At 59.0% G+C, this 56,888-nt stretch carries 51 protein-coding genes and 1 riboswitch (2 of these 52 only partly in view); of the genes, 28 read left to right on the top strand and 23 right to left on the bottom strand.

The annotated features are described in order from the left end of the window. The 7 genes from hemH to ushA all read left to right on the top strand — a co-directional run. Positions 1-572, top strand: partial view of a ferrochelatase gene (gene hemH, locus EHO01S_RS05495; RefSeq protein ID WP_024523016.1) — the 3' portion only. 418 nt of this gene lie to the left of the window's left edge; 572 of the gene's 990 nt are visible here — the last part of the coding sequence; the start codon falls outside the window, past its left edge; the stop codon is at positions 570-572. A gap of 61 nt (positions 573-633) precedes the next feature. Beyond that, positions 634-1,935, top strand: a complete 1,302-nt coding sequence (locus tag EHO01S_RS05490) for an inosine/guanosine kinase (RefSeq protein ID WP_024523015.1) — start codon at positions 634-636, stop codon at positions 1,933-1,935. 704 nt (positions 1,936-2,639) lie between these two features. After that, on the top strand, positions 2,640-3,173 hold the full coding sequence (locus EHO01S_RS05485) for a fimbrial protein (RefSeq protein ID WP_024523014.1): 534 nt from the start codon (positions 2,640-2,642) through the stop codon (positions 3,171-3,173). Between the two features lie 47 nt (positions 3,174-3,220). Then, positions 3,221-3,907 carry a fimbrial biogenesis chaperone gene (locus tag EHO01S_RS05480; RefSeq protein WP_024523013.1) on the top strand — a complete coding sequence of 229 codons (687 nt, stop codon included), beginning with the start codon at positions 3,221-3,223 and terminating at the stop codon, positions 3,905-3,907. Positions 3,908-3,954: 47 nt separating this feature from the next. Next, positions 3,955-6,513: a fimbria/pilus outer membrane usher protein gene (locus tag EHO01S_RS05475; protein WP_115314554.1), complete on the top strand. Its 2,559-nt coding sequence runs from the start codon at positions 3,955-3,957 to the stop codon at positions 6,511-6,513. 9 nt (positions 6,514-6,522) lie between these two features. Continuing rightward, the gene (locus EHO01S_RS05470; RefSeq protein ID WP_024523011.1) at positions 6,523-7,590 is read left to right on the top strand and encodes a fimbrial protein; all 1,068 of its coding nucleotides are present in this window, start codon (positions 6,523-6,525) and stop codon (positions 7,588-7,590) included. A 231-nt stretch (positions 7,591-7,821) separates the two neighbouring features. Then, positions 7,822-9,480, top strand: a complete 1,659-nt coding sequence (gene ushA, locus EHO01S_RS05465; RefSeq protein ID WP_024523010.1) for a bifunctional UDP-sugar hydrolase/5'-nucleotidase UshA — start codon at positions 7,822-7,824, stop codon at positions 9,478-9,480. A 72-nt stretch (positions 9,481-9,552) separates the two neighbouring features. On the opposite strand, the gene ybaK is transcribed toward ushA, so the two are convergent. Together ybaK and gntP are read right to left on the bottom strand one after the other, a co-directional pair. Then, complete coding sequence (ybaK, locus tag EHO01S_RS05460; protein ID WP_024523009.1) at positions 9,553-10,038, bottom strand: Cys-tRNA(Pro)/Cys-tRNA(Cys) deacylase YbaK; 486 nt, start codon at positions 10,036-10,038, stop codon at positions 9,553-9,555. Positions 10,039-10,311: 273 nt separating this feature from the next. Further along, positions 10,312-11,655 (bottom strand): gluconate permease GntP, encoded by a 1,344-nt coding sequence (gene gntP / locus EHO01S_RS05455; protein ID WP_024523008.1) that lies wholly within the window; start codon positions 11,653-11,655, stop codon positions 10,312-10,314. A 506-nt stretch (positions 11,656-12,161) separates the two neighbouring features. Between gntP and uxuR the strand changes: the two genes are divergently transcribed. Then, positions 12,162-12,926: a Uxu operon transcriptional regulator gene (gene uxuR / locus EHO01S_RS05450; RefSeq protein WP_024523007.1), complete on the top strand. Its 765-nt coding sequence runs from the start codon at positions 12,162-12,164 to the stop codon at positions 12,924-12,926. 64 nt (positions 12,927-12,990) lie between these two features. On the opposite strand, the gene EHO01S_RS05445 is transcribed toward uxuR, so the two are convergent. Continuing rightward, positions 12,991-13,803, bottom strand: coding sequence for a TraB/GumN family protein (locus tag EHO01S_RS05445; RefSeq protein ID WP_024523006.1), 813 nt, complete (start codon positions 13,801-13,803; stop codon positions 12,991-12,993). Between the two features lie 131 nt (positions 13,804-13,934). After that, positions 13,935-16,670 carry a copper-exporting P-type ATPase CopA gene (gene copA / locus EHO01S_RS05440; protein WP_024523005.1) on the bottom strand — a complete coding sequence of 912 codons (2,736 nt, stop codon included), beginning with the start codon at positions 16,668-16,670 and terminating at the stop codon, positions 13,935-13,937. 120 nt (positions 16,671-16,790) lie between these two features. Between copA and cueR the strand changes: the two genes are divergently transcribed. Next, positions 16,791-17,204 carry a Cu(I)-responsive transcriptional regulator gene (gene cueR, locus EHO01S_RS05435; RefSeq protein ID WP_024523004.1) on the top strand — a complete coding sequence of 138 codons (414 nt, stop codon included), beginning with the start codon at positions 16,791-16,793 and terminating at the stop codon, positions 17,202-17,204. On the opposite strand, the gene EHO01S_RS05430 is transcribed toward cueR, so the two are convergent. The 3 genes from EHO01S_RS05430 to EHO01S_RS05420 are packed head-to-tail and all read right to left on the bottom strand — an operon-like array spanning position 17,158 to position 19,200. Further along, on the bottom strand, positions 17,158-17,640 hold the full coding sequence (locus EHO01S_RS05430; RefSeq protein ID WP_024523003.1) for an NfeD family protein: 483 nt from the start codon (positions 17,638-17,640) through the stop codon (positions 17,158-17,160). The genes cueR and EHO01S_RS05430 overlap by 47 nt on opposite strands. Then, positions 17,637-18,554, bottom strand: coding sequence for an SPFH domain-containing protein (locus EHO01S_RS05425; protein WP_024523002.1), 918 nt, complete (start codon positions 18,552-18,554; stop codon positions 17,637-17,639). The genes EHO01S_RS05430 and EHO01S_RS05425 overlap by 4 nt, the downstream gene beginning before the upstream one ends. Positions 18,555-18,600: 46 nt before the next feature. Beyond that, on the bottom strand, positions 18,601-19,200 hold the full coding sequence (locus tag EHO01S_RS05420; protein WP_024523001.1) for a HutD/Ves family protein: 600 nt from the start codon (positions 19,198-19,200) through the stop codon (positions 18,601-18,603). A gap of 212 nt (positions 19,201-19,412) precedes the next feature. Between EHO01S_RS05420 and queE the strand changes: the two genes are divergently transcribed. Continuing rightward, entirely contained in the window at positions 19,413-20,084 is a 672-nt protein-coding gene (queE, locus tag EHO01S_RS05415) for a 7-carboxy-7-deazaguanine synthase QueE (RefSeq protein ID WP_024523000.1), read from the top strand. Between the two features lie 44 nt (positions 20,085-20,128). Here queE and EHO01S_RS19150 read toward each other — a convergent pair whose 3' ends face one another. Beyond that, positions 20,129-20,305 (bottom strand): hypothetical protein, encoded by a 177-nt coding sequence (locus EHO01S_RS19150; RefSeq protein ID WP_167352262.1) that lies wholly within the window; start codon positions 20,303-20,305, stop codon positions 20,129-20,131. A 271-nt stretch (positions 20,306-20,576) separates the two neighbouring features. Here EHO01S_RS19150 and EHO01S_RS05405 point away from each other — a divergent pair, with 271 nt between their 5' ends. Next, positions 20,577-21,707: a 3-phenylpropionate MFS transporter gene (locus EHO01S_RS05405; RefSeq protein ID WP_024522999.1), complete on the top strand. Its 1,131-nt coding sequence runs from the start codon at positions 20,577-20,579 to the stop codon at positions 21,705-21,707. Here EHO01S_RS05405 and queD read toward each other — a convergent pair whose 3' ends face one another. Next, the gene (gene queD / locus EHO01S_RS05400) at positions 21,708-22,070 is read right to left on the bottom strand and encodes a 6-carboxytetrahydropterin synthase QueD (protein ID WP_024522998.1); all 363 of its coding nucleotides are present in this window, start codon (positions 22,068-22,070) and stop codon (positions 21,708-21,710) included. 184 nt (positions 22,071-22,254) lie between these two features. On the opposite strand from queD, the gene dld reads away from it, so the two are divergent. Then, complete coding sequence (gene dld / locus EHO01S_RS05395) at positions 22,255-23,985, top strand: D-lactate dehydrogenase (RefSeq protein WP_024522997.1); 1,731 nt, start codon at positions 22,255-22,257, stop codon at positions 23,983-23,985. Here the strand turns inward: dld and EHO01S_RS05390 are convergent. Continuing rightward, positions 23,982-24,278 carry an ArsR/SmtB family transcription factor gene (locus EHO01S_RS05390; RefSeq protein ID WP_035370241.1) on the bottom strand — a complete coding sequence of 99 codons (297 nt, stop codon included), beginning with the start codon at positions 24,276-24,278 and terminating at the stop codon, positions 23,982-23,984. The two genes, dld and EHO01S_RS05390, sit on opposite strands and share 4 nt — an antisense overlap. A gap of 151 nt (positions 24,279-24,429) precedes the next feature. On the opposite strand from EHO01S_RS05390, the gene EHO01S_RS05385 reads away from it, so the two are divergent. Continuing rightward, positions 24,430-26,085 carry an FAD-dependent oxidoreductase gene (locus EHO01S_RS05385; RefSeq protein ID WP_024522995.1) on the top strand — a complete coding sequence of 552 codons (1,656 nt, stop codon included), beginning with the start codon at positions 24,430-24,432 and terminating at the stop codon, positions 26,083-26,085. Between the two features lie 257 nt (positions 26,086-26,342). Further along, the gene (locus tag EHO01S_RS05380) at positions 26,343-27,239 is read left to right on the top strand and encodes a LysR family transcriptional regulator (protein WP_024522994.1); all 897 of its coding nucleotides are present in this window, start codon (positions 26,343-26,345) and stop codon (positions 27,237-27,239) included. Here the strand turns inward: EHO01S_RS05380 and EHO01S_RS05375 are convergent, their stop codons facing one another. Together EHO01S_RS05375 and purB are read right to left on the bottom strand one after the other, a co-directional pair. After that, a complete protein-coding gene (locus tag EHO01S_RS05375) occupies positions 27,240-28,631 on the bottom strand; it encodes an MmgE/PrpD family protein (RefSeq protein ID WP_024522993.1) in 1,392 nt (463 codons plus the stop codon). Positions 28,632-28,674: 43 nt separating this feature from the next. Then, positions 28,675-30,039 (bottom strand): adenylosuccinate lyase, encoded by a 1,365-nt coding sequence (purB, locus tag EHO01S_RS05370; RefSeq protein ID WP_024522992.1) that lies wholly within the window; start codon positions 30,037-30,039, stop codon positions 28,675-28,677. 379 nt (positions 30,040-30,418) lie between these two features. On the opposite strand from purB, the gene metC reads away from it, so the two are divergent. The 5 genes from metC to thiD all read left to right on the top strand — a co-directional run bounded on the left by metC (position 30,419) and on the right by thiD (position 35,401). Beyond that, entirely contained in the window at positions 30,419-31,582 is a 1,164-nt protein-coding gene (gene metC, locus EHO01S_RS05365) for a cystathionine beta-lyase (RefSeq protein WP_024522991.1), read from the top strand. Between the two features lie 72 nt (positions 31,583-31,654). Next, positions 31,655-33,025 (top strand): C4-dicarboxylate transporter DcuC, encoded by a 1,371-nt coding sequence (dcuC, locus tag EHO01S_RS05360; protein WP_024522990.1) that lies wholly within the window; start codon positions 31,655-31,657, stop codon positions 33,023-33,025. A 131-nt stretch (positions 33,026-33,156) separates the two neighbouring features. Then, on the top strand, positions 33,157-33,552 hold the full coding sequence (uraH, locus tag EHO01S_RS05355) for a hydroxyisourate hydrolase (protein WP_024522989.1): 396 nt from the start codon (positions 33,157-33,159) through the stop codon (positions 33,550-33,552). Positions 33,553-33,653: 101 nt separating this feature from the next. Next, a riboswitch (TPP riboswitch) is annotated at positions 33,654-33,750 on the top strand. Positions 33,751-33,785: 35 nt separating this feature from the next. Continuing rightward, the gene (thiM, locus tag EHO01S_RS05350; RefSeq protein ID WP_024522988.1) at positions 33,786-34,589 is read left to right on the top strand and encodes a hydroxyethylthiazole kinase; all 804 of its coding nucleotides are present in this window, start codon (positions 33,786-33,788) and stop codon (positions 34,587-34,589) included. Beyond that, positions 34,586-35,401, top strand: a complete 816-nt coding sequence (gene thiD, locus EHO01S_RS05345) for a bifunctional hydroxymethylpyrimidine kinase/phosphomethylpyrimidine kinase (protein WP_024522987.1) — start codon at positions 34,586-34,588, stop codon at positions 35,399-35,401. The genes thiM and thiD overlap by 4 nt, the downstream gene beginning before the upstream one ends. A gap of 186 nt (positions 35,402-35,587) precedes the next feature. On the opposite strand, the gene EHO01S_RS05340 is transcribed toward thiD, so the two are convergent. Further along, positions 35,588-36,478 (bottom strand): hypothetical protein, encoded by an 891-nt coding sequence (locus tag EHO01S_RS05340; protein WP_232238266.1) that lies wholly within the window; start codon positions 36,476-36,478, stop codon positions 35,588-35,590. Between the two features lie 162 nt (positions 36,479-36,640). On the opposite strand from EHO01S_RS05340, the gene EHO01S_RS05335 reads away from it, so the two are divergent. From EHO01S_RS05335 to EHO01S_RS05325, 3 genes are all read left to right on the top strand, one after another. Then, positions 36,641-37,102 carry an inhibitor of vertebrate lysozyme family protein gene (locus EHO01S_RS05335; protein WP_232238267.1) on the top strand — a complete coding sequence of 154 codons (462 nt, stop codon included), beginning with the start codon at positions 36,641-36,643 and terminating at the stop codon, positions 37,100-37,102. Positions 37,103-37,230: 128 nt separating this feature from the next. Further along, positions 37,231-37,869 carry a DsbA family protein gene (locus EHO01S_RS05330; RefSeq protein WP_024522984.1) on the top strand — a complete coding sequence of 213 codons (639 nt, stop codon included), beginning with the start codon at positions 37,231-37,233 and terminating at the stop codon, positions 37,867-37,869. A gap of 303 nt (positions 37,870-38,172) precedes the next feature. Beyond that, positions 38,173-39,117 (top strand): LysR family transcriptional regulator, encoded by a 945-nt coding sequence (locus tag EHO01S_RS05325; RefSeq protein ID WP_024522983.1) that lies wholly within the window; start codon positions 38,173-38,175, stop codon positions 39,115-39,117. Positions 39,118-39,641: 524 nt separating this feature from the next. On the opposite strand, the gene trhP is transcribed toward EHO01S_RS05325, so the two are convergent. The 4 genes from trhP to baeS form a co-directional block, all read right to left on the bottom strand. Then, a complete protein-coding gene (trhP, locus tag EHO01S_RS05320) occupies positions 39,642-41,003 on the bottom strand; it encodes a prephenate-dependent tRNA uridine(34) hydroxylase TrhP (RefSeq protein ID WP_024522982.1) in 1,362 nt (453 codons plus the stop codon). A 134-nt stretch (positions 41,004-41,137) separates the two neighbouring features. Next, positions 41,138-41,476 carry a YegP family protein gene (locus EHO01S_RS05315; RefSeq protein ID WP_024522981.1) on the bottom strand — a complete coding sequence of 113 codons (339 nt, stop codon included), beginning with the start codon at positions 41,474-41,476 and terminating at the stop codon, positions 41,138-41,140. A 164-nt stretch (positions 41,477-41,640) separates the two neighbouring features. After that, on the bottom strand, positions 41,641-42,372 hold the full coding sequence (gene baeR / locus EHO01S_RS05310; RefSeq protein WP_024522980.1) for an envelope stress response regulator BaeR: 732 nt from the start codon (positions 42,370-42,372) through the stop codon (positions 41,641-41,643). Positions 42,373-42,453: 81 nt separating this feature from the next. Then, positions 42,454-43,827, bottom strand: coding sequence for an envelope stress sensor histidine kinase BaeS (baeS, locus tag EHO01S_RS05305; RefSeq protein WP_024522979.1), 1,374 nt, complete (start codon positions 43,825-43,827; stop codon positions 42,454-42,456). Between the two features lie 499 nt (positions 43,828-44,326). On the opposite strand from baeS, the gene ppnP reads away from it, so the two are divergent. Further along, positions 44,327-44,617 carry a pyrimidine/purine nucleoside phosphorylase gene (gene ppnP / locus EHO01S_RS05300; RefSeq protein ID WP_005283718.1) on the top strand — a complete coding sequence of 97 codons (291 nt, stop codon included), beginning with the start codon at positions 44,327-44,329 and terminating at the stop codon, positions 44,615-44,617. Here ppnP and EHO01S_RS05295 read toward each other — a convergent pair. Next, positions 44,583-45,092 (bottom strand): NUDIX domain-containing protein, encoded by a 510-nt coding sequence (locus EHO01S_RS05295; RefSeq protein WP_024522978.1) that lies wholly within the window; start codon positions 45,090-45,092, stop codon positions 44,583-44,585. The genes ppnP and EHO01S_RS05295 overlap by 35 nt on opposite strands. A 19-nt stretch (positions 45,093-45,111) precedes the next feature. Then, positions 45,112-46,023, bottom strand: a complete 912-nt coding sequence (gene rdgC / locus EHO01S_RS05290) for a recombination-associated protein RdgC (RefSeq protein ID WP_024522977.1) — start codon at positions 46,021-46,023, stop codon at positions 45,112-45,114. Positions 46,024-46,146: 123 nt separating this feature from the next. Between rdgC and mak the strand changes: the two genes are divergently transcribed. From mak to EHO01S_RS05275, 3 genes are all read left to right on the top strand, one after another. After that, positions 46,147-47,052: a fructokinase gene (gene mak / locus EHO01S_RS05285; RefSeq protein WP_024522976.1), complete on the top strand. Its 906-nt coding sequence runs from the start codon at positions 46,147-46,149 to the stop codon at positions 47,050-47,052. Positions 47,053-47,118: 66 nt separating this feature from the next. Next, on the top strand, positions 47,119-47,589 hold the full coding sequence (locus EHO01S_RS05280) for a GyrI-like domain-containing protein (RefSeq protein WP_024522975.1): 471 nt from the start codon (positions 47,119-47,121) through the stop codon (positions 47,587-47,589). Positions 47,590-47,698: 109 nt separating this feature from the next. Continuing rightward, entirely contained in the window at positions 47,699-48,046 is a 348-nt protein-coding gene (locus tag EHO01S_RS05275; protein WP_024522974.1) for a DUF1294 domain-containing protein, read from the top strand. Between the two features lie 50 nt (positions 48,047-48,096). Here EHO01S_RS05275 and EHO01S_RS05270 read toward each other — a convergent pair whose 3' ends face one another. Further along, complete coding sequence (locus tag EHO01S_RS05270) at positions 48,097-51,798, bottom strand: AAA family ATPase (RefSeq protein ID WP_024522973.1); 3,702 nt, start codon at positions 51,796-51,798, stop codon at positions 48,097-48,099. Beyond that, positions 51,795-53,024 (bottom strand): exonuclease subunit SbcD, encoded by a 1,230-nt coding sequence (gene sbcD, locus EHO01S_RS05265; protein ID WP_024522972.1) that lies wholly within the window; start codon positions 53,022-53,024, stop codon positions 51,795-51,797. Before sbcD ends, EHO01S_RS05270 begins: the two co-directional genes overlap by 4 nt. A gap of 188 nt (positions 53,025-53,212) precedes the next feature. On the opposite strand from sbcD, the gene phoB reads away from it, so the two are divergent. Continuing rightward, on the top strand, positions 53,213-53,902 hold the full coding sequence (phoB, locus tag EHO01S_RS05260) for a phosphate response regulator transcription factor PhoB (protein ID WP_024522971.1): 690 nt from the start codon (positions 53,213-53,215) through the stop codon (positions 53,900-53,902). Positions 53,903-53,928: 26 nt separating this feature from the next. Further along, the gene (phoR, locus tag EHO01S_RS05255) at positions 53,929-55,227 is read left to right on the top strand and encodes a phosphate regulon sensor histidine kinase PhoR (protein WP_024522970.1); all 1,299 of its coding nucleotides are present in this window, start codon (positions 53,929-53,931) and stop codon (positions 55,225-55,227) included. Positions 55,228-55,307: 80 nt separating this feature from the next. On the opposite strand, the gene ppx is transcribed toward phoR, so the two are convergent. Next, positions 55,308-56,837: an exopolyphosphatase gene (ppx, locus tag EHO01S_RS05250; protein WP_024522969.1), complete on the bottom strand. Its 1,530-nt coding sequence runs from the start codon at positions 56,835-56,837 to the stop codon at positions 55,308-55,310. Positions 56,838-56,852: 15 nt separating this feature from the next. Next, positions 56,853-56,888 carry the final stretch of a polyphosphate kinase 1 gene (ppk1, locus tag EHO01S_RS05245; RefSeq protein WP_024522968.1) on the bottom strand. The gene runs 2,070 nt beyond the window's last position, so only the last 36 of its 2,106 coding nucleotides appear in the window; its start codon lies beyond the right edge, outside the window — the gene reads right to left on this strand; the stop codon is at positions 56,853-56,855.

The raw sequence follows: 56,888 nt of genomic DNA, 5'->3' as shown, positions 1-56,888 counted from the left end.
TCGATGGGGTCGCCGGCTGGTTGGCTCAGCAACGGCGTATACCGGCACTCAGTTTTGTGCGTGATTACGCCGAACATCCAGCCTATATCGCCGCGCTATGTCAACGTATTCGCTACAGTTTCGCCGAACATGGCCAACCCGATAAACTGCTGTTTTCCTACCACGGCATCCCTCAGCGTTATGCCGATGAGGGCGATGATTACCCGCAACGTTGTCGGGCGACCACGCAGGCCGTCGTAGCGGGGCTGGGGTTGGCACCCTCACAGTATGCCATCAGTTTTCAGTCCCGCTTTGGTCGTGAGCCTTGGCTGACGCCCTATACCGATGAGACCGTTTGCGCCTTAGCAGGTGAGGGCGTGGTGCATCTCCAGGTGATCTGCCCGGGGTTCGCCGCCGACTGCCTGGAGACCCTTGAGGAAATCGATGAGCAGAATCGCCAGGCCTTCCTGGCGGCTGGCGGACGTCAATTCGTCTATATTCCGGCGTTGAATGATGATGCGTTGCAGATCGATCTGTTACAGCAACTCGTCGAGGTCTGGCTCTCGCCGAACAGCGAGCAGGATGGCCGCTGACGATGACCGAGGGAGTGTGTTATTCTTACAGGCTCCCTTTTTCTTTTTGCCGATAACACAGATGAAATTCCCCGGTCAACGCAAGTCCAAACACTATTTCCCGGTCAATGCCCGCGATCCGTTGCTACAGAATACGCAGCACAATGAAATTGATAAAGCCTACGTCGTTGGCATCGACCAAACGCTGGTCGACATTGAGGCCAAAGTGGATGAGGCCTTCATCGCTCGCTATCACTTAAGCAAGGGACACTCGCTGGTGATCGAGGACGAGGTGGCGGAGGCGTTGTATCAGGAGCTGTGCGCCAACAACCTGATCACCCATGAGTTCGCCGGTGGTACCATCGGCAATACCCTGCATAACTATTCGGTGCTGGCCGATGACCGTTCGGTGCTACTGGGGGTGATGTGCGAAAACGTGAAGATCGGCAGCTACGCCTACCGTTACCTGTGTAATACCTCCAGTCGCACCGATCTGGATCATCTGCAAGGGGTGAACGGCCCGATCGGTCGTTGCTTCACGCTGATCAGCGATAACGGTGAACGTACCTTCGCCATCAGTCCGGGGATGATGAATCAATTGCGTCCGGAGAGCATTCCCGAGTCGGTGATCGCCGGTGCTTCGGCGTTGGTGTTGACCGCCTATCTGGTGCGTTGCAAACCGGGAGAGCCGATGCGTGACGCCACCATGCAAGCTATCGCCTACGCCAAGAAACATCAGGTGCCGGTGGTGTTGACCCTGGGCACGAAATACGTCATCGCCGATGATCCGCAATTCTGGCGTGATTTCTTGCGCGAGCATGTCAGCATCGTGGCGATGAATGAAGAAGAGGCGCTAGAGCTGACGGGGTTATCCGACCCGCTGGCGGCCGCGGATCGGGCGTTGGAGTGGGTCGATCTGGTGCTGTGCACCGCCGGGCCGGTCGGGTTATACATGGCGGGTTATACCGAGGAAGAGGGTAAGCGTAAGACCCAACATCCGCTGCTACCGGGGGTGATCCCCGAGTTCAATCTGTATGAGTTCAGCCGTGCGATGCGTCGCAGCATGTGTGAGGCGCCGCGCCGCATTTACTCCCACATCGCCCCCTATATGGGTGGGCCGGAGAAGATCATGAACACCAATGGGGCCGGGGATGGCGCACTCTCTGCCTTGTTGCATGACATTGCGGCAAATGAATTCCACCGTACCAATGTACCCAACTCCAGTAAGCATCAGCGCAGTTATCTGACCTATTCATCGTTAGCGCAGGTATGTAAATACGCTAACCGCGTCAGTTACCAGGTATTGAATCAACACTCACCGCGCCTGACTCGTGGCCTGCCGGAGCGGGAAGATAGTCTGGAAGAGTCGTATTGGGAACGCTAAGACGACGCGTGTCGTGGCGATAGCGTATGTTGGCGCCGGCTTATTTGCCGGCGTTTTTTTTGTCGTCTATATTCGAAAAGAGCAGGAGGCGCGTACGACGGATTCAGGACGGCGCGCGCCAAGGCTGTTCGCATGTAGGCTAAAAATGGTCAATAATCCACCTTTTCTCTAACCGGAATACACCTTTTCACTTTCTGCAACGCAAGATTGATAGCCGATTTGTGGCCAAACTAATAAATCATACAATAGTAAAACACTATAAAAAACAGCACATTATAAGAATGTTCTTAGTGAATTAAAATGTGATTTATCTGCATACAATCAAAATAGATTGATTTTAAATTAATTAATATTTTTATCGATTTTACTGCCCGCTAGGTGACAATTAACCTTTGTGCAAGCTTTATCATTTAATTAATTTTGTATTAAGAAAATACGCTTAACTACTGCTACGGGTATATGAAATAGTGAGTAATAAGTCGTGTCTTAATCTGTCTTCTCTGTATGTGGAAGCTGAGTAGTTTTATTTTTTAAAAAGTTACCTAGCTACTGTTACCTGACTTCCTCTCTATTGATAATGCATGATTTATTCATTGTGGAGACTGTAAATACACTCCGCAGTAGATCATGTGAGAAGTTCGTTCATCCTCATTCCGTACCGTAATAGTACGCGGATGTTTTTATTTTATAAATGGAGTGCCAGCATGAAAAAGATTTTACTGTCTGTTATGGCTCTGACCGCTAGCGCGATGAGTGGTCAGGTCAGTGCCGCCAACGGGACCGTTAATTTTACCGGTGAAATAGTTAAGTCAGCGTGCCAAGTAGTAAGTAGCGATTCACCCGATATCAAAGTCTTTTTAGGCAAATATCCGACCTCTGCATTTAAGACGATTGGCGCAACATCGGCCTCTAAGGCTTTTCAGATCAACTTGGAGCAATGCGAGCCGGGGACCTATACCGTGCGCTTCGATGGCAATACCGTCGCCGGTCACCCCGATCTGCTGGCCGTTAACAGCACTGGGAAAGGGGATGCGGCCAAAGGGATCGGTATCGAAATCACCGATGTTAATGGCAAGCACTTCCCGATCGCCAACAATGTGAGTAGCGATACGCCGAGCGTGACTGTTAGCGATAATAAGGCGGTCTTTTATCTACAGGCTCGTTATCGCTCTTATGCTGAGACGGTTACCGCTGGTCAGGCTAATGCTACCAGCCCGTTTACCATCGAATATAAATAATCATTTATTATCATACGAGACCAAGGATGGTCTGTATAAGGAATAAAATGAAGAAATTAATTGCCGCATTATTGCTGACCTGTGCCGTGAACGCCCAGGCGGGTATTCAGGTCGATGCCACCCGTGTCATTTATCATGGCGGGGAAAAATCTGCATCGTTGCCGATCCATAATGACAGTCAAGATGCCTACATGGTGCAAACCTGGCTAGATCAAGGCGATAGCAGCAAGGTTGACAATAAATTACCGATGGTGGTCGTGCCGCCGATCGTAAAATTGGATGCGCAAAAATCGGCAATCTTACGCTTCATCTATTCCGGGCATGGTTTTCCGCAAGATAAAGAAACATTGCTGTGGGTGAATGTGCAGGAGATTCCGCCTGCGCCCAAACAAGACAATGTATTACAGGTCGCGGTGCGTACCCGCATTAAATTGTTCTACCGTCCCAGTGGCTTGAATACCACCCTAGCGCAACAAGTACAGAAATTGCGCTGGCAGAAGTCGGGCAATCAGCTGCTGGCAATTAATCCGGGACCGCTGCATATCACCTTTGGCAGCATCCAACTGCAAGGGAGTAACGGCAAGCCCATCAATGTGGATGCCAACATGGTCGGGCCGCAGGGGCGGTTGGCGATCGCCATTCCCGCGGGAGCGCACATCGGAAATACGATCTCTTTTAGCTATATCAATGACTTTGGAGGTCGGAGCGAAGTTAAAAACGTGTCTGTTCAGTGATAACGAGGAGTGGAATAGTGCGACAGAAACAGCTAAGACAACAGAGGATGGATGTGGCGCGCTGGATGCGTTCGGCCATCTCTGCCGCTATGTTGTCGTTGCTGTGTAGCACGGCGGTTCGTGCCGAGTTCAACATGTCTTTCGTGCATGGGCGTGAGAATATCGATGCCGTTCAGGCCGTTGCCGAAGGCAATGCCTTGCCGCCGGGAAAGTATCCTTTTGCCATCTATCTGAACAAACAGCAGGTCGATAATAAGGAGGTCCGTTTCATCGCCAAGGCAGGCGCGGCAAGCCAGCCCTGTTTGACGGTCGAGGATCTGCTTAACTACGGGGTTAAACTGCCGGACTCGTTGACTCCGGGCAGTTGTGTCGACGTCTCGGCGACGCTGCCGGGCGCCAGCCTGTCGTTCGATCCGGCGATTCAGCAGATCGATCTCTCTGTCCCGCAGGTGCTGTTGGCTGAGCATGCACGCGGTGCTATCCCCCATACGCTGTACGATCAGGGGATCAATGCCGCTTTCAGCAACTACAACCTCAACTATAACCGTAACGCGAATCATAATGCGGGTGGCGAGAACAGCGAGTATACCTTCCTGTCATTGAATAACGGTATCAACCTGTGGAATTGGCGACTGCGCAATAACATGACGATGAATAAAGTCAGCGGTCAGTCAACGCAGTGGAATAATATCGCGAGCTGGGCGGAGACCGATATCCCCGCCTGGCGTAGCCGCCTGGAGTTGGGGCAGGCCAGCAGCAATAACACCGTGTTTAATAGCATCCAGTTTCGTGGTGTTCAATTGTCTAGCGTCGATGACATGCTGCCCGAGAGTCTGCGCGGTTATGCGCCGGTGGTACGTGGTGTTGCGGCAACCAACGCCCGCGTGGATATTCGTCAGAACGGCTATGTGATTTATAGCACTAACGTGGCGCCGGGACCGTTTGAGATCCGCGACATCTATCCGCATACCAATAACGGCGACCTTCAAGTGACGGTGAATGAAGCGGATGGCACGCGTAAACATTTCACGGTGTCTTACTCCTCGGTGGCGAATATGTTGCGCGAGGGGATCTGGAATTACCAGTTGACGGCAGGCCGCTACCAGAATGGCGATACCCACTATACGCCCAGTTTCCTGCAAGGAACGGTGGCACGCGGTATTCCCTATGGCCTGACGCCTTATGGCGGGGTGCTTGTGGCGCAAAACTACCGTTCAGCGGCGCTTGGCGTTGCGAAAAACATGGGGGAATGGGGAGCGATTTCCTTCGATGCCGCCTATTCCGATACCGCGCTGGCGAACGGGGAGCGGGCGCGCGGTCAAAGCTACCGCTTCCTCTATTCCAAGTCTCTCAATCAGTTGGGAACCAACGTACAACTAGCCGGTTACCGTTACGCCACCTCAGGCTACTATGACTTCTCCGATGCGGTCGAGGAGCGCAACCGCTGGCGTCAGGGGATATACGAGAACAGTTATTACGATCCGAGTAAGCCGCAGACCGGGATCGCCGATCTGGACAACCGTAACCAGCATCGGGTGTATTCCACGCGCTATGCCAACAAGCGGGAGCGGATCGATGTCTCCATCAATCAGCAACTGTGGCAAGGGGCGATGTTGTACGCCAACATAAGTAGCCAGACTTACTGGAGTGGCGCTGGACGCGATCGCACCATCCAACTGGGTTATAACGACGCCTTCCGCGGCATCAGCTACGGAGTCTACCTCCAGGATACACGCAGCCAGTACGGCTATGCCGATCGGAGCATTAACCTGTCCGTCTCGGTTCCGTTGAGTTGGGGGAACGATAATCACTCCACGTCGTTGAACCTCAGCGGGGCTCACAGCCGCCAAGGCGGTGACAGTTATAACGCCGGCGTCAGCGGTACGCTATTGGACGATCAACGGATAAGTTATGCCTTAACGACCGGCCACAGCGAGTCTGGTGGGCAGAGTAGCGCCTTGAATCTGGATTACCGTGCCGCCTATGGCAACCTGAATGGCAGTTATAGCTACAGCAATAGCTACAACCAAATAGGTCTGGGCGCGTCCGGCGGGGTACTACTCCATAGCGGTGGCGTCACCCTGTCGCAGCCGTTGCAGAATACGATAATCCTGGTCGAGGCCAAGCATGCCAGCGGTGTGCGCATCGATAACCAGAGCGGGGTGGCCATCGATCCCTTTGGTTACGCGGTGATACCGTCGGCGACGCCTTACCGCTTTAACGCCGTGGCGTTACATACTCAAGACTTTATGCCGGGCCTGGATGTGCCGGTGGCCAGTAAGCAGGTGGTGCCGACGGAGAAGGCGATCGTACGGGTGCGCTTCGATACTTTCTATGGCGTCAGTCTGCTGATCCATAGTCATCTGAGTCAGGGCGGTTATCCGGCGGTCGGGGCCAGCGTCTTCAATCAGCAGGGACGCAACAGCGGTACCGTCGGCATGAATGGCGATCTGTACGTTTCTGGCGTACAGCCGGGCGAAAAGCTCACTCTTCGCTGGGGCAACCAACCGGGACAGCAATGCGTATTAGCGTTGCCGCATGATTTGCCTCCGGTGGGAAAAACGGCCGGTTATCAAGAATTAACTTTATCCTGTCAGACTCAGTAAGGTGACAGTATGACTAAAAGCATAACCCTGAAAACGCTCCTAATGTTGGGCCTGCTAGCCTTGCTGGGGTTCAGCGTCAGCCGACAGGCGTTCGCGCTATCCTGCCGCGAGGGGAGTAATGCGCATCGCCCTTATCCAAGCGGACTCCTTAGCCAAACCATTGAAATCGAGCAGCCCATCGTCTTATCGGCGTCTGAGTTTGTGCGAGACCGTTTGATTTGGCGCTCGCCGACCTTTACCTCGACCTTTACCTGCTGGGATACGAATAATCATCCTCAAGGGGAGGATGCCTATATCTACTGGAACCCGCAAGGTTGGCTGCGATGGCTTGATCCCTCGCTGGCCGTTGGCGTGTCGATTAATGGTGTTGACTACGATGGCATTAATAGGCAGGAGGGCAGCAAGGGACCCAACCTAGGTCCGGCAACGCTGCCGAGATATCACCATTGGTATCAGGCACGACCGCAGACCGTTAGGGTGAGTTATTCGGTATATATCAAGGCGACGGGAGTGCCGCCGCCGGCGGTGTTCAGACCCTTCGGCATCGCTCCCGCCTTGTTCCAGGTGGATGGCGTCGGTGGGTTGAACGCAACGCCGGATAGTAACTTCCGTGCTCATATTCGAGGGTTGGATCGGATCCAGGTGATCCACTGTAATCCGCAGATCCATGTGCAGACTAACGGCGGCAATAGTATCCACTTTGGCAAGCTCAGCGCCGCCAGGGCCCGTCCGGGGGAGATCGCCGCTCAGCAGTCCTTTACTATTACGGCGAGATTGCGCGGCGGTCAGTGTGGTGGCCAACAGTTGCAGGCTAGCTTTAGTACGCTGCGACCGGATGCGAGCGATCGCACCTTGATCTTGCCCGATAGCGCTCCCGGCGTGGGGATCTTCTTGAGTAAGGCGAGCTCTCCCACGCAGCCGATCCCGTTACAGACCAACGTCGACTTCGGGGAGAAGCTCCACGATAAACAGTATGAGGTCAGCGAAAACTTCATCGCCAATCTGAAGTGGCTGACCGATCGACCCAAGGCAGGCAAGTTCCACGCGACGGCCAACGTCGATGTCACCTTCAAGTAATCAGTGGCGGCGCGTCGGCGCCGCCATCCTCCCGCGTTAGGTTGCCTCTTGGCTTCCGAAATCGGCCCAGAATGGCGCTCAATGCTGCGTTAAGTGAAGCTCATCACAATAACTACCTGATATATCGGGATAAGCGTTGCCTAACTCAGGCTAAAATAGCGTCGTTCGCCATATCATCTCTGCGCCTGGGCAGGCATGGATGGCTGGTTATCGCGACAAGGAGGGATGGCAATGAGATTAACCTATCGAGGTGTGGCCTGTGCCGTGACGTTGGCGCTGGCGATGGCGCCGGGCTGGTCGTTGGCCTGGGAAAAAGATAAAACCTATAATCTGACTATATTACATACCAATGATCATCACGGTCACTTCTGGCAGAACGAACAGGAGGAGTATGGCCTGGCGGCGCAGAAGACCTTGGTCGATCGGTTGCGTGCCGAGATCGCGGCTGAGGGGGGCTCGGTGCTGCTGCTGTCTGGCGGTGACATTAATACTGGCGTACCGGAGTCTGACTTACAGGATGCCGAACCCGATTTTCGTGGCATGAATCTGGTGGGTTATGACGCGATGGCGATCGGCAACCATGAGTTCGACAATCCACTGAGTGTGTTGCGCCAGCAGCAGAAGTGGGCCACGTTCCCATTACTGTCGGCCAATATTTATGCGCAGGACAGCGGTGAACGCCTGTTCCAACCCTACCAAATGTTTGAGCGCCAGGGGATCCGCATCGCGGTGATCGGCCTGACCACTGACGATACGGCCAAGATTGGCAATCCTGAGTATCTGAAAAATATCGAGTTTCGCCCGCCTGCGGCGGAAGCGCGCCAACTGGTGGCGCAACTGCGCGCGCAGCTGAAGCCGGATGTGGTGATCGCCGCCACCCATATGGGCCATTATGACAATGGCGCCCATGGTTCGAACGCGCCCGGCGACGTGGAGATGGCGCGCGCGCTGCCGACGGGGTATCTCGACATGATCGTCGGCGGTCACTCGCAGGATCCGGTATGCATGGTGGCAGAGAATCGTAAACAGAGCGACTATGTTCCCGGCACGCCCTGCGCGCCAGATCGCCAAAACGGCACTTGGATCGTCCAGGCGCATGAGTGGGGGAAATATGTCGGCCGGGCCGACTTTACTTTCCGTAACGGCGAGCTGACCTTGCAACGTTATCAACTGATTCCGGTTAATTTGAATCGTCAGGAAAAGCAGGCCGACGGTACCCAAAAGCGTATCTATTATACCGAGCAAATCCCGCAGGATCCGGCGATGTTACAGCTATTAACACCGTTCCAGGAGCAAGGGCAGGCCGCCTTAGGGGTAAAAATCGGCCATGTTGAGGGGCGTCTGGAGGGCGACCGCAATAAGGTTCGTTTCGAACAGACCAACATGGGACGTCTGTTGCTGGCCGCCCAGATGGAGCGCACCCAAGCCGATCTGGGCGTGATGAGCGGCGGCGGCGTGCGTGACTCTATCGCAGGAGGCGATATCAGCTATAAGGATGTACTCAAGGTACAGCCGTTCGCTAACTCGGTGGCGTATGTCGATCTCAGCGGAGCTGAACTAGAGAAGTACCTTGGGGTGGTCGCGAACAAGAAGCCCAACTCCGGCGCCTATGCACAGTTTGCGAATGTCAGCCTGATCGCTGATGGTCAACAGGGAGTTAGTCACGTGAAGATCAACGGGCAGCCGCTGGTCGCCGATAAGACCTACCGTTTGGCGTTGCTCAGTTTTAACGCCAGCGGCGGCGACGATTACCCGAATGTCACTCAGCATCCCGCTTACGTGAATACCGGGTTTGTCGACGCGGAAGTGCTGAAAGATTACATTCAGCGCCATTCCCCGATCAAGGCGGCGGACTATCAGCCGCAGGGGGAAATCGTCTACCGTGAGTAAGCATTACGCGGCATGACGTGTGCGAACGGCCTAGGCGTGATTGTGCCGTCGCCGCCTACCGCGTAACGAGTCTCAGGAGGCGTCGCGTTTGGCGATGTCGGCAAAGGTAGCCTGTAGCAGTGCCGCCAGATCTGTGGCGGCCAGCTCAATGTCTAGTCCACGCTTGCCGCCGGAGACAAACATGGTATCGAAACGGCGGGCTCCCTCATCGATCACCGTTGGCAGACGTTTCTTTTGTCCCAGCGGACTGATACCGCCGACTAGGTAGCCGGTGACGCGTTGCGCCAGCAGGGGGTCGGCCATATCGACCTTCTTTGCCCCGAGCGCCTTAGCGACCTTCTTTAGATCAAGCTGGCCGGCGACCGGCGTGACCGCTACCGCCAGTTTCTTGCTGTCGCCGTCCAGGGCGACCAGCAGCGTCTTGTAGACACGATCGGCGCTGAGCCCCAGTTTGCGGACCACCTCATCACCGAAGTTCGTTTCCTGAGGATCATGCTCATAGGCATGCAGGGAGAAAGGGATATTGTTTTTTTCCAATAAGAGAACGGCGGGTGTCATCGCTACAACCTCATGCTAAGTTTTTTAGCAGTATATATCATACAAAACCCTGAATTCGCCTCCCCGTTGTGACGTTCGTTGAAAAAGCGAGCGCGGTTAACAATCGAGCCGATAACGGTTGCCAGTGGCGCGTGGCCGTTGTTACCCTATAACGGCAGCAGGCCCGCCGCGGGCGAGCCTGTATAATAATAAGATGTTGAATTCCTCTTTGACTGGCCAATAGTGATATTGGCCTTTTTTTATCGTTGCGGCGCTAGCGCCGCTGACCAGAGGTTATGCCACGAGGCTGATGATCAAGACGATGATCAGACCGACCACAGAGTTGACTAACTCCAGCAAACCCCAGGTTTTCAGCGTGTCTTTCACCGACAGATCGAAATAACCCTTGAACAGCCAGAACGAGGCGTCGTTGATATGGGTCAGGGTATTGGAGCCGGCGGCGGTCGCGAGCACCAGTAACGCCGGGTTGACGCCGACCAGTTGTCCCGTTGCCGGGTCGAGGATCGCCGCACTGATGATCCCGGCCGCCGTCATGGCGGAGACGACGCCCTGGCCCGTAGCCAGACGAATCAATACGGTGATAAGCCAAGCCATGATGTAGGGGGAGACATTACCGTGGGACATGAGCATCCCGATGGTATCGCCGATGCCGGTATCGATGATGGTCTGTTTCAGGACGCCGCCAGCACCGATAATCAAGATCACCATCGCGATGCTTTTCACCGCATTCTCAAAGGCATTCATCACCCATTGCATATCGTGTCCGCGAGCGGTGCCGAACAGTACGAAGGCCACCAGCATGGCGATCAGCATGGCGATAGGCGAGGAGCCGAGGAAGTTTACGATCTCCCAGAGGCGAGTGCCTTTCACCAACCAGACGTTGGCGATGGTGGTCGAGATCATGATGATCGCCGGGATCAATGGCACCAGGATCGAGACGCCGAAAGAGGGCAGATTATCGCGGTCAACGGGGACGTCGGCTTTGAGAAACGCGGGCGTCGGTCGCTCCAGGTTACCGAGGAATTTCGGCAGGATGATCCCGGCACAGATCACGCTAGGAATGGTGACCAGAATACCGTAGAGGTAGACCATGCCCATGTCCGCGCCATAGGCGTTGACCAAGGCGACCGGACCGGGTTGTGGCGGAAACAGCGAGTGTGCTGTGGTGGCGGCGGCGACCGCCGGGATCGCCAGCTTCAGGAAAGGGATCTTTGCCTCCGCTGCGATCACGATCACCAAGGGGGCCAGCATGATAAAGGCCACCTCATAGAACATCGCCAGGCCAAAGATCAGGCCGATAATGATCACCGACAACTGTACGTAGCGGAGCCCGAGGCGGGCCAGTAACGTATGGGCGATCTGGTGCGCCGCGCCAGAGTCAACCATCAGCTTCCCGATGACGGCGCCGAAGACGACGATGATCGCCAATTCACCCAACGTGCCGCCGAAGCCAGACTTCATGGTATGTAATAAGGCCATGAGATCCATGCCGGCCAGCATCCCGACGGAAAGTGCGGCCAGCAACAACGCCACCATGGAGTTGATGCGGAACTTGAGGTTGAGCACCAGCATTAAACCGATGCCAAAGACGACCCATAATATATTTAATATGTGCATTAAATCCCTGCCTTTAATTTACCTGCTTTTAAATTGGTGGCTATGCTAGCGTTATTTGGTTGACCAATAAAGCGATGCTTGTCACACCAATTTATGCACTTATCATGAAACATCATCATCTCAGGTCGATTCCGGGCAGAATGGCATTGCTTCGCTATATATAATTCAATTAAATATTAAATTGATTAATCGATTTATTTTCGTATGGTATTCAGCTGTTGTTTTTAGCTTAAGCCTGGTGATTATGTTTAATAAGTGCATGATCATGCGTGGCAATAAATCGGTTAGGCGTAGTGATGGCGAGCCTGAGAGTATTGGTTGACCAGTGTGGTTGGATACGATATGCCCGGCGTGATACGGCCGGAGTGGGGAGCGACGGCTGTTGTAGGGCGCGTGGGGAGAGAAAGCGCGTGCACGCCGACAGTTTAGGCGGGGCGTGGTGCCCAGCGTTCGCACGAAGTGGTATAGTCCGGCGCCAGGGAATCGCCGTCGATTGGTTTAACAAAATGAGACATAACAGTTCACAGACCCGGCCCTATCAGGCCGTGGGGGAGATGATCCGGCGTTTAATCCATGAAACGCCCTACCATCCCGGTATGCGCCTGCCTGCCGAGCGTGAGCTTGCCGAGCGGCTAGCGGTGACGCGCACCGTGGTGCGCGAGGCACTGATCATGTTGGAGCTCGCCGGGCTGGTGGAGGTACGGCGTGGCGCGGGGATCTATGTGCGTGAAGCGTTGCCGCAGGGAGAGGATGAGCGTGGCGATGGCAACGATGCCGGCCCCTTCGAACTGTTGCAGGCACGCCAGTTATTGGAGAGTAATATCGCCGAGTTTGCCGCCTTGCAGGCGACACGGGATGACATCCTTAAGATGCGCCGAGCGCTGCAACTAGAAGAACGTGAGTTGAGTCAAACGGCGCCGGGAGGGCCGGAGCGCGGCGACATGCAGTTTCACCTGGCTATCGCCGAGGCGACCCATAACAGCATGTTGGTGGATCTCTTTCGCCAGTCCTGGCAGTGGCGCGAGAATAACCCGATGTGGATCCAACTGCATCGCCACTTGAATGATACTCGCTATCGCGCGGCCTGGTTGGATGATCATCGCCAGATCTTGGCGGCATTAATCAAGAAAGACGCGCGTGCTGCCAAGTTGGCCATGTGGCAACACCTGGAAAACGTCAAGCAGCGACTCCTGGCGTTTTCCGATGTCGATGCCATCGATTTCGACGGTTACCTGTTCGACTCCTGGCCGTTGGATAAACTCACCTCCTGAGTACTCTCTTACTGGTGGGGGGACTGCCCGCCGCGCTGGGCGCTCGGCAGCGGTAGCCAACCTTTCAGGCTGCCTCACCGCCGGTGGCCAACAGCTCAGGTAATCCATGCGGGCCGAAGAGATGGAGGGCGCCGACGGCGACCACATAGTCTCCCGGCGGCAGTGCGCGTAGGCGTTGACACCAGGCGTGGTTGCGTTGCGCCATCAACACATCGGCCAACGCCGGGCAGAAAGTCATCGGTAACGGTGTCGGTAGGACTGGCGGTGGCGTGAGCCACCAGCCGATCAGAATCTGTAGTAGACGCGCGTTGTCCTGCCAGTGGGTCAGGGTGTCATCCAGCAGATCGCGCCCCTGGTGCGGCAGGTGGTGCAGCATCGCCAACTGGCTCTGCGCGCCCTCCAGTTCGATGATGGGCCGTACGGCGCGTTGTGCCTCGAGCAGCAGTTGGTAATCGATACCGAACTCGCCGTTTAATCCCAGCTGTTGCGCTTGTTGCGCTTGGAGCAGCAGCGCGCAGCGCCACAAGGGAAAGTTGTCCAGCCGACTGGCGTCCAGGCCGGTTTCCCGGCAGCGGCGCACGAGGGCCGCATAACGCGTCGCATCCAGGCGTTGCGCCAGTGGGAGCGGTTGCGGTGTGCTGCTGATGGCGCTGTCGGCGCGGGTAATATCCGCCTCGACGATCAGCGCTTGCGCCCGTGCGACCCGCTGCGCTAGCGCCGCCGGTAGCGGTGACATCGCCGCATTTCCCATATGAATACTGGCGACCAGATGCAGTCGAATGCCGCCAGGCAAGGTAACGTCACAGGCCGGGTAGGGGTAGTGAGGGGGGGGCAGCAGCCCGAGACGGGCCGCCAGACGCCGTAGTCGCTTGAACATGATGCCTCCGGCAAGGGCGCCGCCGCACGCGGGCTGGCAGCGTTACGCGCTATGCTAAATAGTTCATGCTACCTGATGAAGAAAAAAAAGCACCGGATTCCGGTGCTTTTTGTCGCCAAGTACTAGCGTATTTACCCTTTAGGGGTGAAGCGCAGCAGCCGGTTGGCGTTGCTCACCACCGTGATGGAGGAAAGCGCCATGGCGGCGCCAGCCACCACCGGGCTGAGCAGCGTGCCAGTCAACGGGTAGAGTACCCCTGCGGCGATCGGGATCCCCAGGGAGTTGTAGACGAACGCCCCCAACAGGTTCTGCTTCATGTTGCGCAGCGTCGCGCGCGACAACGCCACCGCATCGGCCACACCGGACAGACTATGACGCATCAGGGTGATGGCCGCCGTTTCAATGGCGATATCGCTCCCGCCTCCCATGGCGATCCCGACATCGGCCTGAGCCAGCGCTGGTGCATCGTTAATGCCGTCGCCGATCATTGCCACCTTGTGACCTTCGTGCTGTAACGCCTTGATTGCCTCAGCCTTACCGTCCGGCAGTACACCGGCGATCACCTGATCGATCCCCGCCTCGCGAGCAATGGCCTGAGCGGTGAGCGGGTTATCACCGGTCAACATCACCAGACGATAGCCCATACCGTGCAGGCGTTGTAGGGCGGCGACGCTGTCGCTACGCAGCGGATCGCGGATGGCGAGCAGCGCGGCAGCCTGGCCGTCGACGGCCAACAGGACCGGTGTCGCGCCTTGGCCGGCCTGCTGCTCCAGCAGACTTTCTAATGCCGTGATATCGACGCCCTGTTCACGCATCAATGCGGCGTTACCCAGCAGCAGCATATGCCCCTGCGCCTCGCCACTGACGCCCAGCCCACGCAACGTGCGGAACTGGCTGACTTCCGGCAGGGTTTCGCCTGCGGCGCGTTCGATGATGGCGCGTGCCAACGGGTGGTTTGAGCCGCTCTCTAGCGCCGCGGCCCAGCGTAGCACCTGCGCTTCACTGTTCCCCGCCAGGGTTTCGATGGCGACCACCTTTGGCATCCCTTCGGTCAGCGTGCCGGTCTTATCGAACACCAGGGTATCCAGTTCACTGGCGTGCTGTAGGGCATCGGCATCGCGTACCAAGACCCCCAGTTCAGCGGCACGGCCAACTCCAGAGATAATCGACATCGGTGTCGCCAGGCCCAGAGCGCAGGGACAGGCGATGATCAGCACCGTTGTCGCCACCACCAGGGTATATACCAACTGCGGCGCCGGGCCAAAGAAGTACCAGATCAGCCCACTGAACACGGCGATGGCGACCACCGTCGGCACGAATACCGCCGAGATGCGATCCGCCAACTGGCCGATGGCCGGCTTACTGCTCTGCGCCTGACGTACCAGCTTGATGATACGCGCCAGGGTGGTCTGGCTGCCGATGGCGGCGGCACGGAACAGCACACTGCCGTCGGTGACCACGGTACCGGCATGCACCCGATCGCCGGGCCCTTTCTGCTGCGCGATCGGTTCACCGGTCAACATCGCCTCGTCGAGCCAAACCTCGCCGGAGAGGATTTCCCCGTCGACCGGCACCCGATCGCCGGTGACCAGGCGCAGGGTCATCCCTAACTGTACCTCGGCTAGCGGCACGCTCTGTTCACCCTCATCCGTCACCAGGCGTGCGGTGGGCGGCGTCAGATCTAGCAAGCGCTCTAAGGCGCTGGAGGAGCGCTGGCGTGCACGAGCCTCCATGGCGTGGCCCAGGTTGATCAGGCCGATGATCATCGCGCTGGCCTCGTAGTAGAGGTGCCGTGCCTCCGGCGGGAAGATCTCGGGCCACAGGTTCACGCTGATAGAGTAGAGCCAGGCGGCGCCGGTACCCAGTGCCACCAGGGTATCCATGGTGGCGCTGCCATTCATCAGGCTACGCCAGGCGTTACGGTAAAAGTGACCGCCTGCGCCGATCATCACCGCCAGCGTCACCAGGCCGACGATCAGCCAAGGCGTGCGGCTCTGTTCACTCAGTGTCATCGAGCCGCCGAACAGCCCCCAGGCCATCAGCGGTACCCCTACCCCCAGGGCGATAGCGGCCTGCCAACGGAACATGCGTACCGCCTTTTGGGCACTCTCATGTTGACGGGCGCGGCGCACGCTCTCATCCTGGATCACCTCAGCGCCGTATCCCGCCTTTTTCACCGCTTCGACCAGGGCCTGTGGCGAGCTGTGCCCGCTGACCAGGGCGCTGCGTTCGGCCAGATTGACTCGTGCGTGCTCGACGCCGGGGACAGATTGCAGCGCGTTTTGTACCTTCAGCACACAACTGGCGCAACTCATCCCCTCGAGCAGCAGTTGAACACTGTCGTCGTCGTCTGCCTGAGGCGCGGCGGCGACGGAGGGCGCCGGAGTGGAACGCGGAGCCGCTGCCGGGGTTTCCGGCATCACTGCATCAGTACGGGGCAGCGGCTCAGATTTTGGGTGCGAGCCCTCCGCGAGCTGTGCCTGGTAGCCGGCCTGTTGCACGGCGGCGATCAGGGCCGCACTGTCGGCTTGGCCGTAAACGTCCGCTTGCGTCAGGGTTACCAACACGGCGTCGACGCCCGGCACCGCCTCTAGCGCCTTCGTGACGCTGGCGATGCAGTGGGCGCAACTCAGTTCGCTCAGCGCCAGGCGCAGGGTTGGTTGGCTGGCGAGGGCGGCGTGGTAGCCGGCCTGTTCGACGGTGGCGATGATCGCGGCGGCGTCGGCATTACCGCTGACCTTGGCGTAACGCGGGGTGGCGACGATGGCCTGCTCCACATCGGGTCGCGCCTCCAGCGCATTTTTGACTTTTTTGGCGCAGTTCATGCAGGAGAGTCCCTGCAAAGCGAATAATTGTGTCTGTGACATGTTAAACCTCTCTCGCGAATGATTACGTCAACGATGCGGTCGGGCCGCTTAGGGTTTGGCGTAGAACTCAATTGCATTTAAGCTTAAACCTTCCTGCAAGGTTAAGGTCAAGGGGAAGAAATGAATATTAGCGAAGTGGCGAAAAAAACCGGCCTGAGTAGTAAGGCGATCCGTTTTTATGAAGAGAAAGGATTGGTCACCGCGCCGCTGCGTGGGGAGAACGGTTACCGCCGCTATACGGCGCGGCATCTGGAGGAGCTGACGCTATTACGCCAGGCGCGCCAAGTGGGTTTTACCCTGGAGGAGTGCCGTGAGTTGGTGGTGTTGTTCCACGATGAGCAGCGCCAGAGTGCGCAGGTGAAACAACGCACCCTGCGGAAAGTCGCGGAGATTGACCAGCATATTCGCGATCTCCAGGTGATGCGTGATCGTCTGGCGACGCTGGCCCAGGCTTGTCCTGGTGATGACAGCGCCGACTGCCCGATCATCAATGGCCTGGCCGGTTGCTCTCAGCGGGCCGAGGGCACGGAATAACCTCAAGCGTAATGCCGCTGACGGCGTGTACTTGTACGCATTGCCCGGCCGGAAGATCCTGTCGGCAGGTGATGCGCCAACTACTGTCGCCTAGACGTAAGCGGCCATGGCCGTTGACCAGAGGCTGCTCTAGCGTGGCGCGTTGGCCGATCAACTGACGCCCGCGTTGATTCAGGGCGCTATCCAGCGTCTCCACGCGTGCGCTATGCCGTTGCCAGCGCCACCAGAGTAGGGCGCTCATTACCGTCAACAGCGCAAACAGGGTGAGTTGCGTCTCCCAGCCGAACGGCCACAGCCAGTGTAGTAGACCGACCAGTAGGGCGGCGCAGCCACTCCACAAGGCGTAGCCGCCGGCACCAAGCAACTCGGCGGCCAGGAGCAAGCCACCCAGCGTCAGCCATAGGCCATGCGGGTTGGCGAGCAGATAGGCCATCATGGCTGACAATCCTTATCGCCCTCGCGGCGCAGCAGCTCGCTGATGCCACCGACGGCGCCCAACAGGCTGCTCGCCTCCAACGGCATCATGATCACCTTGCTATTTTGCGATTCGCCGATGCGTTGTAAGGCCTCGGTGTATTTTTGTGCGACGAAGTAGTTGATCGCTTGCACATTGCCGGCGGCGATCGCCTGAGACACCATGGCGGTGGCTTGCGCCTCGGCCTGCGCGGCCCGTTCGCGTGCTTCGGCTTGGAGGAAGGCGGATTGACGCTCGCCCTCCGCCTTGAGGATCTGTGCCTGTTTCTCCCCTTCGGCCCGCAGGATAGCGGCCTGGCGTACCCCTTCGGCCTCAAGAATATCGGCGCGCTTGGTACGTTCGGCCTTCATCTGGGCATTCATTGAGGCGATTAATTCTGCTGGGGGTCGCACATCGCGGATCTCGATACGCGTCACCTTGATCCCCCAGGGATTGGTGGCTTCATCGACGATCTGTAATAGGCGACTATTGATCATATCGCGCTGGGAGAGCATTTCATCCAGCTCCATCGAACCGAGTACGGTACGGATGTTGGTCATGGTCAAGTTGATGATCGCCTGATCGAGGTTACTGACCTCATAGGCGGCCCGCGCCGGATCGATCACCTGAATGAAGCAGACGGCGTCGATGGTTACGTTGGCGTTATCTTTGGAGATCACCTCCTGAGAGGGGATATCGAGCACCTGTTCCATCATATTGATTTTTCTGCCAATGCGATCCATGAATGGCACCACCAGATTCAGACCCGGCATCAGGGTGCGGGTGTAGCGCCCGAAACGTTCGACGGTCCATTGATAACCCTGTGGGACGATCTTGATCGCCGACCAGACGACGATCAGCGCCACAACCACCAAGACGGGAAAGACTGTTAACATAGGTTGCTCCTTGCGCGGATGGAAATCATCAGGAGGCCTGGCGGCCTCATTCGGGAAATGCCGTTAACTCGAAGACCCCCAATTGACCGTGACCGCTGAGATCCAAGCTATGTGTCTGAGGGCAGGGGGTGATCAGGGTGGCGCTGTCATAGCGCCCAAGGTGCAGCGCCTGGCTCGCCCCGAGTGGGGTCAGGGTCACCGCGCCCTCACGGCAGAATAGCAGAATGGTGCTGGCATGGCAGCGTAGCGGCGGCATCTCGGGACGAATGGCGAGCCATTGTAGCCGGGCACCGTAGTGGCGCGGATCGTAGATCAGATTGAGATCACGCACCGCCCCAGCGCACAGTTGACTGGTGACCCGGCTATCGCCGGAGAAACGGGCGATGGTGCCGCAATGCAACACCGGCTGCGGCGTGCCGTCGATGGTCAAGAGCAGGCCGTTGCCCTCCAGGAGGGAGAGGATGCGTTGATAGCCACCATAGTGGGAGAAGGGCGCGTCGTGGGTAACGTCGGCCATCGAGAGGCGCCAGCGGAAACGCGTACCGCTGCGGTTATCTTCCCGCATGATCTCTCGGGTATGCCCCTGGCCGTTGTGCCAGGGTTGGATCGCGTAGTCACTCAATCGGTGAATTTGCCACGGGTTCATCGCTCTCTGTCCTGTCAACGGGGCCGCACGACGGCGTGATCCTGTGGGACGCAGACGTCCCGTCCATCTTTATAATGTATAGCTATTTTGTGAACAATGGCATGCCGTGAGTCAAATAGTTATCCTCGATGGCCGTCATCGCTAGCGGTTTGGCGCGCCGCGTGAAATCTGCCACAATGGCTGCCCGCAACGGTGTACAGAAAGGCAGAGCGATGCAGTATCCGATCAATGAAATATTTCACAGCCTTCAGGGCGAGGGCTTCTATACTGGCCTGCCGGCCATTTTTATTCGCCTACAAGGTTGTCCGGTCGGCTGTAGTTGGTGCGACAGTAAGCATACCTGGCAGCAGGATGCGGCGCGCCAGGTCGACTTGGCGCAAGTGGTGGAGAAAGCAGCGGAGAGTGATGCTTGGGCTAACGCCGATGTCGCCGCCCTGTGTGCGCTGTTGCAACGGCGCGGCTATGCGGCGCGCCATGTGGTGATCACCGGCGGCGAGCCATGCCTACATGACTTGCTGCCGTTGACGTTGGCCTTGGAGCAGGCGGGGTATCAGTGCCAGATCGAAACCAGCGGCACACATCCGGTGCGCTGTAGCGCGCAGACCTGGGTGACGGTGTCGCCGAAGGTGGCGATGCGGGGCGGGATGACGGTGTTGACCTCGGCGCTGCGCCGTGCCAATGAAATCAAGCATCCGGTGGCGCGGGAGCGTGATATTGCGGCGTTGGATGCACTATTGGCGAGCCTGGAGGGGGCGTTGCCGCCGGTGGTGGCGTTACAGCCGATCTCGTGTAAAGCCGGGGCGACGCGTCTGTGCATCGACACCTGTTTAGCGCGTAACTGGCGTCTCTCTATGCAGACGCATAAGTATTTACATATCGTGTGACAATCATGCCGCCGCGATCTGGAGCGATAGCGGCGGCGGCGAGGTTAACGCCGGGTTGGCGGGGGCGAGCGACGCGCTGTCGGCGCGACGCCGGTCGGGTGAGCCGGTGACGCCGGTTGGCGATCGGGCCTGAGATCCATCTCAATCATCCATAGTTGCTCATTGATCTCCGCCTTACGGGCATCGATCTGACGGTAGTCGACGTGCGGGCTTTGCGTCACGGTATACGCTCCTGATGGATTAATTACCGGCGCATGATAGCGCGTCGCCAGCTAAGGTGAAGCAGGGAATATCCGAAAACCGTTACCCCTCTCATTTCTTGTAGTCTCGCTGTGCGCGTACTGAATGTACGGCCTGTTGCCGCCGAGGCGGGCGGCGCCGAATAATCGTTTGCCTGGCTCCGGACGGATGGCTAAAGTAGGCGGCTATTTTCAGCGTGCAGCGCTGGCCGCGCAGAGAATGGGCGGCGGCGTAGGTGAGCAAGGAGAGGTTATGCTGCCATCAGCGGGTTGGTTAGGACTGAGTTATTTCACCTATTTTTTCTCTTTCGGCGTCTTTCTGCCGTTCTGGAGTCTGTGGCTACAGGCTCAAGGCGTCGCCCCGGAGTCCATCGGCATACTGCTGGGGGCTGGCATGGGGGCCCGTTTTCTCGGTAGTCTGTTCATCACCCCGGCGGTCAAGAAAACCTCGCACCTGATCGTGGCGTTGCGACTGGTGACGCTGATTGCCCTGTTCGCCGGGGTCGCCTTTATGTTGGGTAACGCCTGGGCTTGGCTGCTGGCGGTGATGATCGGTTTTAGCCTGTTCTATGGCCCGTTGGTGCCGCTCACCGATGCACTGGCCGCCACCTGGCAGCGTCAGATCGGCCTGGATTACGGTAAGGTGCGTCTGTGGGGGTCGTTGGCCTTCATCATCGGCTCGGCGGTGACGGGTGAGTTGGTCAATGCTTTTGGCCAGCAGGCGATCTTGTATAGCCTATTGGCCGGGTTGTTGGCGATGCTGCTGGGGATGCTGCCGCGTCCGAGCAAACCGCCACAGGATGGCCCGGCGCGCCAGGCGGCCCAAGTGACCCCATGGTCGCGTTTGTTACGCGAACGCACGGTATGGCGTTTCCTCTTGTGCTGTGCGCTATTGCAAGGCGCCCATGCCGGCTATTATGCCTTCAGCACTTTGTTCTGGAGCCAGGCCGGTTACTCCGCCTCCTTGATCGGCTATCTCTGGTCGTTGGGGGTCGTCGCCGAAGTGATCATCTTTGCCCTGAGCCATCGCTTATTCCGCCGCTGGACGGTGTCGGGGTTGCTGCTGCTCTCTTGCCTGTGCGCCTTGCTGCGTTGGCTGATGATGGGCGCCACCACGGCACTGCCCTGGCTGGTGGCGATGCAGATCCTGCACGCCGGAACCTTTACCGTGTGTCACCTGGCGGCGATGCGCTTTATTTCCGCGCGGCAAGGCGGCGATGTAATCCGCCTACAGGCGGTGTATTCGGCGTTAGGCATGGGGGGCAGCGTGGCGTTGATGACGGTGCTGGCTGGTGTGGTCTATCAATATAGTCCGAGTAGCACCTTCTATTTGATGGCGCTGATGGTGACGCCGGTGCTGTTCCTGCGCCCCGGCGTTCGTTGATCAGGCACCGCGATAGGTACAGCCGGCGGTGCAGGTCTCTTTTACCATGACGGCGCTGAGCAACGGTAGGCGCGGCTTGAGCTGTGCCCAGATCCAGTGCGCCAGCACCTCGCTGGTCGGATTTTCCAGTCCGGGGATCTCGTTGAGATAGTGGTGATCCAACTGATCGTAGATCGGCTGAAAGCGCGCTTTTAGATCGGCAAAGTCCATCACCCAACCGGTATAGGGATCGACCTCTCCGCTGATCTCAATGCGCACCAGAAATGAGTGGCCGTGTAGCCGGCCACACTTATGCCCCTGCGGCACATGCGGCAGGCGGTGAGCCGCTTCGAACTGAAACTCTTTAAACAGGGTCGTGGTCATGGTGACGCCTCATAATGAAAAGAGACGCATGGTAACGCAAAGCGGCGTGGGGGGGCTAGTTTCGTCGCAGCGCATGAGATAGTGTTACTGAGTTTGCATTATTCTGTTTTTTCTTTGTTAATTTTGGGCGCGCGACACTATTCTGTGGACATCCCCCCCTCTGGTCTGTCACAGGAGTGTTGCCATGCCTCATCCTCATTGCCATGCGATTCCGCCCGCCGAGATACTGTTATCCCAGTTGCGTGCCATCGTCGGCGCAACCGCCGTATTAAGCGATGCGCGCAAGATGGCGCGCTATTGTAAAGGATTCCGTTCCGGTCAGGGGAGCGCGTTGGCCGTGGTGTTTCCCTCTACGTTATTGGCGATGTGGCGGGTGTTTAAGGCGTGTGTCGAGGCCGATCGCATCATTCTGATGCAGGCCGCCAATACCGGTCTGACCGAGGGATCGACGCCCCACGGCGACGATTATGATCGTGAGTTGGTGATCATCAATACCCTGCGTCTGGATGGCGCACAGCTCCTTGCGGGCGGGCGTCAAGTACTGGCGTTGCCTGGCACTACCCTGTGGCACTTGGAGCGCTTGCTCAAGCCATTGGGGCGTGAACCCCACTCGGTGATCGGCTCCTCCTGCATCGGTGCCTCGGTGATCGGCGGTATTTGCAATAACTCCGGCGGTGCATTGGTGCAGCGCGGTCCGGCCTATACGGAGATGGCGTTGTATGGCCGGGTCAATGAGCGGGGTGAGGCGGAGCTGATCAATCATCTGGGGATCGCCCTGGGCGATACGCCGGAGGCAATCCTGAGCAATCTGCAACAGCGGCGCTATACGGATGAGGCGATCCGGCATGACGTGGGACAAGCATCGGATCAGGAATATGCCCAACGGGTGCGAGAGGTCGACGCGGACACGCCGGCCCGCTTTAATGCCGATGAGCGCCGGTTGTTCGAGGCTTCCGGCTGTGCGGGGAAACTGGCGGTCTTCGCCGTACGCCTGGACACCTTTCCCGCGGCATCGCGCCAGCAGGTATTTTACATCGGCACCAATCAGCCCGAGGTGCTGAGCACGCTGCGGCGTCATATCCTGACTCACTTCACGCATTTGCCGGTCGCCGGCGAGTATATGCATCGTGATATCTTCGATATCGCGGAGCGCTACGGCAAGGATACGTTTCTGATGATCGAAAAGTTGGGAACGGAGCGCATGCCGTTTTTCTTCAATCTTAAGGGGCGCATCGACGCCTTGACGGAAAAGGTGCCGTTGCTGCCGGCTCATCTGTTGGATCGCACCATGCAAGGGCTGAGCTGCCTATGGCCCAGCCACTTGCCGCCGCGTCTGAAGCAGTATCGCGATCGCTACCAACATCACCTTTTGTTGAAGATGGCCGACGACGGTATCGAGGAGGCTCAGCAGTGGTTGCGGCGTTACTTCGCCGAGGCGGAAGGGGATTTCTTTGTCTGTAGCCCAGAGGAGGGCAATAAGGCTTTCCTACACCGCTTCGCCGCCGCCGGCGCCGCTATCCGTTACCAGGCGGTGCATAGCGATCAAGTCGAGGATATCTTGGCATTGGACATCGCGTTGCGGCGTAATGACCGCCAGTGGTTCGAGCAATTGCCCGCGGCGTTGACACAAGATCTACTGCATCGTCTGTATTACGGCCACTTTATGTGCCATGTCTTTCACCAGGATTACATCGTGCGTAAGGGGGCCGACGTGGCGGCGATCAAGGCGCAGATGCTGGCATTGCTGGATGCACGAGGGGCCGAGTACCCGGCGGAACATAACGTCGGCCACCTTTATCAGGCCAAAGCGCCGCTACGCGATTTTTACCGACGCCAGGATCCGACTAACACCCTGAATCCCGGTATCGGCAAGACGAGCAAGTGCCGCCATTGGCAGTGCGATGGCGACCATTAAGCCGATTCATCCGGCGCCGGGCAGTATAGCTGGTGTAGCGTCTCCAGCAGCGTCAGAGTTCGGGGGTCCGCGATGCGGTAGAAGATCTGCTTGCCCTCGCGCCGGGTCTCGACCAGCGTCAGACGCCGCAGCACGCCGAGTTGTTGGGAGAGCGTCGGTTGTAGGATCCCCGTCGTCGCCTCCAACTCGCCGACCGATGCCTCGCTCTGGCTGAGACGACACATCAATAGCAGACGGTCAGGATTGGCCAGGGCACGCAAAATCGCCGCCGCTCCGGCGGCAGCCTGTTGCATCCGTAGCGGTGATGCGGATGAACGCATGCGTCATGCTTCCTTAATATTTTATAAATTAATATTATATATTATTGTATAATGATAATAAGATCGAGGCAACACGAGTGCTCGTGCTTGCCGAGCAGATGAGTGAATACGATGAGGTGAGTAGATGAAAATCGTGATTATCGGCGGGGTCGCCGGCGGGGCATCGGCGGCGGTGCGGGCCAGAAGGTTATCGGAGGAGGCGGAGATCATCGTATTGGAGCGCGGACATTATGTCTCCTTTGCCAATTGCGGTCTGCCCTATCATATCGCAGGCGAGATCCCACAGCGTGCCAGCCTGTTGTTGAAGACGCCGCAGGATTTTCGCCAGCGCTTCAACCTGGACGTGCGGGTAGATAATGAGGTGCTGGCGATCGATGCACAGGAGAAATTCGTCGAGGTGCGCGATCTGACCAGCGGTCGGATCTACCGCGAATCGTACGATCGCCTATTGTTGAGTACCGGCGCCGCGCCGCTGCTGCCTCCCTTGCCCGGTATCGCCAGTACGGGGGTGTTCTCCCTGCGTAACATCGACGATATGGATGCTATCCTGGCGTATATCGCTACTCGGGCACCGCAGCATGCCAGCGTGGTCGGCGGCGGCTTTATCGGCCTGGAAGTGGCCGAGGCATTGCGCCAGCGTGGTCTGGCGGTAACACTGTTAGAGATGGGCAGCCAGGTGATGATGCCGGTGGATGCGGAGATGGCGCAGCCGTTGCATGAGACGCTACGTGCCAACGGGGTCGATCTGCGTCTACGAACCGCGTTACAGGCGATCCGCGCGCATGAGGCGGGACTCACTCTGACACTGAGCGATGGCAGTGAGCTGAACAGTGGGATGGTGATCATGGCCATCGGGATTCGGCCGGAGAGTCGCCTGGCTCAAGCTGCCGGCTTGGAATTAGGGGCCAGCGGTGGCATCCGCGTCGACAGTGCGATGCGCACCTCGCAGGCCGATATCTATGCGGTGGGCGATGCCGTCGAGGCACCGCCCTTCGACGCGGCGTTGCCGCCGTTGGTACCGCTGGCCGGGCCCGCCAATCGTCAGGGAAGGATCGCCGCCGATGCCATGTTGGGGCGTGCTAGCCATTACCGTGGTAGCCAAGCGGCCTCGGTGTGTAAGATCTTCGCGATGACTGTCGCCAGTGTGGGATTGAATGAGAAGTTGCTACGCCGTCAGCAGCGCCCCTACGAGGTCGTGTTTGTGCATGGCCCGAGCCATGCCGGTTACTATCCCCAGGCGACGCCCATCTCATTGAAGTTGATCTTCGATCCGCGTGATGGGGCGATCCTCGGCGCTCAGGCGGTGGGCAAGGAGGGGGTCGATAAACGCATCGATGTGCTCTCCGTCGCCCAGCGTGCCGGCTTGACGGTGGCCGATTTGGAGCATCTGGAGCTGTGTTATGCACCGCCCTATAACAGCGCGCGTGATCTGGTGAACCAAGCGGGTATGCTGGCACACAATGTGCTGAATGGCGATACCGCCATCTGCCATGTCGCCGACGTATTGCAACGCGATCCGGCGCGCCAGTGCCTGCTGGATATTCGCACGCCGCAGGAGCTGAAGGCACATGGGGGCTATCCGCAGGCGTTGCATATCCCACTGGATGAATTGCGCGCGCGTCTGGATGAGCTCCCGCGAGATAAAGAGATCCTGATCGGCTGCCAGTCGGGTCTACGCGGCCACGTAGCTTACCGTCTGCTGGTGCAGCACGGTTTCCGGGCGCGAAACTTGACCGGTGGCTATATCACCTTTACCCAGACGTTGGCGGCGCAGGCATAATGCCACGCCGGGCTCTTCCGCCAGACGGCGGAGGAGCCCGGTGACGCAGACACCGCCGTCGAAGGGGGAAAGAATATTTCCCCCACTAATGTCTATATTATTAAAAATAAACTCTGGGTGCAGGTTAAATTTTATTTATCGATATATCCACGGATTTAATCGAGACGCGATCACTGTATACGCCTTTTCGGTTGGTACTGGGCGCCATGACTTATTATTCTGCCTTATTCCCTTGGCGCGCCGGACCGAGATAAATCATGCCTACACGCAGACAGCCCATTATTAATCTGGATCTGGATTTATTACGCACCTATGTCGCGGTGGCCGATAGCCATAGTTTCGCCGCCGCTGCGGAGGCCGTATGCCGAACCCAACCGGCAGTCAGTCAACAAATGCAGCGCCTAGAGCAGATCGCCGGGCGACCGTTATTTGTCCTACAGGGGCGCAATAAGACGCTGACGGAGGAGGGGGGATGGCTATTGAATTATGCCCGGCGTATTTTACGGCTGAATGATGAGGCCTGCCTGTTTCTGCGGCGGGAAGATATTGATGGCGTGCTGAAAATAGGGTCGCCGGACGATACGGCCAATACCATTTTACCCGATCTGTTGGCGCGGTTTTCTGCCGCCTACCCGCGCCTGACCATGGATATCGTGGTGCAGCGCAGCCCCTTTTTGATGCGGATGCTTGCCGATAATGCGTTGGATCTGGCGATCTCCACCGAAGAGTGCGTCGGCTATCCGCGGATTACCTTGCGGGCCTCGCCTTCCCTGTGGTTTGCCGGACGTCACTATCAGCCGGACTTTTCCCGTCCCCTGCCGTTGGTAGTGCTGGACGAGCCCAGCACCTACCGCAGCATGATGATAAGCCATCTGGAACAGTACGGCATCCGTTGGCGCATCGCCTACATGGCTACCACCCTGTCTGGGGCCCGGGCAGCGGTGCGCGCCGGGTTAGGCATTATGGCGCGCTCTCTGGAGTTGCTCGGCGAAGATCTCGGCGTGCTGGATGAGCGGCACGGCCTACCGCCGCTGCCCGCCATTCGTTATAACCTGTATCTGAATACCGTCAGCCCAGCTCGGGCCGCCCCGATTTTATTCAATACCCTACAGGCGGAGTGGGCGCGGGCGGACGGCGCCGCGCCAGAGGCGTAACTAATAGGCGGTGTCGGGAAGCGTCAGCAGCGCCGCCAGCGTGCGTGGCTGGGGGCAGGCCGCGTCGTGCAGCAGTCTGTCGGCCAGCGTTTGCGCCTGTTCATCGGGCAGACAGCTCTTGGCGTTGGCCAGAAACTTGGCGCGGATGGCTGACGCTGCTAGTGGGTTGTCCGGATTACCGTAGTTGATGGGGAGGGCGTGTTGCAAGCAGCGCCCGTCGTGGAGCCATACCGAGATCAGCCCGGGGAAATAGCGCGGAAAGTCAATCTCGCCGGGATGGGGATAACGGTAGCCGATGCGCCGAGCCAGTTGCAGCAGCGCCGGGCGAGCTAGACGATCCGGTGTCAACGAGGCCAGGGTGAGCTCATCGTCCAGGATGACGGCGGCAACCAGCCAGGGCAGGCTGAATTTCGCGGCGTAGCTGCTCGTGGGACGGTATTTGGTGTCGGGGGGCTCGCAGATTAGCGCTGCGGCGACCGGATCGATGACGCACTCGATTCGGGCTATCTGCTCGGGGGTAATGCCGTGGCGGCGTAACTGACGGGCACAGTCGAGCGTCGCATGGGCAAAGTGGCAGCAGGGATAAGGTTTAATGGAAACCTGCATGAGTTGCCAAGCTTCGCCGAGCCCCTGAGTCAGGCATTCCAGCTTGGCCTGATCTTCCTGACCATGGGTTTTATACAGTCCGAAGCGTCCTTCAAAAATGGTTTCCGGGCCGCTGACTCCCGCTTGCCCCAGACGCGCGGCCCAGATACCGCTGAGGGCGGCCCAGCCGGCATGAAAACACTTGGCGTCGTCGCTGCGGGTTAGAAACTCGGTCACGCCAGCGGCCTGGCTGCCGGCCAAGCCCAAGGCATGACAGGTTTGCTGTGGCGTCAGGCGGAGCAGTACCGCAGCACAGGCGCAAGCACCAAAGATTCCGGCGACGGCGGTCGCGTGAAAGCCACGCCGGTGAAAACCGCCGTTGGCCGCCAGACCGACGCGGGCGGCGATTTCCCAGCCGATAGCCCAGGCGCTCAGCATCTGCTCGCTGCCGCTGTTACAGAGCTGACCCAGCGCGAGCGCGACCGGGGTCAGTAGTGCGCTACCGTGCAGGATGGCGCCGGTGTGGGTATCGTCAAAGTCTAGCGCGTGTGCGGCGATACCATTGAGCAGTACCGCCTGAGAGAGTGGCGCGCGGCACGAGGTTCCCCAGACCGGCACGCTGGCTTCGCCGTCAGGTAAGCTCTCTAGCGTCGCGCGGGCGCGGCGCGCGGCGTTTTGTCCGGCACCCGCCAACGCCACGCCAAAGGTATCCAGCAAGTGTAGCCGAGCGCGGTCACTTACCGCCGTCGGCAGCGTTAAGTGACCCTGAGCGACGATAAAACGGCTGAGGGTATGGCTGAAGGTCATGGGCGGCTCCTAACGGGGGCAAGGGGGAGGCTGAGGGGGCCGGTTAATCTAGCCAGCCCGCCTGGTCGACCGTGGCCAAGAGGTGATCGACTTGCCGTGGGGCATGGCCGATATAGGTGCTCGGATCGAGCAAGGCTTCCAGCGCCGAGCGGGTGAGGTGGGCGCTGATACGGCGGTCGTCATACAGGACCTGGCTGAAAGGGAGCCCCTGCTCCTGCCCGCGCATCGCCGCCGCGTATACCAGCTCATGAGCGCTCTGCTTACCCACTTTCTCCGCCAGGGCAAACATGACGCGCTCCGCCAGCATGAAGCCGCCGAGCAGATCCATATTGCTGCGCATTCGTGCACTGTTGACCGTCAACGCCGAGAGTACGGTACGCAGGTTGTCCAAGATCACCGAGAGCATCAGGCATAGCTCCGGCATAATCTTCCACTCGGTCTTCCATAGCGCACCATCGCGTTCGTGCTGGTGCTTCATCATGTCGCTTAGTACGCTCAGATTGGCTTTGAGGGCATTGCTGACACAGGCGGCGTTCTCTGCCACGGCGGGGTTACGCTTATGCGGCATGGTGGATGAACCGACCTGCCCTTGGGCAAAGAATTCGCTCAGTTCGTCGATTTCGTTATGGGCGAGTAGCAGGATTTCGTTGGCTATCTTGCCGAGCGTCGCCGCGATAAGTCCGATCGTCATACCATATTCGCTCAGGCGATCACGTGCTGGCTGCCAGGAAATTTCTGGCGTGCCCAGCCCCAGCCGAGCCAGCACTCGCTGCTCTAGTAGCGGGGCCTGTTCGCCAAAGGAGGCTTGGGTTCCGACGGCGCCGACCATGCTGCCGACAAACAGACGTGGCTCCAGTTCGCGCAGGCGTTGATAGTGACGCCCCATTTCTGCCAGCCAGATCGCGCTTTTGTGGCCAAAGGTGATCGGCAGTGCTTGCAGCGCCAGGGTGCGCCCGCTCATCGGTGTCGCACGGTGGCGTGCGCTCAACTGGTACAGGCTGCGGCCAATGGCCTTCACGTCGCGCAAAAATACGCCGTGCGCCTGTTGCAACTGTAGGATCAGACCGGTGTCGATGACATCTTGGGTGGTGGGGCCAAAGTGGACATACTCGCCCGCTCCGTCTGGGCAGGCCCGCTCCAGCGCCCGGATCGCTGGCACCAGCGGATGGCGGGTTAGGCGCAACTGCTCCAGCAAATAGGTAAAGTCCAGTTTTTCCAGCCGGGCGCTGTCGGCGATGGCGCGCGCGGCATCGGCGGGAATGAGACCAAGTTCGCCCTGCTCAAGGGCCAATGCGGCTTCGTAGTCTAGCCATTTTTGAATACGGGTCTCATCGGAGAAAATCAGGCGCATCTCCTCGGTCGACCAGGCATTATTTAATAATACAGAATCAAACACACTTGAGCCCATATAAATACCTTATACGTTAGATGAATTTATTTTCATACATAATAGTGACGTATGACTATCGCCAGTGAATTATGCCGCGCATTACATCGGTATAGTGTGAGAAAAACAGGGTGCGCTGCAATATGGCCGCGCTGTTTTTTCATTGAGTTATTCTAATATGTCGTTGCCTCTGGTTAATATATTTATTGCGCGGCGTGTCGTTAATTACATTGCGATAACGGCGCTGTCAGAAAGTAATTAGCCGTGTGCAATACACGATAAATATAATTAACCCGTTATTGCTGGCTTTATATTGCCTTTCTTGTGATGGTCAATAACACGATCGTTTCTGGTCATTTACTGCATGTTGTTTACCTTGGGCTTTTTTTGCGGGAGAGGCATGATGGACCCCATTACCTACCTGATCCACGGCGAGCGCCCCCAGGGGCGAATCACGCCGGTCAATCCACCGCTGATGCGCGCCAGCACCATACTCTTTGACAGTGTACAAACCTGGCGTGAGACGCGCAGTCGTCGTCAGCAGGAGCGGGTGTTGAGCTATGGCGCCCGCGGCACCGAAACCGGCTTCGCCCTGGAGCGGATGATGACGATGCTGGAGGGCGGACACCGTTGTCAGCTGTTCCCCACAGGCTTAGCGGCACTTGGCTTCACCATCATGGGTTATGCGCGTACCGGCGGACATGTGCTGTTTTCTGACGCGGTATATGAACCGGTGCGTAAGATAGCCGCCAGCCTATTACGCCCCAATGGGATCGCCTATGACTTTTTCCGCGCCGACGCCGCCGATGTTGAGCAGAAAATTCGGGACAATACCCAGCTGATCTTTGCCGAGTCCCCCGGTTCCTTGCTGTATGAAATGCTGGACTTACCGGCGCTGTGTCGCCTGGCTCATGCGCGTGATATTCCGGTGGCGGTCGACAACACCTGGGGATCGGCCTGGCTTTATCACCCGTTGCGCCTGGGCGCGGATGTATCGGTGATCGCCGCCACCAAATACCTCGGCGGCCATTCGGACGTGATGATGGGCATGATGGTGGCCAACGAGCGAGCCTGGTCGCGCATCGGTGCGCTGCCGGAGGCGCTGGGGCAGACCGTTAGCCCTGATGACGCCGCGTTGGTGCTGCGCGGTATGCGAACGCTGGCGCTGAGGATGGCGGCACACGGTGCCGCCGCGTTGCGGGTGGCTCAGTGGCTACAGGGGCGACCCGAGGTGGCGCGGGTGCACTGTCCGGCGCTGCCGGATCATCCCGGCCATGCGCTGTGGTTGCGTGACTGTAGCGGCAGCAATGGGTTGCTGACCTTGGAGTTCGCCGCCCGCTATAGCCAGCGTCAGGTCGACGCCTTTATCGATGCGCTGACGTTGTTCGCTATTGGCGCCTCCTGGGGCGGTTTCGAGAGCCTGGTCTTACCGGCGAATGTACAGGGTGCCCGCTCGATCACGGATTGGCACAGCGGGCGCGGCCCCTATGTGCGCCTGCATATCGGGCTGGAGTCTGTCGATGCCCTGATCGCCGATTTGCAGCAGGCGCTGTCGGCGTTGTAGCCGTCCAACGGCGTGCCACCTGTGCATGGCCTTCTTCTTTCTTTTCTGCCTATTGTGCTACGGGATACGATGATGACGGGTCTACTCTGCGCCGCGTTGGTGACGGCACTGTTGATCGCGCTGTTTGCCAAAGGATATAAAACACAGCCGGTGCTGTTTCTGGCAGGTTTTTTACTGCTGCTGCTGACGGTACTGTTCGACTTGAGGCCGCTGCTGCCCGAAAAGAGCACCAGCGGCAGCAAATACTTCGATATTTTCAAGGTATTCAGCGATATTCTTAGCTCGCGCCTGGCCGGCTTGGGGTTGACGCTGATGGCCATCGCCGGATTTTCTCGCTACATGGAGCATGTCGGCGCCAGCATGGCACTGTTTCGGGTCTTCGAGCAGCCGCTGAAGCGAGTGCGTTCCCCTTATGTCTTATTAACGTTGGCGTTTCTGATAACGCAGATCCTGGTGATCTTTATCCCGAGCCACGCCGGTTTAGCGATGCTGCTGATGGTAACGATGTACCCGATCCTGATCCGTTCGGGGATCAGCCCACCGTCCGCGCTGGGGGTGATTGGCTGTTGTCAGTTTATCGATCACGGCCCCGGCTCGGGGAATGTGGTGCTGGCCGCACAGACGGCGCAGTTGGAGCCCGCGGTCTATTTCGTTTCACATCAGCTGCCGTTTACCCTGCCGATCATCGGTGCCGTGGCGCTTACCCATTACGTTGTCCAACGCTGGTGGGATCGTCGCGACGGCTTTGTCTTTACGCCGCCGCAGGCGGCGGAGCATCAGGCGGAGGTGTGCGCTGCACCGCCGCGGATCTACGCTATCCTGCCGGTGATCCCGCTGCTATTGATTATCGGCTTTAGCCCGCTGTTTCACCCCTCGATTAAGCTGGATGTGACCAGCGCTATGGTGATCAGCACCGTCGTGGCACTGGGCTTCGAGTGGGTTCGCCTGCGCAGCGCCCGGGCGGTCATGGACAGTTTTATGCTGTTTTTTGAGGGCATGGGGCGGCAGTTTGTGTTGGTCGTCTCGCTGATCGTCTGCGGGGAGTATTTCGCCCGCGGGCTGCTGAAGATCGGTGCCGTCGATACGCTGGTATCCGCGGCCCAAGAGGTCGGGTTTGGCAGCGGGGCGATGATCGTGGTGATGAGCGCGGTATTGGCACTCGCGGCGTTTTTGATGGGCTCCGGCAACGCGGCGTTTTTCTCCTTTGCCGCCCTGATCCCTAAGATCGCCGCCTTTCTTAAGGTAGATGTGGTGACGTTGTTGCTGCCGATGCAGATCATGACCAGTTTTGGCCGTACGGTGTCGCCGATTACCCCGGCGATCGTGGCGATTGCCGGTATCGCCGGGGTATCGCCTTTTCTGGTGATTAAGCGTACCGCGATTCCGATGGCAGTCGCGGCGCTGATGAATCTGTTGCTGACCTTTACCCTGTTACCACTGTAGCGGGTGGGGCAGATGCGCTTGGCCGAGGGGGCTTATCGACCAAGCGCTGAAAAGTTAACGAAAAGTTTAATAACACGCCGAAAGTATTTTGCTAGGCTGCCCAAGGGATCACATACTATGGGAGTCGAGTAATGAAAAAAATCCTTTTACTTACCACGATGTTATCGATATTCAGTACGGCGGCGCAGGCCGAACTGAGCGTGCATATCCTGAATCAGCAGACGGGAAAACCAGCTGCCGGAGTGACGGTGCAGCTGGCGCAACAGGATGGTAATGCCTGGCGTGAGCTTGCCAGCGCCGTGACGGATGATGACGGACGTATCCGCGCGCTTTACCCGGCGGGAGGGGATATGCTCCCTGGTATCTATAGGGTGACCTTTAAAACTGGGGCCTATTTCCATAAGCTGGGACAGGATAGCTTTTTCCCGCAGGTGCCGGTCTTATTTCAGGTAACGCAAAAGAATGAAAAGCTGCATGTGCCGCTGCTGCTGAGTCAATATGGCTACGCCACTTATCGCGGCAGTTAACACCCGCTAAGCATGCCTGGCCGCCGCGCATTTACAATCTCCAGCGAGAGTATTATCCTGCCGGCGGATTCACTATGTGTTAATGACAGCATCGTGATGAATAACATGACTCGGGGTGCCCTTCTTTGTGAAGGCTGAGAAATACCCGTATTACCTGATCTGGATAATGCCAGCGTAGGGAAGTCACGGTGTCTGACCGCGCCGCCTTCTTCGCGCCGGTTGGGAGACACACTATGTTGACACCCCCCGCCCCCTTGCCTGACGCGCTGTGCGCACAGGCGTTACTCACCCTTCGCCAGCGCGTCCCGCTGGTGCATTGTCTGACCAACGAAGTGGTACAAAACTTTACCGCCAACGTACTACTGGCGCTGGGCGCTGCGCCGGCGATGGTGGTGCAGGCCGATGAGGCGCACCAGTTTGCTGCTTTGGCTGATGCGCTATTGATCAACATCGGAACCCTGTATGACGCACGAGCGGACAGCATGCTAGCGGCGATTGCATCGGCCAATCAGGCGGGTACGCCTTGGGTATTGGATCCGGTGGCGGTCGGCGTATTGAGTTACCGTAGCGACTTCGCCCGTCAGCTATTACGTTTGGGCCCGGCGGCGATCCGCGGCAATGCCTCCGAGATCTTGGCCTTGGCCGGCTTCCCCTCGAGCGGACGCGGCGTCGACAGCCAGGATGACGCGTTGGCGGCGCTGCCGGCGGCGCAGGCGCTGGCGAGGCAGAGCGGCGCCATCGTCGCGCTGAGCGGACAGTATGACTATGTGACCGATGGGGTTCGTAGCTATCAGATCGCAGGCGGTGATGCCTTGATGACACGGGTGGTTGGCACCGGCTGTGCGCTGTCGGCGGTGGTGGCGGCCTTCGTCGTGCAGACGGATCGCTTGACGGCGGTAGCCAGCGCCTGCCGGGTAATGGCGTTGGCGGGACAGCGGGCGGCGGCGCAGGCCAGCGGCCCCGGTAGTTTCACGCCCCATTTCCTGGATGCCTTATATGGCTTTCAACGCGCGGCTAGCCTGGAGGAGACACGATGAGCAGCCATGCAGAACGCATTAACGCCTTGACCATTGCCGGTACCGATCCCAGCGGCGGTGCCGGGATCCAAGCCGATCTCAAAGCCTTTTCGGCGTTGGCGGCCTACGGCACCAGCGTTATCACCGCGCTGGTGGCACAAAATACCCGCGGAGTACAGTCGCTGTATCCCATCGCCGCCGATTTTGTCGCGGCGCAGTTGGACTCGGTGCTGAGCGATGTACGTATCGATAGCGCCAAGATCGGTATGTTGGCCAGCGCGGATATCGTGGCCTGCGTTGCCGAGGCGTTGACGCGTTACCCGTTGCCACATGTGGTGTTGGACACGGTGATGGTCGCCAAAAGCGGGGATGCGTTGTTGGCTCCCCAAGCCGTCAGCGCCATCCGGGAGTTGTTGTTGCCCCGGGTCTCGTTGATCACGCCCAACCTGCCGGAGGCCGCCGCGCTGCTGGCGTGCGAGGTGGCACGCGACGAGCGGGAGATGCGCGTCCAAGGCGAGGCCTTATTGGCTTTGGGATGTCAGGCGGTATTGATCAAAGGCGGACATCTCCAGGCGGCGGAAAGCCCGGACTGGCTGCTGACGCAAGCGGGAAGCGCCACACGTTTTAGCGCTCCACGCGTGGCCACGCGCCATACGCACGGTACGGGTTGTACCTTGTCGGCGGCGTTGGCGGCATTGCGTCCGCGTCATGCGGACTGGGACGCCACCGTCGCGGCGGCTAAGGCATATCTGCAAGGCGCCTTGATGGCGGCCGACTCGTTGCAGGTCGGTCAAGGCATCGGGCCTGTACACCACTTCTATCGCTGGTGGTAAGCGACAGGGGCCTACTCCGCCCGGCCAAGCGGTGCGGCGGTGTAGACCTAACGGTGTGGCGTCCAGGCCCGATGCCTCATGCGGCGCTGGCGGCCGGAGAGCCGCGCTCGGCGTAGTCGGTCAAACGCGGGGATATTCTCTCCGTCCCGATACGCCGCGAGGAGGCCCAACGGGGCGGGATAGCCCTTAGGCGTCGTGTGGTTGCGTTGACGCGGCCTGTTGCCAGAGGTGCATAAAGAGGGCGTGCAGGCGCTGGAGATGTGCGGCGTCGAAGCGGTTCAGGGTGAAGAAGGGCTGTTCGGGACGCGGACGTAGCGCCAACGCCAGCGCTGGCTGTCCCTGTTCATCCGCCAGCCAGCCGATCAGGTAGCTGATCGTGGCCGTCGCTGTGCGCTCAGTCAGCAGCAGTGAAGGCCAGGGTGTCGCTTCGCTGGCTGCACGGCTGGCGATGAATCGATCCCCCAACCAGCGTCCGGCGTAGTCGCCATCCTGCTCCAAGGGCTGTGTGGCGCTTTGCAGCCACTGTTGCAAGGCCGTGACACGTGCGATGCTGAGTTGCTCCGCCAGCGCTTGCCATTGCGGATAGTCATGCCGTTGCTGCCAGCAGGCGATGCCTAGGTAGTCGTTGATTTCCGCCCACCACTGATTCATCTTGCCGCGTAGCGTTGCGTCACGCAGGCTGCGGTAAGGCAGGAGGCGCTGATCGCCGGCGGCCAGATTTTGCAGGGCGATCAGCGGCAGCGTTTTCGGTTTAGTCCGGAGGGTGGCCCAGAGCAATAGTTTAGGGATGCGTGGGGTGATGGTCTGTACGCTAAAACGGTACTCATCGCCGATGGAAAGCAGAAAGCCGCTGGAGGTGCCGCGTTTATCCTGGTAGTTCCGAATGATCACCAAGGGATTGGGCCCTATCCAGCCGGTCAGATAGCTCTCCTGGGGCGACGTTGCTTCGCCTAAAAAGGCGAGACGTTGACCAATGGCCGCGCACGTCAGCGCATCGAGCTGGCCGGCATCGGCGGCGCTGTAGCACTCCCGCTCAAGAGGGGGGAGTGAGGTTGCAGAGGTTATGTCGCTCATCATGTCGTTTCCCAGAGAATCGTATGCGCGCCAGCTTACCTGAAAGGGGAGAGAGAGGGCCGCCATCAGGGTACTTTTCTGAGTTAGATCAACTTTCTTGCCAGGTGACGGCGCGGAAAAAGCAATGAATAATAATCTCTTTCCTTTCGTAATGAGGTGATTTGCATGATGGTGAAAAGCGTATCTGGTGTCTGTTTATCCCTGATGTTGCTGTTCAGCGTATCGGCACAGGCCGAGGAGACGATGGCACCCTCGCTCGCGCAGGTGATGGCACAGGCGGAATACCAGGCAGCATGGCGTCAGGCGGTGCAGGGGGAGACGGCGTTGCCGTCGTGGGTACGCAGCGGTCAGGGCACATCGGCTCCCCCGCAACGGTTACGCTGGCAGGGGAAAGATTATCTGACGGGGATGGTATGCCAGCCGCATAACTGTGGCAATCAGCAGTTATTCGTCGTGTTCAGCGCCGATCGGCGGCAGGCCTGGGGACTGCGGGTGATGTTGCCGGACAACGAGGCGGCCATGCTACATCCGTCGCGCTATGCCCGTTTTCAGTGGCTGGGAAAACCGGATAATGTGTTACAGGCGTTATTGATGCGTCAGGTCGAGAGCCAGCCTGATTGGCAGTGAGCGGGAGTTTGTCACCGGGTGTGTAACTGTGTCGCATGGTAATCCGGTGTAATTAATCGTAAATCCGAGCGCGAGTGGGCGGTTGAGGATGGTAATCTGCGCAATCAGTTGACTTAATACGGTATTTTATGATGAAAAAGACACTCTTCCAGGCCGCCGTCGGCCTACTGGCACTGTGCTCCGTCGCCGCTCAGGCCGCAGAATATCAGGCCGGTAAGCAGTATACCGACATGCAAAAGGCGGTGCCGGGCGCGCCGCCGGTGGTTGAATTCTTCTCCTTCTATTGCCCGCCGTGTAACCAATTCGCCAACGTTTACCGTATCGGCGAGGCGGTGGATGCCGTGCTGCCTAAAGGCGAGAGCGTGGTGAAATACCACGTGAGCTTCCTTGGGCCGCAGGGCGCGGCGTTGACTGAAGCCTGGTCTGTGGCGCAGGCGCTAGGGGTCGCGGATAAGGTGGAAAAACCGTTGTTTGATGCGGTGCAGGTGAAGCGCAGCATTAACTCTCCGGCCGATATTCGCCAGGTGTTCGTCGATGCCGGCGTGCCGGCGGCTGATTACGACGCCGCACAGCATAGCTTCGTGGTGAAGTCACTCACGGCGCGTCAGGAGAATGCGGTGCAGGCGTTTGGCGTACGCGGCACACCGTCTTTCTTCGTCGCCGGTAAGTACCAGATCAAAAACGATGGGATGCAGTCTAGCAGCATCGAGGGTTACCGCAGCGAATATGCCGATGTGGTGAAGTTCTTATTGGCACAGGGCCAGTAATCCTGGCCTTCTGAGCGCGCCGGCCTTCGCGCCGGGCGCGCTTGTTCTCTCGGCTCCACTGTCATCGTCGCTTCGTGGTCACCTCTCTTCTTTGTGGTCACCTCTCTTCTTTCTTATTTTTCCCCAGTTAGTCGCGCCTGGCTATGGCGGTACGCGCTTTTGTCGCCGCTGCTCCGGAGATACGGAATTTGTGCGATCGTCTATTGCTAATGGCCGATGACATATTGAGTTATTAGCGTGAATGTATAATCTTTCCCACAGGAGATTTTTAATAAAAACGGTGTAAAAACATAAGGATATGTAATGGCTCGCGAGTATTATAATCACGGAGGTCTATTGCACCTCAAAGGATTCGATCTCAATCTCTTGACCGTCTTCGAGATGGTTTTCCTTTATACCAGTGTCAGCCGTGCAGCGGCGGCATTGGGGACGACCCCCTCGGCCGTGAGCCAGTCGCTGCAAAAGCTACGGCAACATTTCGACGATCCGCTATTTGTGCGCGAAGGGAAAGGGATCTCGCCGACGGCATTGGGGGTTAGCCTGCACGAACAAATCGCCCGCGGGCTATCCTTGATCGATCACACGCTCAATGCCACTCTCTCGGCCAAGCAGCGGCGTAAGTTTGTGATTTTTTCCCCCTGCTGTCTGGCGTTACAACTGTTGCCTGCCACGATTGGCGCCCTCGAACACCTGGGCGTGGGATACGAACTATTGCACTATAGCAGCTATGGCGATGCGAATCCTTACACCATCGCCGAGAGTCTGCTCACTTTTCGCAAGGTGGATGTGGTCTTCAGCCCTGCGGCGGTGAGTGCGCATGCGGTACAGTGCCTGCCGCTGGTGCATCAACCATGGGTACTGGTCTGTCGCGAGCAGCATCCGCGTATGGCGCAGTGCTGTAGCGAAGCTCAGCTGGCCGGTGAGCGGATGGCCTTGTTACAACACGCGAACCATAGCGCCGCCTGTTTCGACTGCCTACCTGAAATCCGCGTCGTATTGCGCTCCGATTCTTTTATCTCGATTCTGGAAACCGTAAGCCGCAGCGATCTCTTGACGCTGTTACCCCGGGAGGTGGTGCAGCGTTATGCCCCATTATTTAATCTCCGCGTGGTCGAGACGACCTTCTCGCTGCCCCCGTTGCCGCTCTATCTTACCTACAATAAGTTTTCACTGCGTAACTCTGAGTTTCGTACCTTGTTGGATGTGCTGCTGGCCAGCATATGCATCGCCTCGGGGACACCGGCGTGAGAGAGGGGGAGAAAACTGGCGGCGCGTTGAGCGGGCTGAGTCGCGTATGTCCAGATTGTCGTTGTTCCGTTTTATCAGTCGTGCGGGCAGCGGGATTGGATCTGGCTTATCGGGGGTATTTTTAGCTGAACGGATTCAGTTATTCCAAGTTATTTCTATTATTCGTAATAATGGGGGAGTTTTCGGCAATAAATTAATAAAATAATATATTGCCCATGCGCAAAAATATATTTTGCGAGCAGAGCTGTAGCGGAAAAATCAAGCCTTACGATGAGGTTTTGTTAAAAATGCGTTTATAAACAATATGTTAGCATTTTGCTATGAAGGGAGGGAATATTTTACGCAAAAAAGAAAACCAGCCCAAGGGAGATTGGGCCGGCAAGGAGGTGGTTCCTAGTATTGCTATTCGTTATTGCTTCTTGTGCGGCAATAATAACCGTCGCCTGCTGGGGTTAGTGTGATCAATATCGGGTATTGCTAAAAAAATAGGAAAAAGCCGGAATAATTCCGGCCTTAATGCGCTTTTATTGGCCGTGCGGATTGCGCGTGCTGTTGCCGTGTAGATTACGCATCAGCAGAGCATACGCCAGATTGATCTCGGCAGGCAGCGGAATATAGACCGTATGGCCGTTGCCGGGGGCCACGTCGCAGGGCTGGCCCTGTTTGTCGCGCAGATCGTCGAGGGTGAATTGGATATTCCCTTGCGGCGTCATCAATTCCAGGCTGTCGCCGCGGGAGAATTTGTTCTTCACCAGCACTTCGGCGTAGCCGTCGCGGCGTATCCCACTCAGTTCACCGACGAACTGCTGACGTTCAGACACAGAGTAGCCGTAGTCATAGTTCTGTTGGTCTTCATGCACATGGCGGCGGAGGAATCCTTCGGTATAGCCGCGGTGGGCTAGGGATTCCAGCGTGGTTAACAGGCTGGGATCGAAGGGTTTGCCGGCGACGGCATCATCGATCGCTTGGCGGTACACTTGGGCGGTGCGAGCGCAATAGTAGAACGACTTAGTGCGTCCCTCGATCTTCAGCGAGTGAACCCCCATCGCGGTCAAGCGGCCAATATGCTGGATAGCGCGCAGATCTTTCGAGTTCATGATGTAGGTGCCATGTTCGTCCTCGAAGGCGCTCATGTATTCGCCGGGACGCTGGCTTTCCTCCAGCATGAAGACCCGATCAGTCGGCGCGCCGATGCCCAGCGTCGGCTCGACTTGCTGCACGGGGATCGGTGCATGCTGGTGGACGATGTTGCCGACCTCATCTTCTTTCCCTTCCTGCACCTTATATTCCCAGCGGCAGGCGTTGGTACACGTACCTTGGTTCGGATCGCGCTTATTGATATAACCCGACAGCAGGCAGCGGCCAGAGTAGGCCATGCACAGCGCGCCGTGTACGAACACCTCCAACTCCATCTGCGGTACTTGCTGGCGAATTTCGGCGATCTCTTCCAACGACAGCTCGCGCGACAGGATGACGCGCGTCAGTCCCATCTGCTGCCAGAATTTGACTGTCGCCCAGTTGACCGCGTTAGCCTGCACCGACAGATGGATCGCCATCTGTGGGAACGTCTCGCGCACCATGGCGATCAACCCCGGATCGGACATGATCAGGGCGTCGGGCCCCATGTCGATGACCGGCTTCAGATCGCGCAGGAAGGTTTTCAGCTTGGCGTTATGCGGCGCGATGTTGACCACCACATAGAATTTCTTACCCAAGGCGTGGGCCTCTTGGATGCCTAATGCTAGGTTTTCATGGTTGAATTCGTTATTACGCACACGCAGGCTGTAGCGAGGTTGGCCGGCATATACCGCGTCGGCGCCATAAGCGAAGGCGTAACGCATGTTTTTCAGCGAACCGGCCGGAGACAGTAATTCCGGAGTAAACATAGACGACTCTCTTGTTCTGATCACAGGTCAGGCTGTAGCGGAAGGCTACAGTAAAGGCGGGCATTATAGAGAGTTGCCGTAGGCAGTACAATCAAGGTGCCGCAGGGGAGCGGCACCTTGAGGGGCGTGCAGGATTACAGGCGACTCAGATCACGGATGTCGTGGCTCTGAGCATTTCTTTTCACCGACGCGATCCCCTTTCTGGCGGCGCTTTCCGAGCTGTAATGTTCGCTATGGCCGATCACCTGATGATTCTTGGCCCGCAGTAAAAAATAAGGCTGCTCACCCTCGCAGCACAACTCGTATTGCGCGTCTTCGCCAGCGTTACTCTGCACATAGAGAATGCCATTTTCCACCGAGGCACGGCTAGCATACATCTCGCTGTACAGGAGTGCCTCGCCATTACCGGACTTGAGGCAGAAATGAAAGCGCCCATTGTGGGTGCGCGAGATTTCGTAGTAACCCATGGTCATGGGGATCTCCTTACCTGCCTAGAGACAACCCTTCCCCCCCTCTACCTGACGTGTTGTGGTGCAGATAACGGAGGGGATGGAACCCGCTCTAAAGTATAAGCAGCGGCAGAATAAAGCGGGGGGACGATCGTGTGAAAATTGTTGGCGAAATCTGACAGCGCGGATTAGGCGATGATCTGACAAGGCAATCCTTCCCAGCGATAGCCGACCCCGTAGACCGAGCGGATCAACGGCTCGCCTTGTTCGATGGCCTCCAGTTTACGCCGCAGGTTTTTAATGTGGCTGTCGACGGTGCGGTCAGTCACCACCCGGTAGTCATCGTACAGGTGGTTGAGGAGCTGTTCGCGCGACAGCACGCAGCCTGGTTGGGTCGCCAAGGTTTTGAGCAGGCGAAATTCGGCCTGGGTTAGGTCAAGGATCTGCTGGCGATAGCGCACCTGAAAACGGCTTTCGTCGATCAGCAGCGGCGTGCGAACCTCGCCATTCTCCTGTAACCCACAACGGCGTAGGATCGTTTTCACCCGCGCCACCACCTCGCGCGGGCTATACGGCTTGCAGATGTAGTCATCGGCACCGATCTCTAGCCCCAACAGGCGATCGATCTCTTCGATCTTCGCCGTGACCATCACGATCGGCACCTCGGAGCTGCGACGGATCTCGCGGCACAGGCTCAGGCCGTCGACGCCGGGCAGCATCAGATCCAGTAAGATCAGATCATAGAGATGGCTTTGCAGATGGGCTAACACTTCGTCGCCACGACTGAGCCAATGCGGGCGGTAGCCGGCGGCGAGCAGATAGTCGATCAACAGCTGTCCCAGCTTCGGCTCATCCTCGACGATCAGGATGCGGGCGCCCTCGGGGGGCGGAAACAGTGGAGTGGTCGCCAACAGGTTCATCGGATTACTCACGGATTAAGATGATGGATAAGAATGTCAGTATACCCCGCGGTAAGAGGCGGCGGGGGAATTCTTGTTCACTTAGGCGTGGGGCGCCAAGGGTAATACCACACGCAGTGTCAGGCCCCCTAATGGCGAGTGATGGGCACTCAGGCCCCCGCCATGGGCGGCGACAATATTTTGGCAGATGGACAGCCCCAGACCCGAGCCACCGCTGGCGCGACTGCGTGATCCCTCGGCGCGGTAGAAGCGTTCGAAGATATGCTGGAGCTGTTCATCGTTGACGCCTGGCGCGCTGTCCTGCCAGCACAGCGTCAATGTGTCGTTCTCCCGTTGGCCGAGGATCTGGAGTTCGCCCCCGGCATCGGTATAACGCAGGCTGTTTTCAAACAGATTATTGAACAACTGTAGCAGGCGATCGGGATCGCCGAATACCTGAGCCTGCTCCGGCAGCCGGAGGTGCAGGTCGATTCCCTTCGCCGCTAGGCGATCGCGGAACGCGCCGGCCGCGGCGTGCACCAAGGCGCAGACATCGATCGGTCGCTTACGATAGGCCAATGCCCCGGCGTCGGAGAGTGACAACTGATGCAGATCGTCAACCAGCTTGGTCAGGGTCTTGACTTCGGCCTGTAAGGAGAGCAATGAGTCGGGGGTCAGGCGGCGCACCCCGTCTTGCAGCGCCTCTAACTCGCCGCGCAGCACCGCCAGCGGTGTGCGTAGCTCATGGGAGACATCGGCCATCAAGGCCCGCCGGATCTGCTCGTTGCGCTCCAGCGTGGTGGCCAATTGATTGAAGTCTTGCGCTAATTGGCCCAGTTCGTCGCGGCTACTGACTTCGACGCGGGTAGCGAAGTCCCCGGCAGCGAGCTGATGCATAGCGTTGATCAGCCGTTTGACCGGCGCCAGCATGCCGCGCGACAGCAGTAAGGTCACGGCCGTCGCCAGCAGTGTCGCCAGGGCGACGATAAACCAACTGGTGCGGCGTTGTTGGCGATCGAAGTTGATGTCGGCGTTACGCGTGAGCCGGTCGGGCGGGGTGGTCAACACCCAACCGACCACCGCGTCTTGATAGCGTACCGCACTGCGAATGCCATCATGAGGCAGTTTTCCCGCAGGACCGACAAGGCGCTTACCGTTGGCATCCAGCACCCAGAAAGGCGTACGCCAGCCATGAGGCGGTAGGTTGACGTGCTGGCTGTTATTCTGCTCGATGTCACGCAGGATGCTCATGATGATGCGTTCGTTGTGGCGCAGGAAACGCCAATTGCCTTGGCGGGCGTACAGCGTTTCCAGCTCGCTGGCCATCAATTGAACCCGCTGCTCGTTGCCGTGACGGATGTAGTCAATAAAGCCACGTTCGAAGCTGACGCGGACTCCCCAGTGCATGATGATCAACACCAGAATGCAGGTGGAGAGTATGGTCAGAAAGAGTTTGGCGGAAATGCCCAGTTTCATGCGTTCTCCTAGTGCGCCAAGGGCGGCAGGTGCGACTGCCGACGGAAGCGGCGCCGTAGTCGCGCCATATACCGGTAGACCACCGCAGTTACCGGTAGACCACCGCAGTGGCTCGACTGGCTGATCCGCAGGCCACCGACGAGGCTGATGCCCTGCGGCTGGCGTAGTTCGGCGCCGTCGCTTGTGTAAAGGCAACGGCAGGATGGCATCCATTCAGCAATCGAGAGGCGTGCATGCCTGCATGTCGCAGGCGGCACACGCTGTGGCCCGGCGTCTATTGTAGCTGTTTCGCCTGCGGGCAAAATGGAGGAAATATGAAAATCGTGCGCTGTCAGCGGCCAGGGTGCCTGGCGCGTGCGCGGCGGTGAAGGGGATGGCGTTTTTTTCAGCGTTCGCCGCGTTGTGGCGTGTCGGCGATCGCACCTTGAACGGAAGAGGGTGACAGCCTGGCTTTTTTTGCCCAAGATGAGGAGACCACTAGCGGGAAAGAGGCCACACTATGCTGAATGTGAATGAGTATTTTGCAGGGAAAGTGAAGTCGATCGGCTATGATAGCGGCACAATTGGCCGCGCCAGCGTGGGGGTCATGGAGAAGGGGGAGTATACCTTCTCGACCGACAGGCCTGAGGAGATGACGGTGGTGACGGGGGCGTTACGGGTTTTGATCCCCGGCGCGCCCGATTGGCAGGTTTTTACGCCCGGTGAGACTTTCTTCATCCCGGGACACAGTGAGTTCAACCTACAGGTGGCGGAGCCTAGCGCCTACTTGTGCAAGTATCTGAGTCGTTAATATCCGACATTAGGCGGCGTGCGTCGCCGCCTAATGTCTCGTCGCTAAATCCCACCTCGCCATAATGGCGATGACGAAATTCCGCTAATACCTTACGAACATAGGGTAGGGTTGCTTCCGGCAGCGCATCGGGTGGGTACCAGGCCAGCGCGCTGCATTTGTGCGGCTCGCCGTTCTCCACCATGGCGGCGTCATCGGCCAGGTAGAACCATTGATCAACATAGGTACGATCGCTGCTGCGCCGGTGCAAGGTATAGACATGCCTTAGCGCCGTCGCTGCCAGCGTCAGGCCGATCTCTTCTTGGGCTTCGCGCACCAGCGCTTGACTCGCGGATTCGCCCGCCTCGACATGCCCAGCCGGTAGCGACCAGCAGCCATCGGCGAAACCGGTGTTGGCGCGGCGCGCCAACAGGAAACACCCTTGGCGCTCCAAAATCAGATAGACGGCATGAAAGATCTGTCCGTGTTCGGCCATCAATGGCACCCTCCGCGTTTTAGCCCTGAGCCTCACCCCCCAACGCAGCGATCAGTTCGTCGATCAGTACCGCCAGCTCGCCACTCATCAGCGTGAAGTCGGCATCGAAGCGTGCGGCGCGATCGTCCCGATCAATGTCCTCATTTTGATCGCGCAAGGTATCGGCGAACTTGAGGCGTTTGAGCGCGCCATCGTCGGCCAGCACTAACTGGATACGCTCGCGCCAGTCCAGCGCCAGCTTGGTCACCCGTTTACCGGCCTCGATGTGGACGGCGATCTCATCGCTGACCAGCTCCTGCTGTTTACAGCGGATCACGCCGCCCTCTTCCAGGGTAGCTTTGAGCTCGGCCTCATCTTGTAGGCTAAAGCCTGCCGGGGTATTACCGCTGCGTACCCATTCGGTCAGCGTCAGCTCGATGGGCTCCTGCAAGGTCAATGGCACCACCGGCAGGGAGCCGAGGCTCTTACGCAGCAGTGCCAGTACATCTTCCGCCCGCTTGGCGCTAGCGGCATCCAGCATGATGCGCTGATTGACGGTGTCGATCCATAACCAGGTCTGGTTGAAGCGGCTAAAGGCTCGCGGTAACAGACTGTGCAACACCTCATCCTTGAGCGCGTCTTTTTCGGTCTTCTTCAGCTTACGGTGCTGCTCGGCCTCCAGGCGCTCGATCTTGGCTTGCAGGGCTTGCTTAAGGACCGGTGCCGGCAGGATCTTCTCTTCTTTTCGGGCACACAGCAGGATCTGACCATTGGCGCTGTGGGTCAGGGCATCGCTGTCGCCACCGAGGGGCGGCACCCAGCCGGTACGCGACATATCCTGGCTGCCGCAAGGAGTAAATGCCATGGCGCTGAGTTGGGACTCCATCTCCTGCGCGACCAGCGGGGTTTCACGGTTCAGACGGTAAATCAACAGGTTCTTAAACCATAACATGGGCATTTTTTCCAAAATTTAGGGGGATGATAGCTGGCGTGATGATAGCGAATTCTCCCCGTTTCTTCACGGGAAAACTCCGCTACTATGAGGGAGAGAGAAGGCGTGAACGAGGAGTGATGGATGCGGATCGGCATTGATTTGGGTGGGACGAAGATTGAGGCGCAGGCCCTGAGCGCGACGGGAGAGACCCTATTCCGGCGGCGGGTGGTGACGCCGCGCGACGACTATCCCGCCACGCTGGCGGCGATCGCGGCGCTGGTGGAGGAGGCTGAGCAGCAGTGCGGCCAACGTGGTACGGTCGGCGTCGGTATTCCCGGTACCCTCTCGCCCTTCACTGGGCGGGTGAAGAACGCCAACTCTACTTGGTTGAATGGCACGCGACTGGATGTCGATCTCGCGCACCGATTGGCGCGTGAGGTCCGTCTGGCTAACGACGCCAATTGCCTGGCGGTCTCGGAGGCAACGGATGGGGCGGCAGCGGGGGCCGCGCTGGTGTTTGCGGTGATCATCGGCACCGGTTGCGGTGCCGGCATCGCTTTGCAGGGCCGCGTACATGCCGGCGGCAACGGTATCGCTGGCGAATGGGGGCACAATCCGTTGCCTTGGCAGGATGACGAGGAACGTGCCATCGCTGCCGCTACGCCATGTTACTGCGGGAAAGCGGGCTGTATCGAGACCTTCGTCTCCGGTAGCGCCTTCTGCGCCGATTACCGGCGTTTGGGCGGGGAGGCGCTCGATGGCGCGCAGATCATGGCGCGTGTCGCGGCGGGTGAGGCGTTGGCCCAGGCGACCATCGTCCGTTACGAGCGGCGTCTGGCGCGGGCCTTAGCCCAGACCATCAATATGCTCGACCCTGATGTGATCGTGCTGGGCGGCGGGATGAGTAACGTGGCGCGCCTCTACCAGACCCTTCCCGATTTGATCACCCCCTGGATCTTCGGCGGTGAATGCCGAACCCCGATCCGTCCGGCCCAGCACGGCGATGCCAGTGGCGTGCGTGGCGCGGCCTGGTTATGGCCGCTCTGAGCCGGCGACCTGTTCGGGGGAGCTATACGGTATCGCTTGGCGATGCCTAACACAGGAGAAGCGGGTATGACGTTACAGATCGAGATGTTGGCGGCGCGGCCGCTGTTCGCCCTGCGTTTAGTCGGGCCGTTGGCGCACACGCTACCCGAGGGGTTTACGCGTTTAATGGCCTGGGCGGAGCGTCACCATTTGTCAGGCGAGTGGATGGCTATCTATTACGATAATCCCCGGCAGGTGGCACCCGAGGCGTTGCGGGTGGATGTCGCCCTGGCGGCAGCGCCGGGTGTGCTGTTGCCCGCCGATGCCGACGACGCCGGGGTCCGCATTTTGACGCTGGCGGCGGGCCAGTATGCATTGGCCGCGGTACAGGTCACTCAGCATGACTTCGCCACCCCCTGGATGGCGTTGTTTGCCGAGCAACTGCCCGCCCGTGGCTATCGCCCGACCGGGGGGCCCTGCTTCGAGCGTTACCTCAACGATGGCCGCCTTAGTGGCGAGTGGCAGTTGGAGTTGGGCGTACCCGTGGTCAAAGGGTGAATATGTGCGGATTTCGCCGAGCGCAGCGGGGCATCAATGGCGCGCCAATTGTACTTTTCGCCTAGACGCGCGAATATAAGTGAAATTTATCACAATTTATTGCAACTGAATGAAACCAACACTGCTCTGTTGCGGCGCGCTGGCGTTGCTGTTAGGGATTTGCCTACTGACCGCTCACCCCGCTTGGTATGGGTTGGCGCTGGTGAATCTGTTAACCTTCCTGCTGTATGGCGGCGACAAACTGGCGGCGCGGCGGCAGTGGCGGCGGATTCCCGAGCGCATCCTGCTTGGGATCGGCGTCGTTGGCGGTTGGCCAGGCGGGCTGCTCGGCCAGTGGCTGTTTCGTCATAAAACGCGTAAGGAGGCCTTCCGTAACGCCTTCCTGCTGTCGGTAGTCGCCAATCTTTTGTTACTGCTGGCGTTGTGGTATGGCTTATATGGGCGCTGGTTGTTGTAGGTGTGGGGGCGCTTGCCCCCGTTCTCCGTTTTGTGCGCGGGGGCTCGGCGCTAGCCAGCCTCGCCATCCCCTACCCGGTAACGACTGTCCAGGCGACTGAAGCCCAGTCCGTTGATCTTCTTCACTCGAATCTGCAATGGGATACGCTCCTTCATCGCGTCGATATGGCTGATCACTCCGATGGTTTTGCCGCTGGCGTTCAGGGTATCGAGGGCATCCAAGGCGGTATCCAGCGTCTCGGCATCAAGCGTGCCGAAGCCCTCATCAAGAAACAGCGAGTCAATGCGGGTTTTGTGGCTGACCAGATCCGATAATGCCAGCGCCAGCGCCAGACTGACCAGGAAACTCTCGCCGCCGGAGAGTGTGCGGGTATCGCGCCGCGCATCCGCCTGCCAGGTGTCGACCACCTCCAGCTCCAGTGTATCGCCTGCACGCCGTTGCAGTTGATAGCGTCCATGCAGGCGCATCAGTTGCCGGTTGGCCAGATAGACCAGATGATCCAGCGTCAGCCCCTGGGCGAATTTACGGAACTTATCGCCGCTGCTGGAGCCGATCAATTGGTTCAGATAGCTCCATTCCTGGTAGGTTCGTTCCCGTTGGGCGATCTCGTCGAGCCAGCTCTGTAGACTGAGACGGCGCTGGCTATCGCTGTGCAATTGCTGCTGTAGCTCACCTTGATGCAGCCCAAGTTGGCGTAGGCGTTGGCCCAGCTCGGCGCAGCGGTGGCGCAGATCGGGATCGTCCTCGCTGACGCACAACGCCGCCGGTCGGCTGGCCTCACCGTCGCGCCAAGCCTGGCGTGCCGCCGCCAGTAACGCCGCACTCTGCTGGCAGCGGCGTTGGCCGTCATCGCGCAGCGCGGTGAGATGCTGCGACGCCTCTTGGCTTAACCTGGCGGCAAGAAAAGCCGCCTCATCGTCGAAGGGGGAGGCCGCGAGGGCCGCCTGCCACTGCTGGTGCAAGGTCGCGTGGCGTTGGCTCAATGTTTGTTGCTGTTGATGGGCGGCCGCCAGTTCACCGCTGAGTCGCTCATAGTGTTGTTGCCAGTTCAGGCTGGCGCGCTGCGCCTCGCTTAAGCGCTGCTCCTGCGCCTGCTCCTGCTGTTGTAGCTCGGCCTGTACCTGCGCGACGGGTTGACCGTCGAGCAGTGTTTGGCGTTGCGTCTGTAGCGTGTGGTGTTGCTCGACTAGCGCCTGGTGTTCACGCGTCAGCGTCTGGTGGCGTTGATTCTGCTCGTCGAGCCGTTGTTGTAGCAGGCGCCACTGCTCGTCGAGGGTCAGCCTTTGTTGCCGTAACTGTTGCTCCCGCTCCTCATCCTGCTGCCAGCGTCGCCGTTCCGCCTGGCGCGCCGCCAGCCAGGCTTCGCTCTGTGCCGCGTCGGGGACGCTTAGGGCACAATCGGCCAGATCGGCGGCGATTTGCTGTTGCAGCGCGTCCTGTTGCTGCGTCAGCGTGTGCTGTTGTTGGGTCTGTTCGTGTTGCCGCTGCGTCAGCGCCTGGTGTTGTTGTGCCAGTAGCCCCAATGCATGCTGTGCCTGGCTTACGCCGACGCTGGCCTGCGTGAAGTCATCGCGCGCCTGGCGCAGACGCTGTTCGAGCGCCTCGCCTTGACGTTGAAGCTGTTCCAGAGTGCGAGCCTGCGCGGTGCATTGCTGGAGATAGTCGGCGAGTGCCGTCGCATCGTCGAGAGGTACGCTCAGCGCCAGCGCCTCGCAGAGCTGTTGCCAGCGCGTACGCTGTTGCGTCAGGCGCTGTTGTAACTGTTGTTGTTCGTCGCTCAGTTGGCGGTGTTGCGCGGTGGCTTGCCGGAGGCGCTCGCTCAGTGCGCTGCCCTCTTGCCCGAGGCGCTCTACCGCTTGGCTGAGGCGATCGCGTCGTTGTTGACTTTCATCGAGTGTGGGGCGCGGGCCGGCATGCGCCAGTGGATGTGTGGTGGCGCCACACAGCGGGCAGGGCTCGCCGTCGATCAGTCGGGCCCGCTCGGCCTCCAGACTGAGGATGCGCTGTTGGAGCGCGATCTGCCGCTCCAGATCGAGCAGATGCTGGCGTTTTTCGCTGTAGTGGCGCCGCTTCTCCGCCAGCTGTTGTGTCAACTGTTGCTGCGCTTGCTGTAACGTGGCGAGCTGGAGCGTGAGCGCCGCATTGCGGGCGATCTCTTGTTGCGCCAGGGGTTGCAGGGCGATCAACTGTTGGCGGGCCTCATCGCCCTGTTGCAGCCGGGCGTGCTCGGCGGCTAGCTGCTCGGGCGGATGACGTTGTCGCCAGGCCTGTTGTTCGGCTTCCAGCGCGTTGAGCGCCTGGCGTTGTGCCTGCTCGGCTTGCTGTAGGGTGCGTAGCGCCTGTTGCCGCTCGGCATGTTGACGCTGGAGTTCGGCCGCTTGTGCTGTCTGGCTTAGCCGTGCGTTTTCGAGTCGCTGGGCGTCGGCATCCAGTGTCGCGCGCTGTTCGAACCACAGCTGCCAGCGCGGCAGCCGTTCGCCCCACTGAGCGTGGGCGAGCGTCGCTTCCCGTTGCCGTTGCAGAGTGTCTAACTCGTGCTGTAATGCCTGGCGTTGCGCCGTTAACTGCTGGTGCTGCTGTTGTAGACGCTGTTGCTGCTGATGGCTTTCCTGACACTGTTGTGCCCGTTGCGCCTTCGCCTCCTCCAGCTTACCGAGCGCCTGATCGAGCGGTACGACCTGTTGGCTGATCAGCGTCTGGGTCGCGTCACGTCGCTGGCGGAAATGCTGCTGTTGGTCGAGCGCCTGCTGTAACGCCTGTTGCAGGGGGGCCTGCTGGCAGCGTAGTGCCTGTAGTTGCTGTTCTAGCTGTTGTTGGCGTTGGTCGGCGTGGCGCAGATCCTGTTCGGCCTGAGTCCACCCTTGGTAGTGCGGGTGTAGACGCAGCGCCGGTTCAGCCTGCGCGAGACGCGCCAGTTGCGGCTGGATCGACTGCCAGTGGTGCTGCGCCTGCGCCGCCTGCGCTTCGGCCTGGTTCACCGCCTGTTGCTGCTCCTGCTGACGTCGTAGCCAGGCTTGTTGCTGTTGCGCCTGTGTCAACTGAGTCTGTAACTGGCGCTCCTGTTGTTGCACCTGCTTAAGCTCGTCTTGTAGCGCTTCGCGTTGTGCCTCGTTGAGCAGGTCGACACCCGCGACCCGCTCGCGCAGCGTATCGAGCTCAAGCTTGGCCTGTTTATAGTGCTCAAAGACGGCGCTGGAGAGTTGGCCGTAGATCTCGGTACCGGTCAGCTCTTCCAACAGCTCGGCGCGTTTGCCCGCGTCGGCATTGAGAAAGGCGGCGAACTGCCCTTGAGACAGCATCATCGACTTGGTGAAGCGGCCAAAGTCCAGGCCGGTCAGTTCAGCGATGCACTTCAGCTTGTCACCGATCTTGTCGCACAGAATGCGCCCATCATCCAGGCGCGCTAGCTCGGCCCGCGGTGGTTGTAACTTGCCATCCGGGCGCTGATTAGCGCGGCGCTGACTCCAGAAAGCACGATAGCCGACGCCCTTGACCTCGAACTCGACTTCGGCCAGCGACTCGGCGGTACCGCGTGTCATCAATTCATTCTGGTTGGCGGAGAGGAGGCCCAGACGGGGCGTCTGGTGATACAGCGCCAGGCAGATGGCGTCGAGCAGGGTGCTCTTTCCGGCGCCGGTGGCCCCGGTGATGGCGAACAGACCGTTGTCGCAGAATGGCGGGGCGTTGAAATCGATCTTCCATTCGCCGCGCAGGGAGTTGAGGTTTTTAAAGCGTAGACTCAGGATCTTCATACCGATGCCTCTTGGGGATGCGTCTGTTCGACCTCGTGGCATACCTGTTGGAACAGTTGTCGCGCCCGCGCCTGTTGCGCCGCATCGCCTTCGCCCTCTAGCGCCAGACGGCGGTTAAAGACCTCGTCGGGCGTCAATTCGCTCAGGGTCTCGCCCGCCTGCATGGTCAAGGCGCGTTGGCGTTGCTCTCGGCTGCGGCGTAACAGCAGGATTTCCACCGGCAGACTGGCCGCCTGCTGTTGCAAGGCACGCTCGGCATCGCTAAGCCAGCCGTCGCTATCGATTTCGATGTCCAGCCAGATGGGCGGCTGCGCCGCCTGATCGCGCAGGGCCTCCAGGGCGGCGCCGATTTCAGCCAGATTGCCCTTCAGCAGACGCATCGGTTGGCTCTGTGGCACCGCCAGCGGGGTAATGGCCTGTAGTCCCTGTGCGTTCAGCTCCACCAGGCAAACGCTCTTGGTGCTGCCCAATTCGTCGAAGCTGAGGGGGATGGGTGAACCACTGTAGCGGATATGCTCGGCGTGGCCGACACGCTGTGGACGGTGGATATGTCCCAGGGCGATATAGTCGGCTGGCGGGAAGGCGCTGAGCGGTAAGGCGTCCAGCGCACCGATATAGATATCGCGTACCGATTCAGAGCGGCTGGCGCCGATGGCGGTCAAATGACCGGTGGCGATGATCGGCAGCGTAAGGCCCAGCGTCTGGCGCAGTGCCAGGGCGCGTTGATACAGGGTTTGGTAGTGCTCGGCGATAGCGTGTTGCAACGCGCGTTGTTTTTCATCCGCCGACTGACCGGCCTGGCTGCGCAGCAGGTCGCGAGGGCGCAGAAAGGGCACCGGGCACAAGATGGCGCCGGGGGCACCATCGCGCCGTGTTAGCAGTCGCGGGGCATCGTCGGCTTGAGCCCCCGCGATCACTTGGGTATGCAGGCAGGCTAACAGATCGCGCGATTCGTTCAGGGTCGCCACCGAATCGTGGTTACCGGCCAGGACGATTAACTGGCAGCCGCTCGCCTGGAGCGTCACCACGAAGCGGTTATACAGCTCACGGGCGTAGCTGGGCGGGGTGCCGGTATCGAACAGGTCGCCGGCGACGATGATGGCATCGACATGATGTTGCTCGGCCTGTTGCTGGAGCCAGTCGAGAAATGCACGATGTTCGGCGGCCCGGCTCTTGCCGTAGAAATGCTGGCCAAGATGCCAGTCGGAGGTATGGATCAGACGCATGGAGTCCCTTGGCAACGGGTGGCGTGCCCGCGCGGGCGGGCGGAAGCGATGCGGCCAGTATACCCGGTGGCTATGGGGGGCGCCAAGGCGCCGCATATCGCGGGCGCATGGCATGATGCTTTTTTCATAAATCTGTCATAAAAATGACGCATAATTGCGGGCGAGTGACAATTACCTGGGAAGTCGATATGGCCAGACGTATTTTAGTCGTGGAAGATGAAACCCCCATCAGGGAAATGGTGAGTTTCGTTTTAGAGCAGAACGGCTATCAGCCGCTGGAAGCGGAAAGTTACGACAGTGCGTTGAGTCGGCTGTGTGAGCCCTATCCCGACCTGATCCTGTTGGATTGGATGTTACCGGGTGGCTCCGGCATTCAGTTGATCAAGCATCTGAAGCGCGAACCGGCCACCCGTGACATTCCGGTGATGATGTTGACGGCGCGCGGCGAGGAGGAAGATCGGGTGCGTGGTCTGGAGGTCGGTGCCGATGATTACATCATCAAGCCTTTCTCGCCCAAGGAATTGGTGGCGCGCATTAAGGCGGTGATGCGCCGCATCTCGCCGATGGCGTTAGAGGAGACCATCACCTTACAGGGATTGAGCCTCGACCCGGTCTCGCATCGGGTAATGGCCGATGAGGCGCCGCTGGAGATGGGACCGACCGAATTCAAATTGTTGCACTTCTTTATGACCCACCCCGAACGCGTCTATAGCCGCGAGCAGTTGCTCAATCATGTCTGGGGCACTAACGTGTATGTAGAGGATCGTACCGTCGATGTCCATATTCGTCGCTTGCGTAAGGCGTTGGAGAGCAGCGGTCACGATCGCATGGTGCAGACCGTGCGGGGCACCGGTTACCGCTTCTCCGCCCGTTTCTGATTGCCGCAGGCGATGGAGTCCTGACTGTGCTTGATAAACTATCCTGGAAGACGCTGCTCGCCGAGTTGCTGTTGTGCTGCATACCGGCATTACTGCTCGGCGCATTGTTCGGCTATTGGCCTTGGTTCCTGCTGTTGGCGCTCTGCCTGTTGTTGCTGTGGCATGGCTGGAATCAATTGCGCCTATCGCACTGGTTATGGGTGGACCGCAGCATGACGCCGCCCAGCGGGCGCGGCAGCTGGGAACCCTTGTTCTACGGCCTGTATCAGATGCAGCAGCGCAATCGGCGGCGGCGGCGTGAGCTGAGGGTGTTGATCAACCGCTTTCGCAGCGGGGCGGAGTCGTTGCCTGATGCCATCGTGATGTTGACCGATGAGGGCAATATCTTTTGGTGTAACCAATTGGCGCAACACTTGCTCGGCTTCCGCTGGCCGGAGGATAACGGGCAGAATATCCGCAATTTGCTGCGTTATCCCGAATTCAGTACCTATCTGTCCTCGGCCGACTATAGCCAGCCGTTGACGCTGCACCTGAACAGCGGGCGTTATATGGAGTTTCGGTTGATGCCCTATAGCGAAGGACAGATGCTGATGATCGCGCGTGATGTCACGCAAATGCGTCAGTTGGAGGGGGCGCGGCGTAACTTCTTCGCCAACGTCAGCCATGAGTTACGCACCCCGCTAACGGTGCTACAGGGTTATCTGGAGATGCTCGTCGGTGATGAGATGCCGGCGGCGCAACGCGCCAAGGCGCTGGCGACCATGCAGGCGCAGACGCAGCGCATGGACGGCCTGGTGCAGCAACTGCTGGTGCTGTCGCGTATCGAGGCGGCGCCGCACATCGATCTCAACGCGCTGGTGGACGTGCCGGCACGGCTACATCTGCTGGAGCGCGAGGCCCGCGCCCTCAGCGAGGGGCGTCACACCCTGCGTTTTAATATCGATGAGACGCTGCGAGTACGCGGCAACGAAGAGCAGCTGGGTAGCGCGGTCTCTAACCTGGTGTACAACGCGGTGAACCATACGCCGCCGGGAAGTGAGATCGTGGTGAGCTGGCAGCGTACGCCGCAGGGGGCGTGCTTCACGGTGCGTGATACGGGGCCGGGGATCGCCAGCGAGCACTTGAGTCATCTGACCGAGCGTTTTTACCGCGTCGATCGCGCCCGTTCGAGCCGAACCGGCGGCAGTGGACTGGGGCTGGCGATCGTCAAGCATGCCTTGCAGCATCACGATGCACAGCTGGCGATCAGCAGCAGCGTAGGCCAGGGGAGCTGCTTCTCCTTCACCCTGCCGAGCCATCTGGTGGTTAATGCCGCGTCCGCCTGATGCTGCGGGGGGGCCGCTAAGCGCATCGCGCAGACGGTGGGGCGGTGCCGCCTGGATGCGGCGTGCTTAGCTGTGGCGGGCTACGCCTCGGTCAACTCCTCAATGACCAGTCCCCAGCCATCGACGTCGCGCCAGTAGGCCTGCTCTTTCTCTAGATCTAACTGCATCAGGCTGTTTTGCTGTAGATAATGGGCAGGGAAACGCAGTATCCATTGCAGCCCACAGGTCTCCAACTGGAGTGTTTGCGGCGGCGTGGTGGCTTGCCGCTGGTTGTTGAGCAGGGTAGCCAGACGCAGGATCTGGATCAGTGGCAGATACTGCTTCTTTTTGAATAAGGCAAAGCGCGGTAGTTCCGCGAGGCGCAGTGCCTTGCGCTGGTAACGCACCAGCGTTGCCAGCATCAACTGCTGCTCCTGGGTGAAGCCGGGTAGGTTGGTGTATTGCAAGATATAGGCGGAGTGGCGCTGCATCCCGCTGTGGTTGATGCTTAGCCCGACCTCGTGCAGGGCGGCGGCCCAGTTGAGCAACGCCTCCAACTGCGCATGGGCCAGACGTGGGTTTTGGACCATCCACTGCGCGTACAACTGGCGTGCGCTAGCTTGGACGCGTTGGGCCTGTTCGCGATCGATGTTGTAGTGTTCGGCCAGACTGTGCGCGGTGCGACTGCGAATATCCTGGTGGCGGAAGCGCCCCTCCATCTCATACAACACGCCTTCGCGTAGCGCGCCGTCGGACAGGCGCAGCTGCTTGATCGCCAAGGCATCGAACACCCCACAGAGGATGGCGAGGCCAGGGACGAAAACCTGGCGACGCTCCTCGGCAAGCCCCGGCAGGCGCAGCGCATCGATCCGTGGGTAGCGCAGCACCTCGTCGCATAGCCGCTCCAACCGTGCCGGCGTGATCAAACCATCTTTTTCGCCTAGCGCCACCAGCACTTCATAGACCGCCTTGATCGAGCCGGAGGCGCCCAGCGCGGCATTCCACCCCTGGATGCGGTATTGCCAGGCCATATTCTCCAACTTCTGCGCTGCCGCTAACCGAGCACGCTGGAAGTTCGCGGGGGTAATGACTCCGGCGGCGAAGAACTGCTGCGCGAAGCTGACACAACCCATGCGTCGGCTCTCCACCAGTAGCGGATCGAAGTCTTCGCCGATCACCATCTCCGTCGATCCCCCGCCGATGTCGATGACCAACTTGCGCCCCTTCTCCGGTTGCGTGTGGGCGACGCCCATAAAGATCAGCCGCGCCTCTTCGTGGCCGGAAATGATCTCGATGGGGTAGGGGATCACCTTGGCGGCGCGCTTGAGGAACTCTTGGGCGTTATCCGCCTGCCGCAAGGCGTGGGTACCGACGATGCAGACGTTCTCCGCGGCAAAACCCTGTAAGCGCTCGGCGAACAGCGCTAGGCAGGCCAACCCACGCGCCATCGACTCCTCGCTTAGCCGCTGCTGAGCGTCCAGGCCGTCAGCGAGGTGGACGCGCTGCTTGAGCCGTCCCAAGATTTGCAGTGCGCCATTGACGACGCGGGCGATCACCATGTGAAAGCTGTTGGAGCCGAGATCGACGGCGGCGATCTCCTGCGGGCGGGGGGAAGAGGGAGTCAGCGGCATAGGTGGCGGTCCGGTTTAGTCATGGGGAGGGACGATAGGAAGATCTTGCGC

It is taken from the genome of Edwardsiella hoshinae NBRC 105699 = ATCC 33379 (genome assembly GCF_000474215.1).
In the GTDB taxonomy this organism is placed as follows: Bacteria; Pseudomonadota; Gammaproteobacteria; order Enterobacterales; family Enterobacteriaceae; genus Edwardsiella; species Edwardsiella hoshinae.
The sequence above is the reverse complement of the archived record's forward strand: the minus strand, read 5'-3'. Positions and strand labels throughout refer to the sequence as shown.

Excerpts from the sequence above, each read along its gene's own strand:
- EHO01S_RS05490 (WP_024523015.1), top strand. The coding sequence starts at position 634 with ATGAAATTCCCCGGTCAACGCAAGTCCAAACACTATTTCCCGGTCAAT.
- EHO01S_RS05485 (WP_024523014.1), top strand. The coding sequence starts at position 2,640 with ATGAAAAAGATTTTACTGTCTGTTATGGCTCTGACCGCTAGCGCGATG.
- EHO01S_RS05480 (WP_024523013.1), top strand. The coding sequence starts at position 3,221 with ATGAAGAAATTAATTGCCGCATTATTGCTGACCTGTGCCGTGAACGCC.
- EHO01S_RS05475 (WP_115314554.1), top strand. The coding sequence starts at position 3,955 with ATGGATGTGGCGCGCTGGATGCGTTCGGCCATCTCTGCCGCTATGTTG.
- EHO01S_RS05470 (WP_024523011.1), top strand. The coding sequence starts at position 6,523 with ATGACTAAAAGCATAACCCTGAAAACGCTCCTAATGTTGGGCCTGCTA.
- ushA (WP_024523010.1), top strand. The coding sequence starts at position 7,822 with ATGAGATTAACCTATCGAGGTGTGGCCTGTGCCGTGACGTTGGCGCTG.
- ybaK (WP_024523009.1), bottom strand. The coding sequence starts at position 10,038 with ATGACACCCGCCGTTCTCTTATTGGAAAAAAACAATATCCCTTTCTCC.
- gntP (WP_024523008.1), bottom strand. The coding sequence starts at position 11,655 with ATGCACATATTAAATATATTATGGGTCGTCTTTGGCATCGGTTTAATG.
- uxuR (WP_024523007.1), top strand. The coding sequence starts at position 12,162 with ATGAGACATAACAGTTCACAGACCCGGCCCTATCAGGCCGTGGGGGAG.
- EHO01S_RS05445 (WP_024523006.1), bottom strand. The coding sequence starts at position 13,803 with ATGTTCAAGCGACTACGGCGTCTGGCGGCCCGTCTCGGGCTGCTGCCC.
- copA (WP_024523005.1), bottom strand. The coding sequence starts at position 16,670 with ATGTCACAGACACAATTATTCGCTTTGCAGGGACTCTCCTGCATGAAC.
- cueR (WP_024523004.1), top strand. The coding sequence starts at position 16,791 with ATGAATATTAGCGAAGTGGCGAAAAAAACCGGCCTGAGTAGTAAGGCG.
- EHO01S_RS05430 (WP_024523003.1), bottom strand. The coding sequence starts at position 17,640 with ATGATGGCCTATCTGCTCGCCAACCCGCATGGCCTATGGCTGACGCTG.
- EHO01S_RS05425 (WP_024523002.1), bottom strand. The coding sequence starts at position 18,554 with ATGTTAACAGTCTTTCCCGTCTTGGTGGTTGTGGCGCTGATCGTCGTC.
- EHO01S_RS05420 (WP_024523001.1), bottom strand. The coding sequence starts at position 19,200 with ATGAACCCGTGGCAAATTCACCGATTGAGTGACTACGCGATCCAACCC.
- queE (WP_024523000.1), top strand. The coding sequence starts at position 19,413 with ATGCAGTATCCGATCAATGAAATATTTCACAGCCTTCAGGGCGAGGGC.
- EHO01S_RS05405 (WP_024522999.1), top strand. The coding sequence starts at position 20,577 with ATGCTGCCATCAGCGGGTTGGTTAGGACTGAGTTATTTCACCTATTTT.
- queD (WP_024522998.1), bottom strand. The coding sequence starts at position 22,070 with ATGACCACGACCCTGTTTAAAGAGTTTCAGTTCGAAGCGGCTCACCGC.
- dld (WP_024522997.1), top strand. The coding sequence starts at position 22,255 with ATGCCTCATCCTCATTGCCATGCGATTCCGCCCGCCGAGATACTGTTA.
- EHO01S_RS05390 (WP_035370241.1), bottom strand. The coding sequence starts at position 24,278 with ATGCAACAGGCTGCCGCCGGAGCGGCGGCGATTTTGCGTGCCCTGGCC.
- EHO01S_RS05385 (WP_024522995.1), top strand. The coding sequence starts at position 24,430 with ATGAAAATCGTGATTATCGGCGGGGTCGCCGGCGGGGCATCGGCGGCG.
- EHO01S_RS05380 (WP_024522994.1), top strand. The coding sequence starts at position 26,343 with ATGCCTACACGCAGACAGCCCATTATTAATCTGGATCTGGATTTATTA.
- EHO01S_RS05375 (WP_024522993.1), bottom strand. The coding sequence starts at position 28,631 with ATGACCTTCAGCCATACCCTCAGCCGTTTTATCGTCGCTCAGGGTCAC.
- purB (WP_024522992.1), bottom strand. The coding sequence starts at position 30,039 with ATGGGCTCAAGTGTGTTTGATTCTGTATTATTAAATAATGCCTGGTCG.
- metC (WP_024522991.1), top strand. The coding sequence starts at position 30,419 with ATGATGGACCCCATTACCTACCTGATCCACGGCGAGCGCCCCCAGGGG.
- dcuC (WP_024522990.1), top strand. The coding sequence starts at position 31,655 with ATGACGGGTCTACTCTGCGCCGCGTTGGTGACGGCACTGTTGATCGCG.
- uraH (WP_024522989.1), top strand. The coding sequence starts at position 33,157 with ATGAAAAAAATCCTTTTACTTACCACGATGTTATCGATATTCAGTACG.
- thiM (WP_024522988.1), top strand. The coding sequence starts at position 33,786 with ATGTTGACACCCCCCGCCCCCTTGCCTGACGCGCTGTGCGCACAGGCG.
- thiD (WP_024522987.1), top strand. The coding sequence starts at position 34,586 with ATGAGCAGCCATGCAGAACGCATTAACGCCTTGACCATTGCCGGTACC.
- EHO01S_RS05340 (WP_232238266.1), bottom strand. The coding sequence starts at position 36,478 with ATGATGAGCGACATAACCTCTGCAACCTCACTCCCCCCTCTTGAGCGG.
- EHO01S_RS05335 (WP_232238267.1), top strand. The coding sequence starts at position 36,641 with ATGATGGTGAAAAGCGTATCTGGTGTCTGTTTATCCCTGATGTTGCTG.
- EHO01S_RS05330 (WP_024522984.1), top strand. The coding sequence starts at position 37,231 with ATGATGAAAAAGACACTCTTCCAGGCCGCCGTCGGCCTACTGGCACTG.
- EHO01S_RS05325 (WP_024522983.1), top strand. The coding sequence starts at position 38,173 with ATGGCTCGCGAGTATTATAATCACGGAGGTCTATTGCACCTCAAAGGA.
- trhP (WP_024522982.1), bottom strand. The coding sequence starts at position 41,003 with ATGTTTACTCCGGAATTACTGTCTCCGGCCGGTTCGCTGAAAAACATG.
- EHO01S_RS05315 (WP_024522981.1), bottom strand. The coding sequence starts at position 41,476 with ATGACCATGGGTTACTACGAAATCTCGCGCACCCACAATGGGCGCTTT.
- baeR (WP_024522980.1), bottom strand. The coding sequence starts at position 42,372 with ATGAACCTGTTGGCGACCACTCCACTGTTTCCGCCCCCCGAGGGCGCC.
- baeS (WP_024522979.1), bottom strand. The coding sequence starts at position 43,827 with ATGAAACTGGGCATTTCCGCCAAACTCTTTCTGACCATACTCTCCACC.
- ppnP (WP_005283718.1), top strand. The coding sequence starts at position 44,327 with ATGCTGAATGTGAATGAGTATTTTGCAGGGAAAGTGAAGTCGATCGGC.
- EHO01S_RS05295 (WP_024522978.1), bottom strand. The coding sequence starts at position 45,092 with ATGGCCGAACACGGACAGATCTTTCATGCCGTCTATCTGATTTTGGAG.
- rdgC (WP_024522977.1), bottom strand. The coding sequence starts at position 46,023 with ATGTTATGGTTTAAGAACCTGTTGATTTACCGTCTGAACCGTGAAACC.
- mak (WP_024522976.1), top strand. The coding sequence starts at position 46,147 with ATGCGGATCGGCATTGATTTGGGTGGGACGAAGATTGAGGCGCAGGCC.
- EHO01S_RS05280 (WP_024522975.1), top strand. The coding sequence starts at position 47,119 with ATGACGTTACAGATCGAGATGTTGGCGGCGCGGCCGCTGTTCGCCCTG.
- EHO01S_RS05275 (WP_024522974.1), top strand. The coding sequence starts at position 47,699 with ATGAAACCAACACTGCTCTGTTGCGGCGCGCTGGCGTTGCTGTTAGGG.
- EHO01S_RS05270 (WP_024522973.1), bottom strand. The coding sequence starts at position 51,798 with ATGAAGATCCTGAGTCTACGCTTTAAAAACCTCAACTCCCTGCGCGGC.
- sbcD (WP_024522972.1), bottom strand. The coding sequence starts at position 53,024 with ATGCGTCTGATCCATACCTCCGACTGGCATCTTGGCCAGCATTTCTAC.
- phoB (WP_024522971.1), top strand. The coding sequence starts at position 53,213 with ATGGCCAGACGTATTTTAGTCGTGGAAGATGAAACCCCCATCAGGGAA.
- ppx (WP_024522969.1), bottom strand. The coding sequence starts at position 56,837 with ATGCCGCTGACTCCCTCTTCCCCCCGCCCGCAGGAGATCGCCGCCGTC.